This window comes from Pseudoalteromonas sp. XMcav2-N (assembly GCF_024124545.1).
In the GTDB taxonomy this organism is placed as follows: Bacteria; Pseudomonadota; Gammaproteobacteria; order Enterobacterales; family Alteromonadaceae; genus Pseudoalteromonas.
The window spans coordinates 1-57,671 of sequence record NZ_JAMXSF010000019.1 but is presented as its reverse complement, the minus strand read 5'-3'; the positions used below and the strand labels follow the sequence as shown (position 1 = coordinate 57,671).

Below are 57,671 nucleotides of genomic sequence, written 5' to 3'. Positions count from 1 at the left end.
CGCAAAAACTTCGTCACTTTGTTCGTGATAATAACCGTGGCTAATGTCCTTAAGAGTCAGTTGCTCGAACGTGGTCATGGCATGGTCGCTGTGCGGCATCAGGGCCATTTCTTCTGTCAGTGTGGCAATAGTATTGGCCGATGCTTTTGCTGCCGCAGCTTTAGGAATAGCCCCTAGCATCACTTCCAGTGGTGTGAGCATATACAAGAAAAGCAGTGCAAAACCCGACATTACTTTGCCGGTGTCTTCGGCTTGTCCTGACAAATAAAACAGTGCACCACCGATGAAAGCAAACACACTGAATCCCCCCCAGGATGCAGCATAATGATAAATACTCGCGCCCTGTACCCGACGTTTTTGCAACAGAGTAATGGTGTCTCCAATCACCTGATTTAAAAAGGTGATACGCTTTTCGCGATGCAGTTTAAGCTCTTTGGCACCGGCATAGATCGCATCAAATTGTTCATACAGCGTATCCTGAATGCTGGCGGCTTCAGAGACTTTTCTGAATGCGGTGGCATTCGCCAGACTGTAACCTACAGAGCCTAAGATCAGGGTTAACATAGCAAAAACAAATACCTGCCAATCCAGCCAGGCCATATAGACAAAACTTCCCAGTACAATCATGCCGTTACTCAGGATATTGGGCAGCCCCTGAAAGAACTCCGCAACCCGAAGACTATGCTCGGTCAGACACGACTTTATTTTACCGGCGCCTTGTGCTTCAACATGACTGAAGCGGGCACCTATAACGTGCTCCGCCACCTGCTGACGTACCGTCGCCTGACTGAGTTCACTGAGCTGCTCTGCCAGTATACGAGATACCAGCTGTAACACGACGCCCAGACAGGCCAGGATAGCAAACAGGGTGAACTGCTCAGCCCGGGACTCTTGGGTGCCATTGATGATTTCGTTGATAAGCGCGACCAAAGACACGCTTATTACACCAAACAGAATACTACTGAAGGCGGTCGCGATGAATCGCCACCAGGTATTTTGGATCAATTTTGCAAGCACTGTGACTCTCTCATTTGCTAACGCGAATTTACTTATATGGCTTGACGATCTGGAAGTAAAAAAATTCACCCACCAAACGTCTTAACTAAGTCTTTTAAAAAGTAAGTGAAATCGAGGTTCTTTTGCTACCGACACTGCAGCCATTTTTTCAGGGGCCCTTTAGCGAATATGGCGATGCGATGGCACTGTCTCAGTCTCAGTCCGAACCGACGCTGGCACAATGTTTAGACGAACGCGGACTGCTGGCAACGGCAATCACTGGCTGGGCACACTCACAGGGAGTAGCGGCTGGACGGGCACAGGCGTCTATCTGGCATATGTTGTATACCATCAGAGTGATGCCATCTGTGTTACTGAGTCATAGCGTGTTGATGCGCCCTTTACCGCTGAGTACCCACTCAGTACGACTGTGTCTGACAAGCCAGCGACTCATGCTGGCGCATTGCGGAGAAATCAGTCCACTCTCAGGCGATACTGACAGCAGATACCATGCATTGATATTCGGGCACTTTGCGCCTCTACACCACTATCTGAACGAACAGTTTGGTATTGCGGAGCGCGTGCTGTGGAGCAGCCTGGTGTATCGCCTGAACCACCTCAGTAAAACGATTGCTGAGCACCTGCCCAACCCGTCCCAGTTAAACCAGGATGTGCACTGGCTTTTGCATACTCAGCAATGGCGTGGCAAGCGCAACCCCTTGTTTAAAGCACACCAAAAAGGCTTTGATGTGGGTGCCATGCGTGTGCGGGGCGATTGCTGCCTGATGCACGAACACCCGGTTAAGGGTTACTGTGATGATTGCCCAAAACGACCTGAGCACATGAACATGCGCGCATCAGTTGCTAAATCTTTGTCGCAATAATACGTCTTGAACACATTCAATCAGTGGCAAATTGTTTCTCACTGACACGATTTGATGAACACGAGGAAGAAATCGCATGCATGCTGGTCACCTATCCGATGTCCCCCAACCCCTAGAGTTGGGGGAGTTCCGGCCTGAGCAAGATTGTTTGTTTGTTTCCGGGCAAAACTGCCTGGTTAGCCGCGGCGTGGCTAGGCGTTTTACGCTGGCTATCAATGATACTGATAATTTGGCTAACCAGTTGCAGCAAGCCTTAAACAACGCCGCACAGACCAGCCAGGGTCAGGCCATTGCTTTCGGTGTGGTGCCCTTTTGTAAGCAACAGCAGGCACAGTTTATCATCCCGGAACAGGTCAGCACGCTGGACAAGCACCTGTTTGCTCAGTGCCTGAGTGCACAGCCTACACGTGCTCAAACGCCCAATCGCTTACAGTCAGTGCATTACAAGCAAGACAGAGCCCATTTTGAGCAAACCGTACGCGATGCTAAAACCCTGTTTGCCGACGGTGAACTGGATAAAATCGTACTCAGTAAGCAGGTTGAACTGCAGTTTGAGCGGCCACTGGATCAGGTTGGCGTGCTTTCACAGCTGCTGGCACAAAGTCCCAGCGGCTATCATTTCTCTATCCCCGGCCAGTTACATGATGCCCATGCGCAGCGCGATGCCGGCGTACTCATGGGGGTGAGCCCGGAGCTGTTACTACGCAAATCTGACGGACAGATCTTCAGTAATCCACTGGCCGGGTCAATTCCCCGCGATCCGTGCCCCAGCGTCGAAGCACAGCGCCGGTCAACTCTGTTCGCATCAAAAAAAGACCGCTATGAGCACGCTGTTGTACTGCAAGATATGGCACAGGTCCTCGGCCCACTGTGCTCCAAATTACATATACCGGAGCAACCCGATCTGCTTAGCACAGCCACCATGTGGCATTTATCGACTGTTATTGAAGGAACACTCACAGACCCCGAACAGCCTGCCATTGCGCTGGCCAACCGCCTCCATCCCACGCCTGCACTGTGTGGTAAACCCACAGAACTGGCATATCAGCATATTGATGCGCTGGAGGGTCATGGCCGTGGCCTGTTCTCGGGGATTGTCGGCTGGTGTGACAATCAGGGCAATGGTGAGTGGGTCGTGGTGATCCGCTGCGGTTACCTGCAAGCGAACCTCGCGACCTTATTTGCCGGCGCCGGTATTGTGGCCGCCTCCGACCCCAGCTCCGAGTGGCTGGAAACCGAAGCCAAACTAAACACTATGCTGAATGCGCTGGACGTACGGCATGCCTATCACTTAGCAACGAAACACACACTATGAGTATTGAATATACCCCGTGGCCCGAAGAGCTGGCCGCCCACTATCGCGCCCAGGGCTACTGGCAGGATAAACCACTCACCAGCATTTTGAACGAACAACTGGTGCATAACGGGCAAGGCATTGCCGTCGCCGATGCTAATCGACAACTGAGCTATCAGCAGCTCGATGAATACAGCACCAACCTGGCGGCTCATCTGGCCAGTCAGGGACTGCAACAGGGCGATACCGCGCTTATTCAGCTGCCCAACTGTGTGGAGTTTTATATCAGCTACTTTGCGCTGCTTAAACTCGGCGTGGCGCCGGTGTGTGCCCTATTCAATCATCAACGCACTGAGCTGCAAAGCTATTGTGAAATTTTGCAGCCTAAGCTACTGTTGGTTTCTTCTGCTCAGCCGCTGTTTGCAGATGAATCCTTTTCTCAGGAGTTATTTAACCGCTTTGCCTGTATCAGCCACATTATGGTGGATCACAGTAAAGGCAATAGCGAACTGAAACAGGCGTATTTGCATGCACGCGCCTTCCGTGCGCCTGAGCTCAATCCAGAAGACGTCGCCTTCTTTCAACTTTCTGGTGGCAGCACCGGCACACCCAAACTGATTCCACGCACCCACAACGACTACCTTTACTCTGTGGTTGCCAGTCGGGATATTTGCCAGCTGCACGGGGATACCCGCTATTTGTGTGCACTACCGGCACCGCATAACTTCCCGCTCAGTTCACCGGGCGCACTGGGCGTATTCGCAGCCGGCGGCTCAGTGATCCTGGCCTCAGATCCAAGCCCAAGTAACTGCTTTGCGCTCATTGAACGCTTTGCCATAACCCACACCGCGCTGGTACCGCCGGCACTACAGCTGTGGATACAACACGCCGCACACAGCAATCATGACCTGAGCAGCCTGACGCTGATCCAGGTTGGCGGCGCGAAACTCAGCCGTACTGTAGCCGAACAGGTCAGGCCGGTGCTGGGTGCCCAGTTACAACAAGTATTTGGCATGGCAGAAGGCTTGGTGAACTACACCCGTCACGACGATGATGACGAGCTGGTACTGACCACTCAGGGCCGCCCAATTAGTCCCGACGATGAGATCAAGGTGGTAGATGAGCATGGCCAGCCCGTCGAACCTGGTGAAGCCGGCAGACTCCTGACCCGCGGCCCCTATACGTTTCGCGGCTATTACAAGTCACCTCAGCATAATGCCAGTGCATTTGATGCTGACGGCTTTTATGCCTCCGGCGATCTGGTCAGGCAACTGCCTTCCGGCCACCTGATTGTGGTTGGCCGTGATAAAGATCAGATCAACCGTGGCGGCGAAAAAATTGCGGCAGAGGAAGTAGAAAATCATTTACTTGGTCATCCACATATCGAGCAGGTCGCCATAGTATCTATGCCCGATGCCACTTTGGGCGAGAAAAGCTGTGCCTTCGTGGTGGCAGCCGAAAAACTCACCCCTTTACAGCTGCGAAAGTACCTGCGCCAGCTGGGGATCGCCGATTTCAAAGTACCCGACAAATTCCAGTTTGTAACCGACTTACCCCTGACTGCGGTCGGCAAAGTCGATAAAAAAGCCCTGCGCGCTACTTTCGACGGCCAGGCCTGATTAACAGAAGAAGCAAAAAGACAATGAGTATTCCTAAGTTATCCCATTACCCGTTACCCCGCGCTGCGGAGTTACCTGAAAACCGCGTTGACTGGCAGCTGGATGCCAGTCGTGCCGCCTTACTGATCCACGATGTACAGCATTACTTTGTGGGTTACTACGGTGACAATAACCCCCTGATTGAAACCATGATCAATCATATTCAGCGCCTTAAACAGTTCTGTTACGAGCAGGGTATTCCGGTGTTTTACACTGCGCAACCAATCAAACAGGGCCAGCATGAACGCGGGTTGCTGAGCGATATGTGGGGCCCGGGCCTGCAAGACCCGGCGCAACAACCGATTGTCGATGCGCTGGCGCCCGGCGAGCAAGATGTCGTGCTAACCAAGTGGCGTTACAGTGCCTTTCAGAAGTGCGACTTTGAAGCGCAACTACAAGAGCGCGGTCGTGACCAGCTAATGATTGTCGGTATCTATGGCCACATCGGGGTGATGACCACCGCGGTAGATGCCTTTATGCGTGACATTCAGCCGTTTGTGATTGCCGATGCGATTGCCGATTTCAGCCGCGATGAGCATCTGATGGCGCTGAACTTTGTGGCGGGACGCTGCGGTAAAGTGGCTACTGTGGCCGACATTCTCGGTGAAGAAACTCAGGACATCACCACACTTGAGGGCCTTAAAGCGCATATCCTGCCGCTGATCGACTGTGAAGCCGATGAATTTGACGAGCATGAAAGCCTCATCGACTATGGCCTGGATTCCGTGCAGGTGATGAATCTCATCGCGTTGTGGCAGCAACAAGGTATTGAAACAAACTTCATAGAGCTGGCGCAGATCCCGACCCTCGCGGCCTGGATTGACTTGCTGGAAGAGCGTAAGGAAGACTAATGTCACAGGCATTGCCGTTAACGGACTCACAACAAGCTATGTGGTTGCTGCATACCATCAGCGGCCGTGGCGCGCTGTTCAATGTGGCCGAGTGTATTGAGTTTAAAGGTAAAATTTCAGCGACTATGTTGCAGCAGGCTTTTGCGCACGTCTGGCAAAGCAGTAACTGCCTGAGTTGCCGTTTTGTTCATGACAATGCTTTTACCCCGCAATTAAAGCCGAATGCCGAGGTGCCAACCCTGGATATCATCCAGCTTGACGCTCAGCCAGAGGATATTCCCGCCTTTGCCGAACAGTTTGTGACACCGGCAATGGCCAGGGCCTTTGTTTTAGAACAAGATGCCCTGCTGAAACTGACACTGGTGCGCGCTCCCGAGCAGGACTTACTGTTTCTGGTTGGCCACCACTTATTGCTCGATGGCTATGGGTTTGGTTTATTCACCCAGGCACTTAATCGTTGTTATAACGCGCTGCAAAAAGGCAAGCCACTGCCCAAGTTGCCATTTGGCCAGCAACAAGACTTGCTCACTTTACACAATAGTGAAGCCTATCTGGCACGCCAACAAGTCGCCCGGGCCACACTCAACAACTGGTTAGACGGTGTACCTGCCCCACTAAGCTTCAGTCACCAAAAAGAAGATGTAACAGAACCAAACAGACGTCTGAGTCAGGCCTTTACCCACACCGACTGGCATACCGTGATGTCTGCCGCCTCGGTATGTCAGGCGGGTCATGCCGAAGTCCTGCTCGCGGCGGTCAGCGCGGCACTGGTTGCCAGGACTGCGCAATACCATATAACGCTGGGCCTTATCATGATGAACCGCCAGCACCAGCATGAACTCAGCACGCCTTGTGTACAGAGCAATGTTATGCCGCTGCCACTGGAGCTGGCGACAGACATGACACTCAGCCAGTGTTGCCGGGTCATCAATCAGGGCATTAAAGCGCTCAAAGCACTGCAAACTTACCGGGTTGAGGATCTCAAGCGAACTCGTCAGCAGCAAGGTAAAGGTACACATATATTTGGCCCGACCGTTAACCTGCTGCCTTTCACCAGCAGTCCAAAATATGGCGGAATTGCCAGCCACTCTCATATACTCAGTGCCGGTACGACCGACGACATCATGTTGCAGTGGCACCTGTTGCAGGATCAACCTGCCAGGCTGGATGTCGATGCCAATGTGGCGCGTTATTCAGATCAGCAACAGCAGCAGGTGCAGGCTGCCATATTCCGGGCCGCTCACTACTGGTCTCAACATCCCACCCAAACACTGGGCAGCGTGGTCACAGCATTAAACGGAGTCTATGACCATGTCTTATGATGCGCGACTACAGCAAGAGTATCAGGATCAGATTGTCTGGATCAGTGGTGTGGGTCAGGGCATCGGACTGGCAACAGCCCAGCGCTTTGCCGCCCTGGGGGCGAAAGTGATTGGCTTTGATCGCCAGTTTAGTGACACCGACATACTCGAGCGTGCCGTGCACTGTGATCTGGCAGATTTGACGCAGCTGGAAGCCACGTTAAACGAGCTGCTGGCTCAGGGCCTGGCGCCATATAACCTGATCAACATCGCCGGGGTCTTGGAGCTGGGTGAGGTAGAGCAGTTATCATTGGCACAATGGCAGCACTGCCTGAATGTCAATGCGGGGGCCGTGTTTACATTTATTCGCGCCTGCACGCCCCACCTTAAACAACAACAGGCAGGGGCCATTGTGACGGTTGGCTCCAATGCCGCACACACCCCTCGTCAACAGATGGCAGCCTATTGCGCTTCAAAAGCCGCCGTTACTCAGCTTACGTTGAGCGCGGGGCTGGAACTGGCGAACTTTGGTGTACGTTGTAATGTGGTTGCTCCGGGTTCGACACTGACACCAATGCAAACCGGTATGTGGCAGGACGAGCAAGGTGCACAGCGCGTCATAGAAGGCTTTGCCCCCCAGTATAAGTTAGGGATCCCGCTTAAAAAGCTGGCCACGGCACAAGAGATTGCCGATAGCGTGGTATTTCTGGCGTCAAAGCTTTCATCTCACACCACCTTGCAAACTATCACCATTGATGGTGGTGCGACTTTCTAAGTTGTTCCGCACAATCAAAAGAGCCCGGTTATGGGCTCTTCCTTCGCTGTTTAGGTCAATGCCGCCAGTTGCTGCGCCTGACGCTGTGCGATTTGTGTTTCCTCAACACAAAATGCCTGGATCACAAGCTGATAAATATGCGCCAGATCGGCAATGTCCTGTATCTGTGCAGATTCATTGATTTGGTGGATGTTGTCGTTTTTCAGACCAAATTCAATGACCTGAGTATGATTAGAAGCAATAAAACGGCCATCCGATGTACCGCCATCTGTGGTCAGCATGGGGACCTGACCCACCACGCTCTCTATCGCACCACAGATCAGGGCAACAAACTCATCCGCCTGATTGAAATAAGGCGCACAAGGGCGCTGCCACTCAATGTCATAATTAAGGTCTAAATCCAGCAAAATATCATCGATCAGTCGTTTCAGCTCCGCTTCGTTAAAGCGACTACTGTAGCGAATGTTAAAGCACACATCGCAGGCACCCGGGACCACATTATCGACAAACTCACCACTGTTGAGCTGCGTCACCTGAAACGTGGTACCCGGCATTTGCGCGCTGCCTTCGTCCCATTCCAGCGCCAGTAAACGCTGCAACAGGCGTGAGGTATGATGTGTAGCGTTATCACAGTTATGCGGATAGGCCACATGACCCTGACGGCCATAAACCCGAATATGGGCAGATAAGGAGCCGCGACGACCTATCTTAAGCACATCACCCAGCGTCTTACGACTCGATGGCTCTCCCACCAAGCAATAATGCGGCAGGTGATCTACACCTTGTTGTTTCAAATGGCTCATGAGCACGGCGGTGCCGTGTTCCGCCTCCCCTTCTTCGTCGCAGGTAATCAAAAACATCAGACTACCACGGCTGCATTGTTCGAGCAGAGACTCAACCGCTGCAATAAAGCAGGCTATTGCCCCTTTCATATCGGCTACCCCACGACCATATAAGCGGCCGTCCTGGATCTCTGCAGCAAAAGGCGGACATTGCCACAACTCGACCGGGCCGGGCGGCACAACGTCCAGGTGGCCAGCAAACGCCAGGGTTTCGCCGGGCCCAAATACTCTTTTTGCAACCAGGTTTCTGACGCCCTGACGAGTGACTTCATGACAGTCAAATCCGAGTGACTGAAGCTTACGGATCAGAAAACACATGCTGCCAGCATCCTCGGGGGTAATGGATTTATAACGTACCAGCTTCTGGGTCAATGCAATGGCATTTTCACTTAATGACTGGCATTTTTCCAAGGCAAAGTCGGCAACTAACATATTGGTTTCACTCACTCATTTTAGCGCAAAGAACATATGGGGCGACGGCATTTAGCAACGTAGCCACGGTGAACTAGCTAGACGAGTTATTGACAAAAAAATTCACATTTTATGGGAATTTATTGCGCTCGCGCATGGTAATTATTTTTCCCTTACTTTTTGCGCTGATTGCACCTGACGGCCCCTAAAGAAACCCGCACATCTTTCGTCTTTATGACAATTAATATTATTTCACGCCCCCGTGCGTGCGATTTAAGGTAATCAAAGGCAGAAAAATGAAACTATATGACGTGATTGGGATCGGGTTCGGCCCGGCCAACCTGGCACTGGCTATCGCCCTGAAAGAGCAAAACAAACTGAGCGATCGAGTGTGTTTTATCGAGAAACAGCCGGACTTTTTGTGGCATGGTGGGATGCTGCTGGACAACACAGATATGCAGATCTCTTTCCTCAAAGACCTGGTTTCATTACGCAACCCAACCAGTCATTTCAGCTTCATTAATTATTTACATAATCAAAACCGCCTGGACAGTTTCATCAACCTGAAGACCTTCTATCCTTCTCGTCATGAGTTCAATGACTACCTGCGCTGGTCGGCCAGTCATTTTCGTGATCACTGTCACTTTGGCGAGCAGGTCAATGACGTTGAGCCTATTATTGTCGAAGGTAAAGTTGATCACCTCAAAGTCACCAGCCGGGATGCCGAGGGCAATCAAAGCGTACGTCTGACCAAAAACCTGGTTGTGAGCGTTGGCGGTTCGGCGAAAATCCCCGCCCCATTTGACGCACTGCAAGACAGTGATCATGTTTGGCACTCATCGCAGTATTTACACAACAAACATAAAGTCAAAGCGGGTGATCGCGTTGCGATTATCGGTGCCGGACAAAGTGGCGCTGAGATTTTTGCTGATCTGGAAAACATGACTGAGCAACCACAGGTTGACTTAATCATGCGTGCCGGCGCGATGAAGCCTGCTGATTCAAGCCCATTTGTAAACGAGATCTTTGACCCTGCATTCACCGATGTGGTGTTCGACAAGTCGCCAGAGCAAAAAGACCGCTACTTTAACGAATTCAGAAGCACCAACTACTCTGTAGTCGATGAGCCATTGATTGCCAGTATTTATGCCAGCCTGTATGACCAGAAGCTCAAAGGAGGCGATCGCCTGGCCATTCGTCACCGCACCTCCGTCAATAGCGCAGCGATTGATACCGAAGGTAAGATCAATCTGGAGCTGGAAGATGTGCAAAGCCGCGGGATGCAAAAGTACGACCATTTAATTCTGGCGACTGGCTACCAGTACCCCAGCCGCTCGCCGCTCCTTGAGCAATTGGCAGAATGGCTGAAGCCAGATATCAGTCGCTATTATCAAATTGAAACGGCCGACAACTTTATGCCAAAAGTGTTTACCCAGGGCGTCAATGAGCAAACCCATGGGATCAGTGACTCCTTACTGTCGGTGTTGGCGGTACGTTCAGCGGAGATCGTCGAAGCGCTCGACCTGTAATCAAATGTGCCGGGGAGGACATTCAGTCGCTCCCCAGCCCCACCGCTCAGAAAGAATAGCGGGATACTTCACGCCCGGCGTCATCCAGCAGCTGACAACTTTCATTGCTGGTACGCCAAAGCGCTCGCGGGCTGCTGAAGCTGTAGCCGCCGGTCTGCGGATCTATATAGTTGGAATAGACCCGAGCAGGTGCCTGAGGCGCCAGCTGGGCCCCCTCCGGGAAAATAAATTGCGCATCCCCCTTTACGGCGCGAATTTGCCAGCCACTGATGTCCACACGGCAATCTGACATATTAAATAGCTCAACATATTCATCACTAAAATCTCTGCCCCCCAGGCTGTCGCTGTGAATATAACTGATGTCCACCAGGTTGTGGGCTGAACGACCATATGCAAACTGGCAACGTAGTTCACCTTGTCTATCAAACAACAACACCCTGTCACCCCGACGGTTAAAAGCATTGGCCGCGTTAAAGCTAAATTCGTATTCCCTGTCTAAATAGACTCTGAGCATCTCCCCCGGGCGCAAGAGGGTATGTGGGCCAAATGTAAACGCCTGAATTGATGATGCTATCTCTAAACGCCACCCATTGAGGTCACAAATGTGCTCCCCCTTGTTGCATAACTCAATATGCTGCGCGACTTTGTCTCGGTCTACGTTAACGATTTCAATCGCCTGCGTATGATCCATTGTTAATTACCTCTATTTTGTACACCTAAGATCTCTATTTAAACGCAGGCAGGGGGCTTTTTCTATCACACTTGATTACACCAACCTGTGCGCACCCAGTCGATCTGCTGACACAAAAAAGCCGTGCATTCGCACGGCTTTTTTACCTTCGACTCTGACACGCTTAATCAGTGCACAGCAAACTGTCGTAAACGGAGGTGAGTACCTCTTCGGCAGCAATGATCTGGCGATGATCATAATCCAGATGCGTCACATCAAACTCAGCGTCCAGCTCTGCGAGATAGGCATCCATCGCAGCCTGATCTGCCTGATTAGACCACCAGGCATGCGCTTTTGCCGAGGCTTCCTGAGCATACTGCTGAGGCGCCCTGGCCAGGCGCTGCAGTTCATAACCCGCCGCCAGTAAGGCTGTTAATTCCGCTTCAGGCAACTGACTGAGCGTGTGCTCAAAGAGATCCGCAAATTGCGCCTGATGCGTGATCAGCCACTGAGCCAGTGTGGCTGGGTCCCGGACAGTATCATCCAGCCCCAGCTGCAATTGCGTCACCAGAGCGTGATGCAATGCACTGTCAGGTGCCAGACTGTAGCCGCCGATCCATGACAGCGCCCAGCTACGCCAGTCCAGACTGCTTTGCGCCGCTTCACCGTGAGGGTTCCAGCTGTCAACCAGATACAGGTGACTCACCGTTCTGCCTCGCGCAGTCAGTGCATTGGCAACCAGTGCCGCCAACGCGCCACCCAAAGACCAGCCCAGCAGTTTGATGGTGCCATTCGGCTGAGCCTCATCCAGTGCCTTCGCATAATGCTGCGCCAAATCGGTCAGCGTACTGAACTGGGCGAGCTGTTTTGCAGCCGCCACACCGATACAATTAACCTTACCCGCCAGCTTCTCAGCCAGCGGACGATACGCGACCGTTAAGCCGCTACCTTCATGCAGACAGAAGAGATTATCTGCACCTGCCACGGCATCATTGAGCGGATGCAGGATAAGCTCGCTCTGGTGCGTCATCTCAGCCACCAGGCTCGCCAGATCCGGGGCTTGCCACAACTGTCTGACGGCCAGCGGCAGGGCATTATGTTGCTGCCACATACTGATCACTTTCAGACCATTGATAGAGTCTCCACCCAGCGCAAAGAAGTTATCCAGACGGCCAACCTGCTCTACACCCAGCACGGTTTGCCAGATAGCGGCCATCGCCTGTTCAACTTCCCCCTGGGGTGCCACAAAACTGGCATCACTTTGTAACTGTGCCTTTGGCAGGGCTTTACGGTCAATTTTACCATTGCTGTTTACTGGCAGATCCGTCAACGCCATGATCACTGCAGGAACCATATAATCAGGCAGGTTCGCCGCCAGGTTGGCTTTCAGCTCGACCTCGTCTGGTACACTCCCATCGTGACCACTCACATAAGCCACCAGGCGTTTACCAGCTGGCGTATCATCAGCAACAACCACCGCCTGGCGCACTGTATTGTGCTTGCGCAGCAGGGTTTCAATTTCCCCTAATTCAATACGGAAGCCACGGATCTTCACCTGATGATCGGTCCGGCCCAGGTATTCCATCAGCCCCTGCTCGTTCCAGCGCACCAGGTCACCGGTGCGATACAAGCGGCTGCCATCATCGGCAAATGGGTTCGCCACAAAGCGCTCCGCCGTCAGGTCCGGACGGTTCAGATAACCCCGTGCCAGACCGATTTCTTCGGCCATATACAGCTCACCTATCTGTCCCGGTAACACCCGCTTTAACTGACTGTCCAGCACCCAGGCCTGACGTTGTCCCAGCACCTCACCAATGGGCGCGTACACCGCATCAAACGAGCTGCCCGGCATCGCCTTCCAGGTCAAAGGCGTCACAACCGTCTCGGTCGGACCATATCCATTGATGAAGAAGTCCGGCTTCAGTACTCGCTGCGCCAGTTCAAACGAGGCCTGTGGCATGGCATCCCCACCAAAACAGTACACTCGCACTGGCGGTGGGTTACCCACCTGCTCAACATAGGCAGACAACTCGCGCAGGAATACGGGCGGGAACACCACGGTCGTAACCCCTTGCTGATGCAGATTCTGATAGGTTTGCTGTAAATCCCACTGCTGCTGTGGACGGATCACCACAGTGCCGCCATGGGTTACCGCAGACAACCAGCGTTCGTGGGCGCCGTCGAAACAGAAGGACATAAAGATCAATTCGCGATCTGCCGAGGTCAACTCGTAGCGGCGACCTATGCCGCGACAGTGTGCGGCGATTGACCCCCGACTCACTAACACGCCTTTTGGATTGCCCGTTGAGCCTGAGGTGTAGATCACATAGGCTCCCTGAGCCGGATACACCTGTGGCTGCTGCCATTGCTGTGTCAACGGAATATCTGCTATCGGATGCAAGCGGGCCTCCCCGGCAATCTCATTAAGACTATGATCGCTGACCAGGATGTGCTGCATCTGACTATCGTTGATCATGTATGCCAGACGCTCTTTTGGATAACTCAGGTCCATAGGCACATAGACCGCGCCGGCCTTAAGTACCGCAAGGAAAGCCAAGGGTAAGTCGATGCCACGGGTCAGTGCCACCCCAACCCGCTGCTCCGGACCCACCCCCTGCTCACGCAGATAATAGGCCAGCTGGTTAGACTTTTCGTACAGTTCTTTATAGCTGTAACTGTTGCCCTCACAGGTCAGGGCTTCAGCATCGGGTGTTTGCTCGGCCAGCTGGTTTAACGTCGACACCACATCCTGATACTGGGTTGCAGCCAATTGTGGCGGCTGACCCGTCAGTAAGTAAATCGGCTCAACAGCACCACTGTGCAACGGCGTGATTGCCTCACCAAAGCCCTGCTGTTGCAGTGCTTGCTGAATATCCTGTGGCATGATATCCAGCTCTGACAGGTTCAATGCTGGCTGAGTTACAAAGGCACTGAGGATCTGCTGTAAGCCCGCCATCAAAGTTGCGATCCGCTGCTCACTGAACAGCTCCTGTGCATAGTCCAGCTTCAGGGTCAGTTCACCGCTAAAGCTCTCGCTGGTATTGAGTACCAGATCGAACTGTGCCTTGGTCTTAGGCAATTCACTGGGTGCTATGCTCAGTTCCGGCAGGTTGACCAGCTCATTGTCATCCTGACGCTGGTGACTCATGACCACCTGAAACAGTGGCTGCTGTCCGACGGTACGCTCCAGCGACAAGCTGTCCACCAGCTTTTCAAATGGTAAATCCTGGTTGGCCTGAGCCTCCTGCAAACGGGTTGCAACTTGTGCCACCACCTGTTGTAAGCTCAGCTCACCACTGAGTGTCGATTGCAGGACCTGAGTATTGGCAAAGAAGCCCACAATATCCTGGCTATGGCTGTGTTGACGATTAGAAATCGGCATGCCAACGCGGATCAGAGACTGGCCACTGTAGTGATGTAACAGCACGTGCCATGCCGCCATCAGCACACCAAATAAGGTGCTGTTTTGCTCTTGGGCAAAGCGCTCCAGTGCCTGTTTCAATGCATCATCCACCACCACTTGCTGTGCAGCGCCATTGTTTTCATACAGATCACTGCTGCGATCCGTTGGCAGGGTCAGATGAGGATGTTCATCCCCTAACAGCGCCTGCCAGTAAGCAAGCTGACGTTGCTCCTCCCCACCGGCCAGCCAGTTGCGCTGCCACAATGCGTAATCACGGTACTCTGGCTGGGCTGCGTCAATGTGCAAAGTGTCACCTGTGACTGCGCTCTGATATGCCGTAACAAAATCACGCACAATCAGCTTCATTGACCAGCCATCCGACACAATGTGGTGCATCACAACGATCAGCTCGTGTCGGGTGTCATGATGTGCAATCACACCAACCCGCAACAAGGGGTCACGGGTCAGATCAAACGGTGTATTAACCAGTTTCGCCTTGAACGCCTGCTGCTCATGTGCACTGGTCGCCGAGCTGCGGGCAATCTCGCAGGCACAGTTGTCATCCACGTACTGACTGATCTTACCGTCAGCATGCTCAACAAAGCGGGTTCTGAGCACACTGTGCTTACGCAGCACAAAATCAAATGCCTGCTGAAGCGCATCCCAATTCAAAACACCATTGAGGTTGAGGCCACCTGCGATGTGATAAGCATCGCTTTGCGGCGCCAGTTTCCACAAGAACCACTGACGTGCCTGCGCATAGGATAATCCCTGGTAAGCCTGCTCAGGGGCGCTGCGCACAAGTTCAGGTATGCTGCTCTGCGCTGATCCGACCCGTTGCGCCAGACTGTGCAGCTCAGGAGCCGCAAAAATATCGGCCAGAGATAAGTTCATACCGCGCGATTGCGCCTGAGAGATCAGCTTCATGCTGCTGATTGAATCTCCGCCCAGCACGAAGAAGTTGTCCAGTCGGCCAACCTGCTCAATGCCTAACAGCGTTTGCCAGATAGACGCCATCGTCTGCTCCACCTCACCTTGTGGCGCTTCGTATCTAACCTGGCTTTGCTGCTCTACCTTCGGCAGGGCCTTACGGTCAATTTTACCATTGCTGTTCACTGGCAGATCGGCCAGCACCATGATCACCGCCGGCACCATGTAGTCGGGCAATACTGAAGCCAGCTCAGCCTGCAATTCACCACTGTCTACTGTCACCGCCTCATGGCCACTGACATAGGCAACCAGTCGTTTGCCCGATGGGCCTTCGTCTGCGACCACCACAGCCTCGCGTACACCTTCAATCGCGTACAACGCCGCTTCAATCTCACCCAGTTCAATACGGAAGCCACGGATTTTCACCTGATGATCGGTACGGCCCAGATACTCCAGCTGACCCGCACTGTTCCAGCATACTAAGTCGCCACTGCGATACATGCGGCTGCCATCCGCCACAAAGGGGTCTGCCACAAAGCGCTCAGCACTGAGGTCGGCACGATTCACGTAGCCACGAGCCAACCCTGCACCGGCAATGTACAGTTCACCGGCAACCTCCGGCGGACACAAATTCAATGCTCTGTCGAGCACGTAGAGACGGATCCCCGCAATGGGCGCCCCAATTGGCACAGGTAACGCCGCATCGCCATGACAGGTAAAGTGACTGACATCAACCGCCGCTTCCGTTGGACCATAAAGGTTGTACAATCTGGCTTCTGGCAGTTTACTCAATGCCTGTGCCTGGACTTCACTGGGCAGCGCTTCACCACTGCACAGAATGCGACGAATACTGGTCGCCGTGTGGACCTGTTCATGGCTAATAAACGCCTGTAACATAGACGGCACAAAGTGCAGGGTCGTAACGCCAAAGGTGTTAATGGTTTCGAGCAGCTGAGTACTGTCTTTGTGTGCACCCGGTTGCGCTATCACTAACTCAGCGCCATACATCAGCGGCCAGAAGAACTCCCACACCGACACATCAAACCCAAACGGCGTCTTTTGCAGCACTTTGTCATCGCCCCCAATCGGATACGCCGACTGCTGCCAGGCAATACGGTTGTATATCGCGCTGTGCTGATTGCCAACCCCTTTCGGTTTACCAGTTGAGCCCGAAGTATAAATCACGTAGGCCAGCTGGTTCGGGGCTATGTGGTGTTGTGGCAGCTGCTGTGGATAATCTTCTAACGGCACACTACGATAAGGCACACACTGTGCAAGCTGAGACAGGCTCGCCAGTCGCTCTAGTGAATCATCCCCGATAAACAGCGACAAATCGCTGTGCTCGGCGATATAGGCAATGCGCTCTAACGGCAGTGACGGCTCCAGCGGCACATAGGCTGCACCCGCCTTAACCACCGCCAGAATGCTGACAACCATCTCCAGGCTGCGTTCAAAGACCAGTGCAACTTTGTCTTCTGCACCGATACCACGGGCATTTAGATAGTGGGCCAGCTGATTCGAGGCACGTTCAAGCTCACCATAGGTCATACTATGCTGGCCAAATCGCAACGCCACAGCATCGCTGGTGCGGGCACTTTGTTCGCTGATCAGAGTCGTGATCGGACGCTGATATGCATGCGCTGGCGTACCTGTACCCATCTCTATTAGGGTGCTGAGCTGTTGTTCATCCTGCAATGATAATAAAGACGCAAGCTGACACTGGTCGCCCTGTGTCATCGCCAGCAGCAAGTCTTTAAACTGAGAGGCCAGCGCACGGACATCGGATTCAGCCAAAACACTGCCCTGATAATTGAAGCGCAGACGCAACGTCTCTTCCTGAATAAATAATACTGTCAGCGGGAAGTTCGTTTCATCACGATCTTCGAGGATCTCAAAATGCGTCTGGCGCTCACCTTCTTGCATCAGTGCCTGATCGATAGGATAGTTTTCAAATACCAGTAAGGTATCGAACAGACCATCACGACTAAGCTCCAGCGATTGTGCCGCCAGTTTTTGGATTTCATACAGAGGCGTAAATTCGTGCTCACGCACTGCCAGTGCCGTACTTTGTTGCGCCTGCAACCAGTGCGTCAGTGACTGGGCCGGATCTACGCTCGCCACCATAGGGACGGTATTGATAAACATACCCTGGATAGCCTCGTGACCTGGCAGGTCGTTCGGGCGACCCGCAGTTGTCGCACCAAAGCACACGGTATCTCTGTCAAGATAACGGCTTAGCAACACCGCCCAGGCGCCCTGCACCAGAGTATTCTGGGTGATCCTGTGCTGCTGACAGAAAGCAGTCAGCTGCGCATACTCGCACTCACCGAGCAGTACATCCAGACCACCGAACTGTCCGCTCTGTGGCTGAGCAAAGGCGCGACTCAGGTAGCTTGGCTCCTCCAGCTCAGCCAGCTGCCCCTGCCAGAATGCCAGATTCTGTGCTTCGTCCTGCGCTGCCAGATACGCAATATAGTCACCATACTGGCCACGTACCGGAGCAAGTGACTGACCTTCATATGCTGTCAACACTTCGCCCATCATCGCAGAGCGACTCCAGCCGTCGGTCAGAATGTGATGCATGGTCCAGATCAGTGCATGTTGCTGCTCTGCCAGTGTGATCAGAATAACGCGGTTTAATCCAGGCTCAGTGGTCAGGTCGAAACCGCGACGAGATTCATGATATGCCAGCTCACGTAATCGTGTTTGCTGCTGCTCTGGCGTCAGCGTTTGCCAGTCCAGCTCCTGCCAGTCCAGTACAGCATCGCGATTCACATACTGCAAGGACAGGCCGTCCTGAGTAATAAACCCGGTACGCAGCGCATCGTGACGCTGCACCACCTGTGTCCAGGCGTCTTTAAATCGCGCACTGTCCAGGCGGGTGATCATAAAGCAGCTCTGACTGATGTAGGCTTCGCTTTGCTCAAATAGACTGTGGAACAACATGCCTTCTTGCATCGGTGACAAAGGATAAATGGAACTGATCTGATCCAGCGGCAGAGACAGGGCGTCGATTTGCGCCTGAGACAAATCGGCCAGCGGCAGATCAGAGGGAGTAAAGGTGGCCGGAGCCTGCTCACAGTGAGCAATCAACTCAGCCAGTGCATCCGCAAAATGTGCAGCCAATGCAGCCACGCTCTGGCGCGCCAGTCGCTCTTTGCCATAACGAATACTCAACTGTAACTGACCCGCGATAACCTGGCCGGTGATCGTCAGCTCACTGTCCATGGCAAACTGCGGATCCAATGCCGTGCCTGTGTGTTCGTCCGCCGGGCGCCAGTTTTGTTTATCAGCTGTGCTGTTATCCAGCTGGCCCAGATAGTTAAACTCAATGGCTGCACCACCCAGTGCGGCCAGCTCAGCCTGCTGGGCTTCACTGCCATAATAACGGAATGCCCCATACCCAATCCCTTTATTGGGTATGTCGCGCAGCTGTTCTTTGTTGAACTTGATGGTCTGAGCAAGTTGCTCATGGCGCGTCAGTACCACCGGGAAGAGGCTAGTGAACCAGCCAACTGTGCGGCTCAGGTCAACCGTGTCTGTCCAGGCCTCCCGGCCATGTCCTTCCAGGTTAATCTTATGGCTCGCCTGTCCGGTCCAGCGGTACAGTGCATCACTCAGCGCACTGAGCAATAAGTCGTTAACCTGAGTGCGATAGGCCTGACCCGCACGCGTCAGCAAGGCCTCGGTTTGAATCGCATCCAGCGTCACCTCAGCCACCTCTGAGTCTCGATAGTAGCGGCTGCCTGTATCGTTTAGCTCAGGCAAGACACTGTTGACTCCGGCCATGCTCTGCCAGTAGGTAAATTCGTTTTCATGCTGCGCCGGGTATTGCTGAACTTGTTGTGCCCAGAACTGATAGCTGTGGCTCTTAGTGCCCAGGTCGGCATCAGGCTGTTGCCACAACCGCGTTAAATCTTCCAACAAAATCCGCCATGATACGCCATCGACCGCGAGATGATGCACCACCAGTAATAATCGTGCACTGCCATCTTCCACCGTCATGTGTACGGCGCGTAACAATGGACCTTCGCTCAGGCTCAGGCTTTGCTGAGCCTGCTCCGCCAGCGCTGTGATTTGCGTGGAATGAGTATCCCGATACCAGATACTTTGCTCGGCCATGTGTGCGTCAAACGCCGCATAAGCCTGCTGCCACTGTCCCGTCTCATTTTGCAGATAACGCAGTCGCAATGCATCATGGCGTTCGAGCAGGGCAGAAATAAGTTGCGTCAACAGCTGCGCCGCCATTGGTTCAGTCAGGTGCAGCATGACCGCCTGGTTCCAGTGAGTGCGATTGACCATGTCACGCTCGAAGAAGGCGTGCTGTATTGGCAGCAAACTCACCGCGCCAGTCACCTCTTGTTGCGGTATGGCATCTTCGCTTAACGGGGTCATCAGAGGGGCCAGATTAGCAACTGTTTGGTGTTCAAAGATCTGCTTGGCGCTCAGAACAAACCCTGCCTGACGCAATTTAGCGATGATCTGCAGGCTCAGGATCGAGTCGCCGCCGAGTGTAAAGAAGTTATCGTCCCTGCCCACCTGCTCAAGTCGCAGTAACTGCTGCCATATCTCAGCAAGCAGCATTTCCTGCGCCCCTTGTGGTGCCTGATAGACTTTATCAGCCTCAGCCTGTGGCGCAGGCAGTGCTTTGCGGTCGACCTTGCCATTATGGGTCAATGGCATCTGTGGCAGTACCATGATGAGGCTGGGTACCATGTAATCCGGCAGCTGAGCCGCCAGTGACGCGCTCACTTGCTGACTGTCCAGTTCAATGCCCGCAGCCGCGCTGACATACGCGACCAGGCGGGTTGAGCCAGTTCCCTGGTCAGCCACGACCACGGCGTGCTCTACCCCAGGGAAGGCCAGTAGTTTTGCTTCAATTTCGCCGGCTTCAACCCGATAACCGCGGATTTTAAGCTGCTGATCACAACGCCCGACATATTCCAGCTGACCCTGCTGATCCCAGCGTACCAGATCTCCCGTGCGGTAAAGACGACTGCCATCGTTGTCGAACGGATTCGCGATAAAACGCTCTGCTGTGAGTCCAGGTTGTTCAAGATAGCCCCGCGCCATTTCAGCACCGCTGATATAAAGTTCACCCGTCATGCCATACGGCAGTAATTGCAGGCTTTCATCAAGAATATAAAGTGCGCGTCCACCGATTGGCTGACCAATGGGCACATAGTTACTGCCAAGTGCAGCACCTTGTTGCTGCGTCCAGGCCAGCGGTGTGATCACCGTCTCCGATGGACCATAGGCATTGATAAAGCGAGTGTCTGGCGCATGCTCTAAGAGGCTGGCACAGTGCTGTGCAGACCAGGCTTCCCCGCCGACAATACATAAGCGAAGCGGTGCAGGCAGAGACTTAAATTGCTGCAAATACGCCGGTGTAAAGCCCATAACTGAAAGTTGCTTGTCCCTTGCAAACTGCTCAAGCTCGGGCTGAGACAGCAGCTTGAACTCATCCAGCACCACACATGCCCCAGCCAGCAACGGCCCCCATAACTGCTCAATTGAGGCATCGAAGCCAAAGGAAACAGATATCGCACAGCGGTCCTGTGCCTGATATTGATAAAGCGACTGTACGGCGTTGCAGTGACCCTGTAAGGCCTGATGACTAACGGCCACTCCCTTAGGAACCCCGGTGGAGCCAGACGTATAAATCACATAAGCCAGTTGTTGAGGGTGAATAAGCGGCTCAGCTCGCTTGAGACCCTCATTGGCACACAACTCAGGGCGATACCGGATCAGCGTTTGCGCTTCGCTCTGATAGTCAGTATTCACAGTGACCACCCACTGACACTGTGCTGTAATAGTCGCGACACGCGCAGCAGGTAGCTCGGCATCAACGGGCACATAACAGGCGCCACTTTGCAAAATAGCCAGGAAACTCACCACGGTATCAATGTCACGTCTGAATACCACCGCTACTTTGTCTTCGCTGCGAACGCCCTGCTCGATGAGGTAATGTGCGAACTGCTGGGCACGTGCCTCCAGCTGTGCATAGCTCAGTGTCTGGTCAGCCAGGCTCAGTGCCACGGCATCCGGCGTTAGTGTCGCCTGGCGCCGCAGTTGGGCAACCAGATTGTCAGCTTGATCGGCACCGGCCAGATAAGGAGTATGCTCAGGCAGCAACCTTTGTTGCTCAGAATGTGGCAGCACGTTGAGGGTGCCTACAGGCTGAGTCAGATCGCGCTGCATCGCAGTCAGGATTGTTGTCAGGCCATAGAACAATGCCTCAGCACGCTGAGCGCTGAATTTCGCGCTGACATAGTCCAGTGACAAGGTCAGTGAGCCGTCTTCGCGCTCCAAAGAGTTCAATACCAGATCAAACTGCGCAACCTGGGTATCAGCCTGGCCCTCCTGAGCTTGCAGACCGCCGAACTCAGTCAGGGCGTTTTCTTCCACGCGTTGATGGTTATACAACACCTGGAACAACGGGGACGCTGCCAGGTTGCGTTCCAGATCCAAGCTATCCAGCAACTTTTCGAACGGCAGATCCTGGTTGGCCTGAGCACCACGCAGCGCCTGATTTATGCGAAGCAAGACACGCTCCAGTGAATCACTGCCTTGGATCTGACTGTTGATCACCTGAGTATTAACAAAGAAACCGACCATGGCCTGAGTGCCGCTATGATGACGGTTGGCCACCGGCATGCCTACCCGGATCTCGCGCTGGCCACTGTACTTGTGTAATAAGATCTGCCATGCGCTCATAAGCAGGCTAAACAGTGTGACACCCTGTGTCGATGCCAACGCCTGCAATGTTTTGGTCTGCTCCTGGCTCAATTCATGAGTGAGGGTGTCGCTGTGAAGCTGAGAATCATCCCCATCCAGATCGCTGGGCAGAGCAAGCGTTGGATGCTCATCCCCCAACTGGGCCTGCCAGTAGGCCAGCTGTTGCTGCTCTGCACCATCGGCCAGGTAATCACGCTGCCACTTAGCAAAATCACTATACCGTAAGGCGTTTGCTGCCACATCCAGTGTTTCACCGTTGCGGGCCGCTTCATAACCGCGCACAAAGTCCGCAACAATCAGCTTCAATGACCATCCATCAGAGACAATATGATGCATGACCACCACCAGCTCATGCTGCTGTGGTGCGTCACAGATCACACCGACCCGGACCAGCGGTCCCCGGGTTAAATCAAATGGCGTGCTGATCAGTGTCTGTTTAAAGTCACTGCGTTGTGCCTGTGTCGCACCAAGCTCCAGGTAAGCGATCTGACAAGGGCTGGCTTGCAGCGTCTGTGTCGAGACGGTGCCTTGCTGATCTTCAACAAATACCGTGCGCAGCGCAGCGTGCTTGTTCACCAGGTGATCAAAAGCCGACTGCAATGCGCTGCGGTCCAGCTCGCCGGTTAAGTGCAATGCGCTGGGTAAGTGATAAGCGATGCTCTGCGGGTCAAGCTTCCACAGGAACCATTGACGTTCCTGCGCATAAGACAGGCCACGATATTCATTTTCCTGACGCGGGATCTCTGCTATCACACTGCCCGCATTGAGACTGACAGCCAACGCCTGAAGTGTTTCGGCACCAAAGAGCGTTTGAATGTCGAGGGCTATCTCTTTGTGCTTGGCTTGCGCAATCACACGCAGGCTGCTGATAGAGTCGCCCCCCAGTGCGAAGAAATTGTCCAAACGACCAACCCGCTCAACACCCAGAACATCCTGCCAGATGGCAGCCATCGTTTGCTCAATGTCGCCCTCTGGCGCCACATAGCTGAATTCGCTTTGCAACTCAGCTTTGGGTAAAGCTTTGCGGTCTATTTTACCATTGCTGTTCACTGGCAGATCCGGCAATGCCATGATCACTGCAGGTACCATATAATCCGGTAGGTTCGCCGCCAGTATGCTCTTTAACTCTGCGTCGTCAGGCAGTGCACCATCATGTCCGCTGACATACGCCACCAGGCGTTTTCCTGCTGGCGTATCGTCGGCAACAACCACCGCCTGACGCACTGTGTCTTGTTTACGCAATAAGGTTTCAATTTCACCCAGTTCGATGCGGAAACCACGGATCTTAACCTGGTGGTCAGTCCGGCCCAGATATTCCATCAGGCCTTGTTCATTCCAGCGCACCAAATCACCGGTGCGATATAAGCGGCTGCCATCATTGGCAAACGGGTTGGCCACAAAGCGCTCGGCAGTGAGATCGGGACGGTTCAGGTAGCCCCGTGCAAGACCAATCTCCTGTGCCATATATAGCTCACCAATCTGTCCTGGTAACACCAGGTTGAGTTGGCTATCCAGCACCCAGGCCTGTCGCTGCCCCAGCACTTCACCAATGGGCGCGTACACCGCCTCAAATGAACTGCCAGGCATGGCCTTCCAGGTCAATGGCGTGACCACAGTTTCAGTCGGACCATACCCGTTGATGAAGAAACTGGGTTTGAGCACGCGCTGCGCCAGCTCAAAGGATGCCTGTGGCATCGCATCCCCGCCAAAGCAGTAAACCCGCACCGGCGGCGGATTACCTACCTGCTCCACATATGCCGACAGTTCACGCAAAAATACCGGTGGAAATACCACTGTGGTTACGCCTTGCTGATGCAGGTTTTGATAGGTTTCCTGCAGATCCCATTGACGCTCAGGACGGATCACAACCGTGCCGCCATGGGTTACTGCTGACAGCCAGCGCTCATGGGCACCATCGAAACAAAAAGACATGAAGATCATTTCGCGATCCGCGGCGCTCAGCTCATACCGACGCCCAATGCCCCGGCAGTGCGCTGCAATTGAGCCGCGGCTGACCAGTACGCCTTTGGGGTTACCTGTCGAACCCGAAGTATAAATGACATACGCGCCCTGCATTGGATATACCTGAGGCTGCTGCCACTGCTCAGTCATTACAATATCCGCCAGACAATGCAAAGTTGCCTCACCGGCAATCTCATCCAGGCTGTTATCACTGACCAGAATATGCGCCATCTGACTGTCGTTGATCATATATGCCAGACGCTCCTGCGGGTAGCTCAAGTCCATTGGCACATAAACCGCACCAGCCTTAAGTACCGCCAGGAAAGCCAGTGGCAGATCGATACCCCGTTGCAGCGCCACCCCAACGCGCTGCTCGGGCACAACCCCTTGCTCACGCAGGTAGAAGGCCAGCTGATTTGATTTCTCAAACAACTCTTTAAATGTATAGCTGTGACCCTCGCATGTCAGGGCCTGTGCATCCGGTGTCTGCTCAGCCAACTGGTTCAGCGTCGACACCACATCCTGATATTGTGTGGCCGCTAACTTCGGCAGTTGACCTCCCGGAATATAAATGGGCTCCACTGCACCCGAGTGCAGTGGCGTGATGGATTCACCAAAGCCCAGCTTTTGCAGTGTCCGCTGCTGTGATTCATTGATCAGCGTAAGTGCCGACAAACGGCTTTGCGGTGACGCTATGATATTCAGCAGCAGACGTCTGAATTGCTCTGCCAGTGCCTGTACATCGGCGCCGGCAAGCTCACTACCCTGATAACTGAAATGTAACCGCAGCGTCTCTTCCTGAATAAAGCTCACCGTGAGCGGGAAGTTGGTTTCTTCTTTGGCCTCACCGACAGTAAATTTGGTCTGTTGTTCAGCACGGGTTTCAAGTGCTTCCGCAAGCGGGTAGTTTTCAAACACCAGCAGGGTATCAAACAAGCCATGTTTGTCCATTGCCAGATGTGTCGCCTGTTTTTGAATATCGTATAAAGGCGTAAATTCGTGTTCCCGACCGGCCAGGTTGGCCGATTGCAGCGCCTGCAGCCAGTGACTCAAAGACAACTCAGGGCGCACTTCAACCATGACCGGCATAGTGTTGATGAACATCCCCTGGATCCGCTCAGCCCCTGCCAAATCGCTCGGACGCCCTGATGTCGTGGCACCAAAGCACACCGCTTCACGACCAAGATGGCGACTCAGCAAGAGTGCCCATACTCCCTGCATCAGAGTGTTTGGCGTCAGGTGCTGGGCTTTGACAAACTCGCCCAGCGCAGCATCTTCGTGCTCCGTTAGCAGTAAATCGAACGCGCTGTAGCTGCCCTGCGAGGGCGTGGTAAAGGCCGAACTCAGATAGCACGGCTCCAACAATAAATCGGTTTGCGCCTGCCAGTAAGCCAGATTAGCGGACTGATCTTGTTGTGCCAGATAGGCGATATAGTCACGATATTGGGCCTCTGCCGGAGGCAAAGTGTGACCCTCGTACAAGCGTAACACTTCTCCCATCAGCGCCGAACAGCTCCAGCCATCAGTCAGAATATGATGTATGGTCCAGATAAAGGCATGTCGTTCAGGTGCCAGCTGTACTAACACAAAACGCTGTAAACCCGGCGTGCCATCGAGCTCAAAGCCCTGGCTACGCTGTTGCTGAGCCAGCTCATGCAGCTTCAGCTGTTGCTCATCGGCGCTCAGGTGCTGCCAGTCCAGTGTCTGCCATTGAGCAGCCAGGGTTTTCACAACAAACTGCAGCGGTTGAGGATCCAGACTTAAGAAGCCACTGCGCAGTACATCATGACGATCTATCACCGTCTGCCATGCGGATTTAAAGCGCGTAGCATCAAGCCCGGTGATGTCCAGACTGGTCTGATTGATATAGGCTTCGCCCTGCTCGTAAAGACTGTGAAACAGCATGCCCTGCTGCATCGGCGACAGCGGATACAGGTCCTGTAACTCAGCACCGTTAATCGCTAAGGTATCCAGTTGCGACTGACTCAGTGCGGCCAGTGGCACATCACTGGGGGTGAGGCAGCCGGCAGCCTCTGTACAATGGCCGATCACAGCGACTAAGGCCGCCTCCAGATGCCTGGCAAAGGCCGTCATTGTCACTTCGCTGAGTCGCTGTGCACCATAGCTAATCACCAGTTGCAGGCGGCCATCGCTCACCTGACCATTGATACTGATCTCACTGTGTGGCTCAAAGTCCGGGCTGAAAGCGGCACCGCTGTGCTCGTCGGCCAGACGCCAGGGGGCCTCTGACTGAGCCAGCGTATTATCCAGCTGACCAAGATAATTAAACTCAATTTGTCCCAGAGGTTGGGCTGCCAGGCAGGACTGGGCTTGCGCATCACCATAGTATTTCAGTGCCCCATAGCCAATACCTTTGTTTGGCACGGTTCTGAGCTGCTCCTTGTTATGTTTCAGGGTGTCGCTCAGGGTGGTATGTCGGGTCAGCTGAACCGGATACAAGCTGGTGAACCAGCCTACCGTGCGACTTAAATCTGTGTCCAGATCCCAGGGTTCACGGCCATGTCCTTCCAGGTTGATCAAACACTCTGCCTGTCCGCTCCATTGATACAAGGCTTCGCTCAGCGCGCTCAGTAATAGTTCATTGACCTGAGTCCGGTAGCTTTTGCCAGCGTCGTGCAGCAAGGTTTGAGTTTGCTGTGTATCCAGTATGGCCTGCACACTGGCACTGTGGGCAAGCTTACGGCTGCCCTCATGATTGAGGTCAGGCAAAGTCAACTCGGGAGCCTGCTGCTGTTGCCAGTAGTTCAGTTCGTCACTGTGAGTGTGTGCATAACCACTGAGCTGTTGTGCCCAGTACTGATAGCTGTGGCTTTTGCTGGCAAGTGACGGGCTAACTTGCTGTTGTAACTGGCCATAAACCCGCGCTAAGTCGTCGAGCAAAATACGCCATGACACGCCATCCACCACCAGGTGATGGATCACCAGCAGCAAGCGTGCACTGCCATCGTCCAGTGTCATATGCACCAGTCGGGTCACCTCAGCTTCGGCAATATTCAGGCTGCGCTGTGCCTCTTCGGCAAGCGCCGTTATTTGAGTCGCCTCAATACGACGCGACCAACAACTGGCCGCTGCCTGCGTGGCATCAAATTCCGTATAGTGCTGCTGCCACTGCTGCGACGCATCTTTGACAAAGCGCAGGCGCAATGCATCATGGTGTGCGATTAATGCAGACCAGGCTTGCTGGATCAGCGTCTCGTCCAGCGGTGTGTCCAGTGTCAGCAGTAGCGCCTGGTTGTAATGGTTTTTGTTGTCCAGCTTGGTGGTCAGGAACTGTTTTTGAATCGGTAACAGATCCACCTCACCTTCCACCTGCTGTGCTATCGCCTCAGCCTGGCTCAGTTCGCTTAACTGAGGCGCCAAACGGGCAATGCTATGCAGTTCAAAAATCTGTTTTGGTGTCACCACATAGCCGTGTTCACGCAATCCGGTTACAATCTGCAGACTCAGGATCGAATCGCCACCGAGTTCGAAGAAGTTATCCAGTCGACCAATTTTCGGCTGGCCCAACACGTGTTGCCAGACACTTGCCAGCGCCTCTTCACGCGCGCCTTGTGGCGCTTCAAATAGCGCCGATGAGGTATTGCTTACCTTTGGCAGGGCTTTACGGTCAATTTTACCGTTACTGCTTAACGGCAGCGTATCCAACACCATGATCACCGCTGGCACCATATATTCAGGCAGAGCCTCAGCCAGTGTTGCTTTTAGTTGTTCGCTATCCAGAGTCTGCTCAGCGACGGCTGAAACATACGCAACCAGGCGTGTCGCAGCGCCACTGTCGTCAGCCACAACAACCGCTTCGCGTACCCCAGACGCTGCGTACAGCGCTGCTTCAATTTCACCTAATTCTATCCGGAAACCACGGATCTTAACCTGATGGTCGATACGACCGAGATAATCCAGCTGACCCTTAGCATTCCAGCTTACCAAATCACCACTGCGATACATGCGGCTGCCATCCGCCGCAATGGGGTCGGCAACAAACCGCTCGGCACTCAAATCAGGGCGACTCACATAACCGCGTGCCAGACCTGCACCCGCAATATAGAGTTCTCCGGCAATGCCTTGCGGACAGAGGTTCAAAGCGCGATCCAACACATATAACCGGATCCCCGCAATAGGTGCACCAATTGGCACTGGCAGATCAGCACGACCATGGCAGGTGAAGTGACTGACATCCACAGCCGCTTCTGTCGGGCCATACAGATTGTAAATTGCAATGCCTGGTAACTTACGCATTGCCTGCGCCTGTACTTCGCTGGGCAACGCTTCACCACTACATAAGATCTGTCGAATGCTGGTGGCCGTAGCAACGGCTTCATGACCTAAAAACGCCTGTAACATTGACGGTACAAAGTGCAGTGTGGTCACGCCAAAGTGATTGATCGTGTCGATCAGTTGCGCACTGTCTTTGTGTGCACCAGGTGGGGCCACTATCAGCTCAGCACCATACATCAGCGGCCAGAAGAATTCCCACACCGAAACATCAAACCCAAAAGGGGTTTTTTGCAATACTTTGTCACCGGCGTCAATGGGGTAAGCTGACTGTTGCCAGGCAATGCGGTTGTATATAGCACTGTGCTGGTTACCGACGCCCTTGGGCTTACCGGTGGACCCTGACGTGTAAATCACATAAGCCAGTTGGGTTGCGGGGATCTCATGCGTCGGCAAGCTATGCGGATAGTGTTCAAGCGCCAGTGTCGAAAGTTCAACACGGGGGGCCAGATCTGCCAGGCTGTCCAATCGCGCCAGTGAGTGGTCACCCAAGAACAGGCTCAGGCCACTGCTATTGGCGATGTAAGCAATGCGATCCGCCGGTAAAGAAGGCTCCAGTGGCACATAGGCTGCCCCCGCCTTCACCACCGCCAGAATACTGACCACCATCTCGATGCTGCGTTCGAACACCAGCGCCACCTTGTCTTCGGCGCCTATGCCTTGCGCGTTCAGATAATGAGCCAGTTGGTTTGTACGCTGCTCCAGTTCCCGATATGTGAGGCTGTGCGAAGCAAAACGCACTGCAATCGCATCTGGTGTGCTGGCACTTTGCTGGCTGATCAGGGTTGTAACGGGCTGTGAGTAGTCAAACACCTCAGCACCGGTCCCTGTGGTGATCAGGTCGGATACCTGTTGTGCACTTAGCAGAGGAACATTATTGACCTCAGCACTTGGGTCACTCAGGCAGCTATCCAACATCATCTGTAATTGCGCCAGGCAAGCCCGAGCAAATTCAGCATCATACAGCTCACGGGCATAGATAAGGTTTAGACTCGTTCCTTCACTGAGGTCTTCAATCACATCCAGCTGCAGATCAAACGGCATACCGAAACGGTACATTTCGGTGTCCAGCAGAGAAACAGATTCCAGCTGGCTTAGATTGCGCTTATCACGACGCAGGTAGTTAAACATTACCTGAAAGATAGGGTGAACACCGCTTTGACGCGCTGGCTTAAGTGCATTCACCAGCTGCTCAAATGGCAGATCCTGATTGTTCTGTGCCAGTCGGCTCATTGCCGTGTTTTTTTCTAATAACTGTACAAAACTGTCGGTATCTTCAAGCAGCAGCGGCATCACCTGAGTGTTAACGAAAAAGCCGACAAGGTTCTGAGTTTCGCTGCGATGACGATTGGCAATCGGCACCCCGACACGAATATTCTGGCTGTCGCTAAGGCGCGCCAGCAGAGCCTGCCAGGCAGTTAGTAAGACTAAATAGGGTGTGACCTGATACTGACTTGCAAGCGCGCCGATGCGCTGCCATAGCGCTGCTGGCAAAGTCTGTGTCTGCGTTGCAACCTGATAATTGAGGTCGTGTCTGTGCTGATTTTTGGCCGGCAAACGTAAGGTCTCTTCGCACTCTGTCAGCTGCTGCTGCCATACCGCCAGCTGGGTATCATAGCGTGGTTGATGGTCCTGCTCATTGTCCCATTTCGCAAACTCCAGATAGCCCGACGCTGGCGAGGCAATATCTTTACCAGCATAAAGTGCAATAAACTCATCTAACAACTGCTGCATTGACGTGCCGTCGGCGATGATATGATGCAAGGTCACGATCAGGCTGGTTCGCCCCTCCCAGCGGGCAATGGCAATACGCAACAGTGGCTCACTGCACAGCGCAAATGGTTGCTCAACGAAACGACGAATGCTTGCCTGATCGCTATGCTCCCCAAGTTCAAGCTCATGAACAGGTAAAGACTGATACCCGCCATCGCACTGCCAGACCTGCTCTTGCTCCTCAACAAACTGGATCCGCAATCCAGAGTGTTTTACCAGCAAGGTCTCAAATGCCTGCCTGACCTGAGCGGTGTGTAATTCACCCTGAAAATGCAGTGCCCCGGCCAAATTGTAGGAGACATCCTGAGGATCCAGCTTCCAGGCATACCAGAGGATCTTCTGTGCGGGTGTCAGCGGCACTCGCTCACCTGCTGTCAACTCAACCTGGAGCTGGCCGGCATTGCTCTGGGCCTGGTCAATACGTGCTTTTAAGCGTTGTTGGTCTTCGGTTGATAGGGAGGAGATAGCGCGATTTCTTCTGGTACGTCTTTGCTGTGACATTCTGGCTCCACTGCAGTCAGTTTGATTCTGATTTCAAAATATGACTGCTAGACGAATGAACACGGCAAAAATCCAGCTTAGCGGGTAAAAAATGTGACTTTGAGCTAGGTACCTGAGTGGGCTGTACAGGGAGAGAAAAATGCCCGCTTACGCGGGCATGATAGACTTACAAATTAAAAGGTGTAGCTGAACGAGATACCCATGTTTCTTGGGTCCGTGTAGTCACCGTAGATAAATACGTCTGAGCCGGTTACCCGACCTGCACTGATCAAGCTGTCATGATCGAAGGCATTGTTTACATAAGCATCGATACGCCAGTTTTCCTCAACATAGGCGGCAGAGAAATGAAACTCGGCGTAGTCGCCTGCCAGGTGCTCAGCTTTTTCACCCAGCTTGCTGTAATATTCACCCACATAGTTGCTACGCGCCGTTAGTTGGAGCTTATCTGTGGCCCAGAATTCCAGCCCTAATCCAGCCGTGATATCGGCCGCCATTGGAAGCGCTTTGTCACGTACTGTTGGGTTTTCAGCATTCGCTTCGTCAACCGTGCTGTCCATCCAGCCAAAGCTTGCTGACAAGGTCAGATCTGGGTTGATGGCATAGCGCGCTTCAGTTTCAAAGCCGGCGCTTTTTACTTTCGCCAGGTTAATGATGCTAAAGTCATTCGGGTTACCCGTTGGGCCGGTACCGTAATACTGGTAATCCTCGAAGTCATTGTAAAACACGTTTACCGCGAAGTTTAAGTCACCGTCCATAAGCGTAGAGCGCAAGCCGACTTCGAAAGTATCGACATACTCAGGCTCAAAAGTGTAATTGCTCATGCTAAACCAGTGGAAGTCACCACCGCCCGAGCTGTACCCTTTGCGGAAGCTGGCGTTGACTGTGATGTTATCGTTTAAATCGTGCAGATAGGCCAGTTTTGGCAGGTAAATGCGATTATCAACATCGATGACAAATTCAATATTGGGCATGCCAAATCGTTTCGCCATTTCAGCACCGTCGAAGAGTCGATACTGCTCTTCGTCCTCGATACGGCCACCAACGACCACACGACCCTGCTCGCTCACCTTGATGGTTGCCTCACCATAGATTGCCTGGTTTTCACTGTCATCAGTCCCTTTGTAGTAACCTTCACGGAAGAAAGTCTGGTCACGGTCATTCATGTACAAACCCAGATAACCACTGACAGTCTCATTACCCGCAAAGCTCACCTTCGCATCATAGGTTTTGCCACTGTCGTTCATGATCACATACCAAGGCTCAGGATACTGTCTGAACTCATAACGGTAGTCGGTATCTGACAACATGATTTCAAGGTTAATCGCATCACTTATCTCATAGCGGGTGCGTAACGACCAACGATCATATTCTGTGTCTTTATCACGCGCATACGAGCCTGCGACTGGGCCCGCGGGTGTAGGTACCACCTGATAGGACACAACACGGTCTGATAACTGCGGACCAATTTTGGTATTTTCCGGATCATTGCCATTTAATACCGGTCCCTGGAAGCCCCAATGGCGCTCACCGGTTTCTTCACTGCGTGAGTAATGAAGCAGCATATCCAGGCCACTGAGTGCAGCGGGTTGCCATTTTAGCTTGATGTCCATGCGAGTATCTTCAAGCTCTTTTGGATTAAATGGATACACCACCAAAGGAGAGGTGCCTTTATAATCCATGTACGACTCCCCTTCGTTACGCTGAACGGTGGCGCGCAGTGCAAGCTGATCTTCCAGTAGTGGCACAGAGACCATACCCGACAGTTCCGTGTTTTCGTTCAGGTCTGAATAGCCAATACGGGTTGCGGCTTCAAAGTCAGTCAGTGAGGGCTCTTTGGTCTTGATGTAAACAATACCACCGATGCTGTTGCGGCCACTGTTTGACGATTGTGGACCTCGCAGCACTTCGATTTGCTCAACGTCCCACAGGCCAAAATCACCGCTTAGCTTAGCAACAAACGGGTCTGAAACACCGTCACGCATAACAGACACACGCGGTTTAGCACCCGATGAAAATGAACTAAAGCCCTGTGATACACCTTCACCTTGCAAGCCACGGATCGTCGGCAGACTATCTGTAAATACAACGTTTGCAATGCCTGATAAGGCATCCAGCAGGGAATTAACCTGACCACTTTTCAGTTGCTCTTGATCAATAACGGCAATAGACGACGTGGTGTCTTTTAGTGAACGTTGTGTGTTTTCACCATACACCACTATCTGTTCAATCGACTTCAGGTCTTCTTTACTATCGTCTGCCATGACGGCATTGGAAACGGCGAGTGCGAGCGGCAGTAAGCTGTATTTGAGTGGGTTCATTGTTTCATCCTAGTTGTATTTATGACACCCAGACGAACTCCCCTCGCACAAATTTAGTACGAATTATAATAATTATCAAAAAGATAACTTCAGCTGCATTTACTGGTAAATTTGCTACTCAACTGTTTACTTTTAAGGCATGGGTTGGTGCAATTTCATCTCCAGCAAACAAGGTCTGAATCCTGCTTTTTCATAGGCACGAATAGCGGCTGCATTGTCGCTGTAGACGTCTAAATAAAAATCATACACTGACTGCTGATTACACCAATCCATCAACTTTGTCATGATCTGCTGATTGAGCCCTTTGCCACGATGCTCCGGATGCACGTACATAAAGCCCAGATAGCCATGTTGTGCATGGTCAAGTTGCGCCTTGGACTGGCGGATTTGGGCATAGCCTGTTGCGATGATGCTGCCATCAATTGTGCCAACAATAAGGTAACTATGCTCATCATTCAGTAGGGCTGGTAAATCATAGTAGTGTGCATTGTCTGCTTTAATGGCAGCGTTGAAAGGACGCTCAGCCTCAATGACGGTCTGCTCCAGTTGTTCAAGACGTGGAATATCTTCGTGAGTAGCAACTCGTATCTGCATCAAAGTACCTGTTGGTGTTAATTAAAAATGGAGCTCTACTGTCTCACAATCAGGGAACAGGATGCAAAGGTGCGGCACAGCGCGACTGAGCCTGAATAAGAAAAAAGCCACCTGGTTTTACCCGAGATGGCTTACTAACACTACAAAAATGGTTAAGCTCGATCTGCTTTGCTTAGTCGTCGTGATTGTGCCCCTCTTCACTCTTGGCAATACCTAGCCACACGAGTTTATTCGGAATCACATCCAGTTCGATGGTCTGCACCAACTCACCAGTCTCCAGATCGTACTTTTTAATTTGTTTCGCTATTGGATCAGTTACAAACACAGCCTCTTCGACATATGAGGGCGCCAGTGAAAAACCATGATCTTCAGGCATGTTTACTAAATCTGCATCAGTAATCGTCACTTCATGCGCCACTTCCCAATGGTGCTCACCGTCGTGGTGTTCACCCTGATGTTCGCCGTTTTGTTCTGCTTCGTGCTCGTGCCCTGACAGAATGCTCAGCTTACCCGCACTGTCGAGTGTCACTATGTGCTCACCATCATGACTAAAGCCAAAATAGCTCAGGCGATGATTGTCAGTGACCTGCCACTCCAGCGCTTCCAGCTCCCCATCTTCCGGGTGCAACATAAACAACTGATTACTCGCACTGACTATGAACTGCTCCTGCTCATGATGCCCTTTTAATGCACCAACACGCATGCCCTCTGCAAAGCTTTCTGGGTTAGCCACTTTAGTTGCACTAAACGACTCACCCTGTTGCGTGACAATGGCCACACCATCACCACACCCAAATGCAATGGTGGTGTCATTTTGCGCACTGCCGTGCAGCGCAGGACAGGTCACATTAAACACCTGCTCCTGATCGAAATGGTCATCATGTGCATGGTACAAAGCAATTTGTGAAGGCAAGATAGAGTCGCTCTCGCTGTCACGTAACGTGCTGATCAGATATTCGCCTCTTGCCTGGGCTGCTCCATGCATGTGCGTGCTGTAATTCAGCTTAACGACCTGACTGCTCTCACCGCTGATCTGCGCTTCACCAAACATAGCGACAGACGCCGTTTGCTGAGTGTCTGCATCGCCATCAGAAAAGACGGCAATCCCGCCTTCACTCACGGTAACATGGGTCGGCTTAGTTGATGTCAGCTGCAAAGACACATTACCAGGGGCATCTTCATGATTGTGAAAGTGGTCGCCATGGGCTTCTCTGTAGAGGCCGCTATCGACAAACTCCACCATGCCTTGCTCACGCTGGACCAAAATGGCATAGCGGTGGTTTTCTGACCCATAGGCATATTGTGGTGCATACGTCAGGCCAACTGTTCCAATCAGGCTTTGCTCTGCTGCAGAGTAAATATTGACAACGTTGCTCTCGCTACTGGTGACCAGCAAGCGACCCGCGACATCTTTGATGTCTTCGTCATGGTCGTGCGCCTCTTCACCCGCTTTGTTTTCGTCTTCCGTTACCGATTCATCAGAAGACACAGCCTGTTGCGTTTTGGTTACCTGATGGTCTGTACCACCACAAGCAGACAACAAGATTGCAGATACAGCTGCAGCCAATACTTTTGCTCTGAAAATCATCAATACTACTCTACAGTTAATACGTTATATTGTAACAATACAGACATGTTATAATATCACAAAACCAAACGCAAGAGCCGAACTCTGTAAAGTGTGTTTTTCAGACAAATTGCAGGTGAAGAAAGGCAATGGGCACATCCCATTACCTTGTTACTATCAGGCAGGCTCAGCGTCAGCTGCTACAGACTTGGGTAAGCGTTGCTCTGCCAGTAACTTCAGGCCATTGATCATGGCGGGGAAAAGGCTCTGCTGAAAGTTGTTCCAGCGCATCTCGATAATGGTATCGTCCGGATTAATATGGGTATCCATCACATCGGTGATCACCGGGCCTGAATCGATCCCCTGATCAATATAGTGGAAGGAAGCCCCTGTTTTATCTATCACCGGCACACTTACGGTTTCTCTCGTCGCCCAATTAATGACTTTCTGACCACGTGCCCCGTAAAGCGCATCCAAAGTCGCGGTCGCACCGCGACGCTGATAAGGTGAATCAGCCCGCGTGATCCCCGGGTGAATATTCACTATTTTATTGTGGTATTTGCTGTGTGTACTGGCTAAGTCGTCCAGGATCAGGATGAGTCCATCCAGCAAAACAACATTGGCCTCAAGTGCATCCAGCTGCGCTTCCAGTTGTGCTTCAAACTCTTTTTTTCCTGCCACCCGCTCAGGTGAATTCAGCGGTGTTTTGCGATAGCTCGATGGAATATTCTGCAGTAGCTCATCCACCGGCTGCCCCTGAATGTTAAGTGACTCCGGGTAGATCCAGGGACCTTTTGAGGTTCCTCGCTCCAGGCCATAGTCTTGCAGCTTGCGCTGATCAGGTCCATGACTCAGATCATCATCGAAAATAACGGCTTTCAGAGCGTACTGCTGACCCAAAGAGGTTGTATTAAGTTGCTCCACCAGATGCTCAAGGGGAGACATCATGTAGCGCTGCTCCCCTTTGTACTCAACCATACGTCCGGCCTGATCGGCCGCCGCATTGCGTAGCGAGCAGATATATATCAAGTTCAGTGTTTTCATCATTTATCCAGATTATTATTTATCTTCGCACTGTACATCGGTTGCACAGTGCATCTGTAAGACGCTCGCTATTGGTGTTTTTTTAACGCAAAAACGGCCTCACCAGGAGACCGTCATAAGATATCTGACCAAACTGAATTATTGCTGTAGCTGAGCCACCAGCTGTTCTTCAATCATATATGCCAGGTTATCTATGGTCGGATCTTCGAAAAAGGCGGCAGGTTCCAGTTCAACACTGAACATTTGCTTGGCCTTCGCCAGCATCTGAATGGCCACCAGAGAATCCCCCCCCAACTCCAGCAAGCTGTCAAAAATACCGATTTCGTCAAAGCCCAGATACTCAGCCCACAAAGCAGCCAGTTTATGTTCCAGTTCACTTTCCGGTGCTTCGAACTCGACCGCCAGCTCCGGGCGAGCATGACCTTTTGGCTTGTTTAAGCGCGTGAGAATAGCCTGCTCGGTGGCGCGTGTTGCACTGACAAGTTGTGTCCACTCAGTGCTGGCGCAGTACACCTGCGGCTGTGCAACACCGATGGCTTTATCGAACAACTGACAAGCTGCACCTGGCGTCAGACCCAGCCCATCTGCCAACTCAATATTGGCAGCCATACCGGTACTTTGCCACGCATCCCAGTTCAGTACTTTCACTGCAAAAGGATGTGACTGCTGCGCGACGGCGTCCAGATAACTGTTTGCTGCACAATAATCACTCTGAGCCATGGCGCCGAGTACGGAAGCCAAAGAAGAGCACAGCACCATAGTGTCCAGCTCAGACTCTGCGAACAAGGTCAGCAGGTTTTGCGTTCCCTGTACTTTCGCAGCTGTACTCTGCAGGACTTGCTCTGCGCTTTGCTGAGTAACCAACCCACCGCCTGGTAGCCCGGCAGCATGTATCACCTGAGATATAGAAGAAAGTGGGATTGATGCCGCGTCGAACGCCGCACGCATAGACGCTAAATCGGTGACATCGGCACTGAGTACCAGCAGCTGCGGGCACTGGGCATAAATGTCGAGTAGTTGCTGATAACGCGCACGCTGCTGTGGGGTTTGCTGCTCATCTTCCGCCAGCTGCGCCCACTGTGTACTGTCAGCTAAGGACTGACGAGTCTGTAAGACTAAACTATGGCCCTGTTGCGCCAGGTGTTTTGCCAGTGCCAGACCTACGCCACCTAACCCACCGGTGATCAAGGTGTGTTGCGGCTTTGTCGTCGCTTTCACTGTGCCTGTTTGGTTGCGCACAGCGCACTGAGACTGGGTAAATCGTTGTGTACCACGATAGGCTATTTCACCACGGGCATGGGCTAAATCTTCCCGGAGTGCGGCAATCAGTGCAGGAGTCGGACTGGCTACCATCGTCTCGGTGAGTGCCAACACCTGACAACCTTGCTGTGCCTCTTCCAGCGGTGCCACACGTGTTAACCCAAGTACTGAGGCCTTGGCCGGATTGACGGTATCATCACCTAACACGTTAAAAAGATCGCTTGCCAGTACACTGAGTGGACGTCCGCCCAGAGACAGCACCCACTGCAACACGGGTAGAAGTAAGTTGTATCCCAGTGTGTTTGACGAAAGCGCTGCCGTCAGACGTGTATCAATGACCTGTTCGAACGACCCAATGGCCTCACCAAGTTGCGCCAACTGCTCGGTCGACCCCAAATCAAGTCGGTAAGCTTGTTCGTTGATGCGGCTAAAGGTCTCCCCCTGCCAAACCTGAGTGACCTTTACCCCAGCCTGATTCAAGGCCTCACTCAGCTGACTGACCAGTGGCGTATCCACCGCGATCAGCAGCAGATGTTTATCCTGTAAATCACGGTGAGTATGCGCAAGCTCAACCACTTGTTGCCATTGTGGCACATACAGCTGAGGCTCGGTATTCAGTGCATTGTCTGCTGAGAATGCGACGGCCTCTGATGGCTTGGGCTCAACCCAAAACTCGGTATCAGCAAACACATAGTCAGGCAAAATATTCGCCTGACCGTGCGGACGCACTGTTACCTGTGACCAGTCGATGGCACACCCTAGTTGCCAAAGCTTGCCAAGGGTTTTAGCAAATGGCGGTAACGGCGCTTTGAGATCGCGCGCATGAGACACCGAATGCAGTGCAACCACACTGTCGCCCAAAGTCTGTCTGGCAAGCTTTTGCAAAGTATCCCCGGGTCCGGCTTCGATGAGCACATCACATCGCTCAGCCAGCGCACTGACACCACTCACAAAATTAACGGGCTGGCGGATATGATCTAACCAGTACTGAGCCGAACAAGCCTGCTCTGCTGTGATCCAGGTGCCTGTCACATTCGACACAAACGGCGTGTGTGGCGCCTGAAGTGGTGAGGTGCTCAACACCTGTTCTAACGTACCCGCAAACTCAGGTAATACAGCTTCAGTCAGATGGCTGTGGAAGGCATGAGAGACATGCAGTCGGGTGGTCGCAATATCCGCCGCTTTGAGCTCGCCCTGGAGTGATTTTATTGCCTCACGGGTACCAGCGACAACGGTATTGGTCGGGCTATTCAGTGCCGCAATATCCAGCTCTTCATGCAGGTAAGGCGCAACCGCCTTGCCATCAGCCATGACCGACAGCATGCTGCCAGGTGCCATGCTCTGCAAAACTTCTCCACGCGCAGTCACCAAGCGTGTTGCCACCTCCGGGGTCATCACACCCGCCAGGCAGGCCGCAGCATATTCCCCAATACTGTGTCCCAGCATCGCCGTGATGCGAACACCGTGTGCTTGATAGGCTTTCGCAGTTGCATAAGCCACCACAAACAAAGCAGGCTGAGTGATCCGAGTTTGATTGAGCAATTGATTGGCCGTCAGGATCTCGTTGTCTGCTGGGCTAAATACACTGTTCAGTTCGGCTCTCAGCGCGTCCGGGAAGTGTGCCATCACCTCATCAAATGCCGCCTTAAAGGCAGGCACATCACGCAATAAAGGCTGAGCCATAGTGACATATTGAGAGCCCTGCCCTGAAAACATGAGAGCCAATCGCGGCGCCGTCGCTTTGTCACCTTGCGGTTCACGTAGTAACTGAGCAATTGCCTGCTCAGCACTGTCAGCCACACACGCATAGCGTACAGCCAGAGCACTGCGCTTGTGTTGCAGCTGAGCCGCAAGCTGGGCAAATTGCTCAGGGGTACGCTGCAGCGCATCGGCCAGCGCTTGCGTCTGACGCATCAAGGCGGCCTGACTGCTGGCACTCAGCGGTAACACTTGCCACGGCGTTGATGCACTTACTTCACTTGTCTGCTGGTGCGTATACTCCTGCAAAATCACATGGGCATTGGTGCCCCCCATGCCCAATGAGCTGACCGCAGCGCGCCGTGGTCCATTACTTTGCCAGGGCTTAAGTGTATCGTTGACGTAAAATGGGCTGTTCGCAAAGTCAATTTTGCTGTTCAGCGGCTGACTGTGCAAACTTGGCGGCAACTCCTGGTGGCGCAAGGCCTGAACCGCTTTGATAAGGCCTGTGATACCTGCCGCCGCATCAAGATGGCCCAGGTTGGTTTTAACAGAGCCAATGGCGCAGTACTGTTTTGTATCGCTGGCGTATGCCTGGCTCAGTGCGGCGATTTCAATCGGGTCGCCCAACTCAGTACCCGTGCCATGTGCTTCGATATAACCAACGCTGTGCGGTTCAATATCTGCAAACTCCAGTGCCGCCATGATGGCGTTGGCCTGCCCTGTCACACTGGGGGCAGTGTAGCCCACTTTATCACGACCGTCGTTATTGATTGCTGAGCCTTTGATCACAGCCAGAATGTGATCACCCTCTTGCTGAGCTTCCGCCAAACGCTTGAGAACCACGGCCGCGCTGCCGCTGCCTATCAGAATACCATCGGCCTGCTCACCAAACGCACTCAACTGACCCGACGGTGACAAGCTACCACCCGCAGGCGCATGATAGCCCTGATCCTGCGCCAAATTCAGCCATACTCCCCCAGCCAGGGCAGAGTCACACTCAAAATTCTGCAGGGCACGGCAGGCCATATGAACAGCAACCAAAGACGTAGAGCAGGCAGTCTGTACTGTGACGGCTGGCCCTTTCAGATCCAGTTCATAACTGACCCGGGTAGCAAGTGAGTCTTTGTCGTTACCATTGGTCAGCGCCAGTAAACTGGTGATATCACGTGACTGACCCTGTAATAAATTTTGCATCAGATAGGCAGGCACACCACACCCGGCATATACACCCGTTTGTTCTCCCAGTGGCAACCCGGCATGAGCCATTGCATGCCAGCAAGTTTGCAGAAAGTGGCGTTGTTGTGGATCCAGTTGCTCAGCCTCTTTCGGTGTATATCCAAAGAATTCGGCATCGAACTGCGCGAGTCGCTCAAACGGGACACCACGCTTGACATAATCTGGGTCCGTAAGGTCGGATTCGCTCACCCCGGCTCGACGCAATGCCTCGTCGTCATAACTTTGTACCGCGCACTGTCCGGCGCGAATGTTGTGCCATAAGGCATCGACGTTATCCGCATCGGGGAAACGTCCCGCCATCCCGACGATGGCAATATCCAGTTCACTATACTCATGTTCTGACATGTTTATGATTCTCTTGCTTTTCGTTTGCGAGCGGCGACGGCGCCCATGCCGCGACGCTGTTTGGCACCACTTTGGGTGCTACTTGTTTGTGACGCAACCGTCCCGGACTGTTCCAGGTAGGCTGCCAGGCTGGCAATACTGGGATAGGCGAATAAATCGGTCAGCTGCAGCTGGCTAAACTGAGGTTTTAAGTCATCATACACAGCCATCAGTAATAGCGAGTGGCCACCCAGGTCGAAGAAATTGGCATTCAGATCCAGCTGCTCCGTGGCCAGATGTTTGCGCCACACCGTCTCCAGTGCCAGCTCAATGTCACTACTGGCCGTATTCGAGACCATGCTGGGTGAAGCCTGGACCTTAGGCAGCTGTTGCCGCTCAAGTTTGCCGCTGGCGTTAATGGGCAGCTGTGCCAGCACCACAATATGTGACGGCACCATGTATTCTGGCAACTGCTCAGCCAAAGCACGCTTGAGTTTAGCCGCATACTCTGCATCTTTGTGACGTTCACTTTGCACATAGGCGATCAGGCTCAGCGCCTGCGCCTGCTGCTGGGTGATCACAACGACTGCGGTTACATCGGGTAACTGCGTCAGACGCGTTTCAATCTCGCCTAACTCAACTCTGAAACCACGAATTTTCACTTGATGGTCACTACGCCCATGATAGTGCAGTGCACCGGCTTGCCAGCTGACCAGATCGCCACTTGCATACATACGTCCTCCGTCATTGGTAAACGGATCTGCAATAAAGCGCGTCGCGGTCTGAGCGGCACGTTGCCAATATCCACGCGCCAGCATCTCGCCGCCTATATACAGTTCGCCGACTTGACCGTTCACGACCGGTTGCAGGTTGTGATCCAGTACGTACAGACGACGCCCGTTCAGTGCATGTCCCAGCGGCACGGATTCTCCGGGAGCCAGTGCCCGGCAGTCGTAAATCGCCGTTTCAACAACTATCTCAGTGGGCCCATAGGTATTGAGCAAGCGGACGTCACCCAGACCGGCTTGTCGCCAGTCCGATATCCCCTGTTCAGACATGGCCTCGCCACCAGAGTGAACCTGTCGCAGCCGCGGCAGTGACAATGGAGTTGTTGCAGCAATACGCGCCCAACTGGCGGCAATGCTGCGCCAATAGGCAGCACTCAAGTCCATAACCGATATACCGTGACGCTGAGCTTGCTGATACAAGGTCTCTGCATCCCACAAACTATCACCTCGCAGCACCACGGTTGCACCCACCGTCCAGCTTGGGAACACTTGCTCTACAAAGGCATCAAAATTGATGGTGGCAAACTGCAACACGACGTCATCAGGCGTTAAATTGATAAAATCAATCGCCGAGCCGATATAGCTCGCCAGCGCCTGATGCTCAATCGCTACGCCTTTGGCCTGGCCGGTCGAGCCTGAGGTGTAATTTAAATACGCCAGTGAATATGAATGATGAGACCACTCAGGCGACTGACTATGCTCGTGGTACTCGCTCAGTAAAGTGACCGGTGAAATCACCGGCACAGACAGCGCAAAGGGCGTGCTGTCACCCAGTACAGCAGCACAGCCACTGTCGTCTATCATATGAGTGAGTTTGGCTTGCGGGAAATTCGGGTCGAGTGGTAAGTAAGCGGCATTGGCTTTGAGGCAGGCCAGCACCGAGGCCAGCATCAGCGGCTTACGCGCCTGCATGATACCAACCACTTCACCTGAAAGGCCATTGCCAACAAGACCATTGGCCAGTCGGTTCGCGGTCTGCTCCAGCCATGCATAACTGTAGTGCTGATCTTCAAAGATCACCGCGGTATCATCGGGGTTTTGCTTGGCATATTCACTGATTGCACTCAGCCAGTTTCCGGCCTGCGCAACCACCTGTGGCCCCACTGCAGCATCCGACATAGTCGCCAACTCGGCCTGCAATGACCAGTTTCCTATGGCCAGCTCTGCCTGCTGTGGCAACTGGTTGAGTAACTGCTGATATGCATCACACAATCGGGCAATGGTCGATGTCTGATACAATGCCTGATTGTATTGTAGTTCGATAGTCAGCTGTCCCTGACCATCCAGTCGGGAATCAATACTGAGGTCAAACTGGGCCTGCTGCTGCAAAGACTGTGCGCTGGTCGTTATCGTACCCGCTAAGGCCAGCACATCTGTCACGTCCTGCTCCAGATGGTTATACATCACCTGGAATAAAGGCGTCTGCCCTAAAGCTCTGTGCGGGTTGAGTACTTCCACTAACTTTTCAAACGGATAGTCCTGATGACGCTGCGCCTCAAGTGCCGCAGTCTTACACGCTCTGAGCAGCTGAACAAAACTTTGTTCCGGCGCAACTGCGCCACGGATCACCTGGGTATTGATAAAAAAGCCAACCAAATTGTGTAGCTGAGCCAGATTTCGGTTTGCCACTGCAACCCCGATCTGCGGCTGGCGTTTGCCACTGACACGGTAAAACAGTACCTGCAAACTGCTCAGTAATAACATAAACAGGCTCGCATTGTTGTCATGTGCCAGTTGTTGCAGCTTGTCGGTGTGTTTGTGGTCCAGTGTAAATTGCATCACGCCCAGTGGCGCAGTCAGATCTGCGCCTCGCGCTCGCTCTGGCGCGAACAGCTCTTCATCTCCCTGACCATCCAACCTTTGCTGCCAATAAGCCAGCTGAGTTGCAGCCTGCTCAGATCCCAGCCACTCTCCCTGCCACAGGGCAAAATCTCCGTAGTGAATGGCATCACTTTGAGTCTGCATACTCGGTGCGTTGGCACACAATGCATTGTACTGACGGGTGACCTCCGCCAGGATCAAATCAAAACTCCAGGCGTCGCTGGCAATGTGGTGCATAACCAGCACAAACCTATGATGCTGTTCAGAGTGCGAAATCAAAGCTGCCCGGAAGTTTTCACCCTTGTCCAGTGCGAAAGGTTGCTGCGAAATTTGTTGTTGTATTGTCTGAGCTTGCGCTGTTGGATCGGCGGCATTGCTAATATCGTGCTCTTGCCACTGCAATGGCTGCTCAGTGGTGCGTTGACGCCACTGACCCGTTGCATTTTTGAAGTACGCCTGACGCAGAGCCGGTTGTGATTCAAGCACTTTGGCACACGCCTGTTTAAGCAGTTCAGGCTGAATACTCCCCTGCAACTCCAAAGTGGCACCAATATGATAGGCACAGCTTTGCGGTTCCAGTTGCCATAAGAACAACTGCCTTTGTTGCTGGGTACTCAGCGGATAATCGGCCAACTGTGACGCCACGAGCTGAATGCCAGGTGTTGCCTTTGCTTCTCTGACCAGCTGACAGAAATCTGCAAAACGGTGCGCCGCAAACAGACTGCTGGGTTCAAGCTGACAGTCCAGCTCATTTTGGATCAAGGCCAGCAGTTGAGCGGCTTTAATTGAACTGCCACCAAGCGCGAAGAAATCGGCATCATCATGATTTACCGGATAACGTAATACACTTTGCCAGTGCTGAGCCAATTGCTGCGTTAGCGCATCCCAGTGCGACATATCCGCACCTGACGAGGCGGTGTTGAGTGTTTGCAACTGGATGAGATTAAAATCACCATAACTGGCCAGTTCACCTGCATTTCGCAATTTCAGGCAGGCGCTGCGCTGCAGCTTGCCGCTGGACGTTTTAGGCAGGCCGCCCTGATCTAACAACAAGATCAGTTCAGGACAGGCACCGAACTGCTCGGTAATAAAGTCGCGAACAATCAATGCCGTTTGCTCAGCAGGTGTGTCATTGCGATAGCTATTACTGGTTTCAATCGCCAGGCCAATCCCTTCGCCACTTTCTTTGCTGGGCACCGGGAAGGCAGAAACGCGCCCTTTGCGCACAAAACTTAGCTCGGCTTCGATGGCTCGTTCGATATCCTGAGGATAGACGTTATGGCCATTCATGATGATCAAATCTTTTTGTCGGCCAGAAATATAAAGCTGGCCGTCAAAAACATAGCCGACATCACCGGTTCTCAACCACCGTCTACCTTCGCACTCAACAAACGTGTCCTGCGTCGCTTGCTCATTTTGCCAGTACCCCAAGGCAATGCTCGGCCCCGCAGCCCAAATTTCACCAATTTCTCCGTCAGCCAGTGTACGCTGCGATTGCGGGCAAGTGATCCGCACTATATGTTCGCTGGCAGGCCTGCCGCAGCCCACCTGATGGCTATAAGCGTCGGTATCACGGAGGTCTCTGGCCTCAACCTGATTCGCTTGCCCTTCTGCTAACCCCTGATTATCGAACGCACGGATGACCGCACCGCCGCCGGCTTCTGTACCAGTTACCATCAAGGTGCCCTCAGCCAACCCATAGCACGGGTAAATGGCAGACGCTTTCACGCCCTGAGGTGCAAAACGCTCTGCAAAATCCAGTAAGGTATCGTGGCGGATCGGCTCGGCGCCGGAGAAAGCGACACGCCAGCTGCTTAAGTCGAGCCCCTCCAGTTGTTTTTCACGCACACGCTCAAGACAAAGACGATATGAGAAGTCTGGCCCCCCGGAGATAGTACCTCCATACTCGCTGATCAGCTGCAACCAACGCGCCGGGCGTTCCATAAAATAGCGTGGCGAGCACAATACAAGGAGGTAACCGGTAAAGATAGGCTGTAATAACCCACCGATAAGTCCCATGTCATGAAAGAGCGGAAGCCAGCTCACCGAGACGTCTTTTTCGCTGGTTTGCATTCGTTCAGCAATGGCAACTTCATTGGCTAACAAGTTGCCATGACTGACCATCACCCCTTTAGGCTTAGCTGTTGAGCCAGACGTGTATTGTAAAAACGCAATTTCATCGCTAAGTGCCGGATGGCGCGGCGCTGCTGGCGCATCCCCCGTCAGCTCATCAACCACCTGCACCACCACTTCGCTCAGAGACTCACACATAGCTGAAACCGTATCAGCAAAGCGGCTGGTCGTCAGAACCAGTGTTGCACTGGCATCTTCTGCAATACCCACTGTCCGGGCAATATGTTGTGCTTTCGTCGACTCGGGTGGAAAACTCGGAATGGCAGTCACACCCAGATACTGGCAGGCAAGAAAACTGGTGACATACTCGATACCTGTGTCCATTAAGATCAGTGCTCTGTCACCTGCATTTACATGCGCCTGAAGGTGGCCCGCAAGCCATACACTCTGCTCATAAAGAGCCAGATAGCTCCAGCGGGTATGGGCTTTTTTATCCACACAAACTAATGCTGTTTGCTGAGGTTTTTGCTCAGCATGGCGGGCAAGCTGATCCATTATCGTCGTGGCGGTCATGGGATACTCCGTAAAACATACAGACAGGGAGGCAGGGGCATACAATCCCCTGTATTAGCCAGGTGCGCATCACAATGAGTACCTCAATACCCGTCACAATACGCTACAGAAGAGTTACTGCTCCATTGCCTGGCGAAGGCTGAGTGGACGCATATCGGTCCAGTGTTCATTGATGTAGGCCAGACAGGTCTCTTTATCACCTTCCACACCCACGTCTTTCCAGCCACCCGGAACGCTTTTATAGCTGGGCCAGAGTGAATATTGCTCTTCGTGGTTGACCAATACCTTGAAGGTGCCATTTTCATTGTCAAAGCTCATCATATTCTCCAAAAATCAGACTGTCGGCATAGTGACGCGCGACAGCCTGGGTTTTTTAGTCTTTTTTCACAATCAGTTTGGTACTGCTGATTGCACTGAGCGCAATTTGCCAGGGATAAAATGGCAAGGTGATCAGACCGCCTTGCTGAGCATAGCGCCGGCTACTGTCACTGAAGTGTACTGAGTCGCGGTTAGCACTTTGAGAATGAAGCAATAAGCCTTTGGCCACAGGCCCCCAGTAATCGAAGCCCACTACCATCATCCAGCTGGAGCCATAGTTAACCTCATAACCGTCACGGGTTAATTCAGACCACAATGGCTGACCGTCAACTATGCTGGTCAGAGGCGCACGAGCGGGCTTGGCAAAGCTGGTGAGATCCATGCCATTAGCCGGGGCAAACATGTTAAATCCACCGCTGCTGTGATCAGGACCAGGCCAGGCCATCCGTTCGCTTCCTTTGCGCAGGTATTGGATCTCGCCGTAAGGCGCATCCAGTGCGAATCCATAATGTTGTAAATTGACACCAGCACGCAGCAGCTTCTCAAGAATAATGCGCTCACTTTTCAGGGTGTGTGGCGTGGTGGTTGGCTGAGTTGCATCGAATGGCACAACAAAGTCCTGGCTCGTGTCCAGCTCTCTAAAAAACTCTCGGGCAAGGTGGGCGGCTTTAGAATCCAGGTTAAATTGGCCATCCCACTGTGCAAATGCCGCACAGATAGGGTCCACCTGAGCGCTGACTTGCTCACTTAACACCAGAGTTTGACCGGCATAGTGTTGGCACAGGCCGCCAACCACCACTCGTTGATTAGCGTAATAACTGCCATTGCCCAGTATGACTTTTTCCAGTTCAGACAGGTCGAAACGACCATCCCGGCCACGCTGCGTATTAAGCAGCTCATGTGCATATCGGCTTCGCTCTGATTGCTTTGCATCTACCTTGCCAAATAAGGGAGACACATCCCGGATGGGTTGCTCCGGATTGGTTAACCAGAATGAGTCATTGGAGTTTTGTACATAATCGCGACGCCTGAGAGAAGGAGACTTATCTAAGTCGATGGCACCATTAAATATCATATCACTGCGATCACCAGGCAATACAACCTGGCCCGTCGACGCAAACACCGCGGCTGTATATGGATCGGTGCGCAGCCATTCCAATGCCACAGGTGACAAGTCTGGCACGTTAGAGTCATCGGTATAAAACGTGTCTCCCAATCTGTCAGCAGCGAGTGTATTGTTAAAGGATAACCCGTTGTAACGTGCTGACGCTGCTGCTAGTTCATCTATTGACGCAGCCTTATTGTAAGCGAGCCAGTGATCTATGGCTTCAAAGTTCTCCAGATTTACATCACGGACTGCAAAGGCAACACTCCCTTGCCAGGGGAAGTTTTGTGTGTCTTCCAAAAGAAAACCAAAATGGGTTGCGTAAGCAGTGTGCTCGTGTGTATCGATCCCACCAGCGGTTTTGACCGGGATCTGAATCTGACGGGTTTGTAGATCGCGCCACTGTCCTTCGTACTGATAACGAAGCGGGTTATTCGGGTCCATCGTCAAGCGGTAAAATACGTGGTGCAAGGCACTGGAAAAGGTGTGCGTCCAGGCCAAATTGCGGTTGAAGCCAATGTTCACAACGCCGGGGACACCAACGACAGACGCGCCCATAACATCCAACTCTCCCGAGACCGTTGCATGATGTGTCCAGAAACGAGAGTTACCATGAAACGGAAAATGCGGGTTGGCCAGAACCATGCCTCGCCCGTTAGCTGTAACCGCCTGGCCCAGTGCCCAGCCATTGGAACCTTGAGTAATATCGCCGACAGACTCTGACACTACATCAACCCCACTCAGACTGTCAAACTGAGGTGGTGCAGCTTGAATCAGCATTGGTAACATACGTCCTAAACTGCCCTGTACGCTCATCAGCATTAAACTAGAGACAACGTCATGTGCAGTGATGGGTTTAACCCAGGGCTGATCCCGGCATGCCTGATCCAGTGTTTCACGACCTGCTGCGACTTCGCTCAGAAAGTGGTTATACCCGGCTGCAAAGCCTTCCGCCAGCGCCTTACTGTTATCTGACATCTGATTGTAATGTTGCGCGACACGCCCCGGCAAATCCAGGATCCGATACCCGATATCTGAATATAAATAGTAATTATCCTGGCCCCAGCGGTGTGCCCCCAGGTATTTCGCCCGTTCTCCTCGCTGGCGTAAATAACCATCGGCCAGTATGCAGCCATGATCCTGAGCCTGCGCAAAGGCATTACCATATCCAAGCCCATACAAAGTATCTGCTTTTACGTGTGCAATACCCAAATGCGTGCGAGTGATCCTAACAGATTCCTGAGCGTTAAAATGCGTTGGTGCAGGGGCAGCTTGCTCAGCAGTAACAGCACCCCCCATACAGATTGATAAACCAGCCATACTCAACTTAAAAAAGTTCATATTAATCCTTTTGGTTATTAATTACACAGCAGCATATGACGATAGAGTTCGTCATATGCTCTCCTTGTAGACGTCATAAAAGATTAAAAAAAACAGGGCAGGCAACCAAATAGTGTTAGGCTCGGAGATCATTGCCATGGCAATTATTTAATATTCAAACACAAACGTAATCGCCATATCACCATCAATCCACAGAGCGTTAGGCCCGCCAACATCCTGCAGAACGCACTTTCGCAATATTTGCTACAACATCCAGAAACACACTTGACTTGTGAATACAAAATATAAATAATGCGCAACTGATAACTATTATCATTCGTTATAACGGATCTAAATCAAATACATCAGGAGAAATTACCGTGCCGCAGTCGCAAGAAAAGTGGTCAAATGTCATTGCAGAAAACGAAGCCAAGCTACTCGCTTATCTGAATAATATTCTGCGTTGCCCCTATCTCGCTGAGGATGCGTTACAAGACACCTTTATTCGCCTGTCTGGCATGTCAGCCTGTCAAAACTGCCAGGTTAAAAACTCCAAGAGCTTTTGCTATCAGGTTGCACGAAACATTGCTATCGATATGCTGCGTAAGCAGAGTCGGGAAAGTCTGGTTGATATGGAGTCCGTACACGGCGAACACTTTGATGATGAAGATTCCAACATTGAGACACGCTTCATTGACGAGCAAATGTCAGAGAAGGTAAACCACACCATCGCTAAGCTCTCAACACGTCACCAAAATGTGGTGAGCTTTTACCGAGATGGTCGGTTAAAGCAAAAAGAAATTGCTCAGATGTATTGTATTTCCCCAACCCTGGTTAACTTTCTGATTAAGGAAGCTATTCAGTCTTGCAAAACCGAGTTGGGGACGGCGCAGCTTACCCACTAGTCAGCAAGCTTGAGTTGCTGGCGAGCGGTGAGTTTCGCCGAGATAAAATCGGCATGTGCTACATAGAGCAGACCCGCAATCTTCCTGACCATATGTTCTTCATGCGGGTCCAGGCGACCATCGGCATAAGCAACCAGCCAAAGTAGTTCTATCACTTCGATACGCTCAAGCTCACCAGTATGGTCATTCACGACTCGTACAAAGCGATGTAAATCTATGGCTTCATTCACCATTTCAATCGCCTGATCGCGGATCAGTTCACTGGCCTGTGTGGAAATCCCACTGTGCTGGGTCAGTAACCGCGCTATCATATGGCACTCATCAGCATGAACTTCACCGTCTGCACGCATAATTTCAACCATCAGCGCTGCCAATGCAGTGGTAAAATCGGGAGCCTGATCAGAGTCGGGTTGCTCAGCCAGGGTATTAATGAACTTTCTCAATTGCGCAAACAAGTGCACCTCCTAAATATGTTACACTTCAAGCAAGACGATAATGGATTAGCAGGTTTTGTATGCCACACTTCTGTTTTAAGACAACTCGGTCACTCAAACAACAACGGCGCTTACCTCTTCTGGCCGCATTCTCTTTACTGGTCAGTGCCTGCAGTAGCCACACACCTCCGCCCAATGGCGTAGTCGAAAAGCTTTACGACTTCGATCACAAAGTGCACTACGAACAAACTAAGTATAATGACGACCACTACTATTTACAGATAAAATCGGATAGTTATCAGCACTTTTTGCAACAAAGTGTGTTTTTACTAAGACACAGCCAACGTTTGTGTCAGGGTCAATTACCACAACTGGTAGTGATCGAGGGCATTCAGGGCTTTGATCGACTACCCACCTATCCCAGGCCGTATGAGCCTGACTTGCAAGTTGAAGTGCGGTGTGTGAAACCCCGCAGTGATGCCACTTGCTTAGCTCAGTGCCTCGCACTAAGCCTGCAAGACCGCTGTGTTAATCCTGGTACCCCCAAGGTGCTTTGGGTGCCTTAACCGGTTTGGTCAGGTCAAAGTCTACCCGGAATTCACGCCCTTCTCTTACCATGCGATAGGTAAAACGCTCATCGTAAATATACATCTGCCAGGTATTGCCCATAGATTGGGGAATACCGCGCTTCGCAAACAACTCTTTTGAGTACTGATCTGCCGGGAAAGACTGTACGTTGTTGTAGCCCGCATCGACGGTGTGGCCACCATACATAGTTGAATCGTCATCACTGCCATCCTTATGACGATGGTCGTGCTTCAGGCTCAGACCGCTGCCTGTCTTGGTAATGATCCAAGTGCGCGAAGCATTTTGTCCAACATGAAACGGGATTTGCAGCTCCCGGTCGTTACAACGGCGCACATGCATAATCAAACGCGCCTCACTGAACGCACTGGGTCCCTGATTGTCGACCGTCACTTTGCCTTCATACGCTTTACCACAATGTTGCTTAATGTGGTCAAAAAACGCATCATGCGTGGGGATAGAGACTAACGGTGCCGGACGTGCCATGACTGTACCACTGGCCAGCAAAGCAGCTGCATAAACAAGTTTCATATCTAGGTTCCTGGAAAATAATAAAGGCCGCAGCGTAATCCACTTAGCGGCCTTTGCCAATTAAATGCGGTGATCAAACAGCTACTGCCAGGGACGTGCAGCCTGAAGCTGTTGTTCAAACGACTCTATCTGGGCGTTCAATTGCTCAGTCTCACCAATAAAGTCCAGACCACTGAGAAGCCGCGCTTTAATGTCCGGGCGAACATCAAATGTAATCGGGGCAAAGTACTCACTGCGCAATTGCTGCTGTGCTAAGTCAACTTCAATCTGAATATCTGCCTGGCGCTCACACAAGCCAAACAAGCTATCCAGCGTGCTCGCAGGCAAACTAATGCAAAGCATCTGATTATTGCCACAGTTGTTGAAAAAGATATCGGCAAAACTCTGTGCCAAAATCACAGTAAAACCATATTGTTTTAATGCCCATGGCGCGTGCTCCCGAGAGGAGCCACACCCAAAGTTATCTCGAGTCAACAAGATACTGGCACCCTGATATTGCGGCGCATTCAGAATAAAGCTCGGATCCGGCTCGCCCTGGTCTGTATAGCGCCAATCGAAAAAGAGCGCCTTATCAAACCCTTCTCTGCTGGTTGAGGTTAAAAATTGCTTTGGAATGATCTGATCCGTATCAACATTGTTTTTGTCCAGCGGCGCCAATAATCCGCGATGAAATACGCTCATACCCGCTCTCCTTGAATATCGGTAAAGTGACCTGCAATTGCAGCCGCTGCGGCCATCGCCGGACTAACTAAGTGAGTTCTGCCACCGCGCCCCTGACGTCCTTCAAAGTTTCGGTTGGAGGTCGAAGCACAGCGTTTACCCATCCCCAGACGGTCGTCATTCATTGCCAGACACATGGAACACCCCGGCTCTCGCCACTCAAACCCAGCCGCCATGAAGATATCCGCCAGACCCTCTTGCTCAGCCTGCTGTTTTACCAAACCAGAACCTGGCACAATCAAAGCTTCAACACCGCTGGCCACCTGTTTACCCGCAACGACCTGAGCGGCGGCCCGCAAGTCCTCAATGCGGCTATTAGTACACGAGCCTATAAACACCGTATCTACTTTGGCATCCGTCAGTTTCTGGCCCGCGCGCAGACCCATGTAACGCAGTGCACTGCGCATAGCCTCGGCTTTAATTAAATCCGGTTCAGTTTCCGGATCGGGAATTGTCTCATCAATCCCTATCACTTGCTCAGGACTGGTGCCCCAGGTTACCTGTGGCTGGATCTCGTCAGCACTGATGATCACTTCACTGTCGAAGGCTGCATCAGGATCTGAATGCAAGGTTTGCCAATAGGCGACAGCCTGTTCAAAGTCTTTCCCCTGTGGCGCGAAAGGGCGGCCTTTCAGGTAATCGTAGGTGATCTGATCCGGGGCGATCAATCCGGCTTTAGCACCCATTTCAATGCTCATGTTACACAGAGTCATCCGTGCTTCCATCGACAAAGCTTCTATGGCTGTACCACAAAACTCCGCCACAAAGCCTGTGCCACCGGCCGTGCCCAGTTTGCCGATCACGGCCATGATCAGATCTTTGGCCGTTACGGTTGGCCGTAGCTTGCCAGTGATCTCAATTTTCAGTGATCTGGCTTTCTTCTGCTGCAGCGTTTGAGTTGCCAGCACGTGCTCCACTTCAGAGGTGCCGATGCCATGGGCCAGTGCACCAAAAGCACCATGTGTTGAGGTGTGGCTGTCGCCACACACGATAGTCGTGCCTGGTAGAGTGATCCCTTGCTCAGGTCCCATCACATGTACTATGCCTTGATTCACTGAGTTCAGATCATAAAGTTCAATGCCGAACTCCTGACAGTTCTTTGCTAACGCCTGAAGTTGATTTTTGCTGACTTCACTCGCCGCATCGATAGAGCGGCTTTTGGTCGACACATTGTGATCCATGGTCGCAAAGGTCTTGTGCGGGCAGCGCACCCTGCGGTTCTTTTCACGCAGGCCGGAAAACGCCTGAGGCGAGGTGACTTCATGCACCAGATGTCTGTCTATATACAGTAAATCGGTTTGTTCGTTAATACTGGCGACCACATGCGCCTGCCAGATTTTGTCATATAATGTGTGTGCCACTTGCTACATCCTGTTGTTAATCTGAGATTAGGTTAAATTCGCTCAACAATTGCATGAGCGACGTCCAAAGTGGTATAGCCAGCTTCCGGGTAAATATCCGGTGTGCCCACGCCAGCGGCGACGGCTTCCGCCACTGCCTTTTCAATACGTCTTGCCGCTTCATCCTGTGCCAATGAATAACGTAGCATCAGCGCTGCACTGAGGATCTGTGCGATTGGATTGGCAATGCCTTTACCTGCGATATCAGGGGCAGAACCACCGGCTGGCTCATACAGACCAAAACCCGATTGATTCAGGCTCGCTGACGGTAGCAAACCCATGGAACCGGTGATCATGGCGCACTCATCCGACAGAATGTCGCCAAACAAGTTGTCACACAGCAGCACATCAAACTGCCCCGGCTGTTTAACCAGTTGCATCGCAGCATTATCAATATAGATGTGATCCAGTTCTACATCCGGGTAGTCTTTACTTACCTCACATACGACTTCACGCCACAGCACGCTCGATGCCAGCACATTGGCTTTATCAACCGAGGTAACCCGATTACTGCGCAGCCTTGCCGCTTCAAACGCAAAACGTGCAATCCGTTCAATTTCTTGGCGACTGTAACGCTGAGTATCAAAAGCCGCTTCATCTGGCCCCGACCCTTCGCGACCCTTCTCACCAAAATAGATACCGCCAGTTAGCTCGCGAACACACAAAATATCAAAGCCCTGCTGGCTGATGTCAGCCCGCAGCGGAGAGGCTGCACTTAGTGCTGGTAATAATTGAGCCGGGCGCAGATTGCAAAACAGACCGAAGTGTTTTCTCAGCGGTAATAGAGAAGCGCGCTCAGGCTGCTCCTGAGGCGGTAAATGTTCCCACTTAGGCCCGCCGACTGAACCAAACAAAATCGCATCCGATGCTTCGCAGGCTGCCAATGTTGCTGGAGGCAACGCGACGCCATATTCATCAATTGCCGCACCACCGATAGCATGGTGTTGGCGCTGTAAGCTGATACCAAAGACTTCACTGACTTTATCGAGCACCAGCTCAGCGGCTGCCATGACCTCTGGTCCAATACCATCTCCGGCTAATACGGCTATCTGATAATTTGATTGACTCATCCTGCTTTCCTTTGTTGTTTCAAACTCGAGACCTTGGCGGCTCGGTGAATTAAGTTATAAACGTGGATCATGGCGTGCACTGAGGCTTCTACAACATCCGCAGCCAGTCCGGTACCATGGTATTGACGTCCATCATATTTGGCTATCATATCGACCTGACCCAGAGAGCTTGCCCCCTGACCGGTTGCATCCAGGTTGTATTCAACGATATCAATGGCCTTACCGGTGATCCGCTCAAGTGCCAGAAATGCTGCTTCTACCGGACCATTTCCCGTGGCTGCTTCCTGCTTTAGTTGCTCACCCATTGCAATCCCAACGGTTGCGCTGGCAATAGACTGAGAATTCGACGACGCATTCACAAATTGCAGCTGGTAAAAACTGTCTTTATCAGTAATTTGATTAAAGTGGATCATTGCTTCAAGGTCGTAGTCATATACTGTGCCTTTCTGATCAGCCAATGCCAAAAAGCTCTCATAGAGTGAATCCATATCATAATCAGATTTTTGATAGCCTAGTTCGCTCAGACGATGCTCAATAACATGGCGACCGGAGCGTGACGTCATATTCAACTGGTTATTTGGCACGCCAACGGTTTCCGGAGACATAATTTCATAGGTATTTTGAGCTTTTAATACACCATCCTGGTGGATGCCAGAGCTGTGAGCAAAGGCGTTTTCTCCCACGATAGCTTTATTTGGCTGAACCGGCATATTGCAGATCTTGGCAACCTGACGTGATGCCCGGTATATTTCTTCGCTGCGAATATCACAGCCTACTTGTAAGTGGTCTTCTCTCATTTTCAGGATCATGGCTGCTTCTTCTAATGAGCAGTTACCGGCACGCTCACCAATGCCATTGATGGTACACTCAATCTGTCTGGCACCAGCTTGAACAGCCGCTATCGAGTTTGCCACGGCCAAGCCTAGGTCATTATGGCAATGTACACTGAGTCGTGCTTTATCGATATTTGGCACATTGTTTCGGATATGGTGGATCATTGCTGCATATTCATCAGGTGTTACATAGCCCACTGTATCAGGCAGGTTTATGGTGCTGGCTCCGGCGTCGATGGCTCGCTCAACAACGCGACACAAATCATCAAACGGGGTTCGACTGGCGTCCTCACAGGAGAACTCCACATCATCGGTATAGTTGCGCGCCAGCTTGATAGATTTCACCGCCATCTCGGTTGCATCTTCCAGGGACATTCTCAGCTTATGCTCAAGATGCAATGGGCTAGTCGCAATAAAGGTGTGAATACGCCGCTTCTCCGCGGGTCTCAGGGCTTCTCCACAGGCTTCAATGTCTTTGCTGACAGCCCGAGCCAAACCGCAAATGCTCGGACCGCTTATTTCTCTGGCAATGCGCTGTACCGCACGAAAGTCCGCCGGACTTGAAACCGGGAACCCAACTTCCATCACATCAACATTTAAACGACTAATGGTATGCGCGAGTAGAATTTTATCTTCTTCAGTCAGGCTGGCCTTAAGCGCCTGCTCTCCATCTCTTAATGTTGTGTCGAATATCCAAACCTTGTCTTGCATACCTGATGTCCTCGTTTAAGCATAAAAAAACCCCGCACAATGTGCGGGGTTTATCGTGTTGCTGCCCTTACGCGCAACTACGCCCCGCTCTTACAGCTAAGCAGCAAGAGGTTAAGCGATAGTGACAACGTAATAATTTGCATGTGGGCATTGGTCCTGTTGATGAATTGCCTATGTTTTAACATGGTCGAAAACATCAGATCAAGCATATTTATTTCAAAAAAGCCGATTTATAGCGCGACATAAAGGAGCTTTAATTCACATTAAATAACAATAAAGGTATTTTAATCCCTAAAGTCTGAGGTCATTAGAAATTGAACGCATGAGAGTTTGAAACTTGGGTGATTTAAATTTATTGAAAATAGGGGCAAATATTTTGTTAACCTCCGTTAAGGCACTGAGTTTGCAGTGCCTGCGGCTTGTTCGAACAGCAACTTATGCTAGACCCAACTCCACTCTTGCTTTGTCGTTGTTCTGAGGTTGAACCAGGCCCGACTCGTTAGTGTGTTTGGTAAGGAGCCAATGCCATGCACTTGGTGTGGCCTGTTTATAGATCCCACATCGAGTGCGGGATGACGGTAGTGTAGACCTGTTTGAATGGAGAAATGTCGGCGATATCAACTAAAAAATCTTTAAGCTAAAACGCACATAGCAAAAAAGCCTAACTCGTTCGATTCGAGCTTTTCTGTTTGAAGTCTGACAATGATTGTCGAATTTCAGTGCAAATCATACTCACGGTGTAGCCTGTTAGAAGATCCCGCATCAAGTGCGGGATGACGGTAGTGTAGACCTGTTTGAATGGAGAAATGTCGGCGATATCAACTAAAAAATCTTTAAGCTAAAACGCACATAGCAAAAAAGCCTAACTCGTTCGATTCGAGCTTTTCTGTTTGAAGTCTGACAATGATTGTCGAATTTCAGTGCAAATCATACTCACGGTGTAGCCTGTTAGAAGATCCCGCATCAAGTGCGGGATGACGATAGTGTGGATTTGTATGAATGGAGAAATACATGACACTTCGCCATAAATCGCTCTATACATCATGAAAACAAGCAGTATGTTTGAGCCGGCGTATTTACTACACGTAAAGTGTGGCTTTCCTGCAGCGACTCCAGGTTTACCCAGCTCTACCACACCGCCAACAACAACCCCGTTGTCATCCCGCACGCGATGCGGGATCTGTTTAAACCTTTCTCTCGGCTTTGTTCCAGCGTATTTGTCATACGTACGGTGTGGTCTTCCAGCTGCGGCTCCAGGTTTACCCAGCTCTACCACACTTCCAACAACAACTCCGTCGTCATCCCGCACACGATGCGGGATCCATTTAAACCTGTTTTTCAGTGCTGAGTAGGTTTGTTTCGGTGTATTTGTCATACGTACGGTGTGACTTTCCTGCAGCGGCTCCAGGTTTACCCAGCTCTACCATACTTCCAACAACAACTCCGTCGTCATCCCGCACACGATGCGGGATCCATTTAAACCTGTTTTTCAGTGCTGAGTAATACCATTTTGAATAATTAACTGGTCAGATTTATCCAGTCCCTAAAGCACAATGATTTCACCCTGTCAGCACATGAGATAAACGCATTCCATGCTTCGCTGACCTGATCCAGAATGTCATCATAGTT

At 52.1% G+C, this 57,671-nt stretch carries 27 protein-coding genes (1 of these 27 running past the window's edge); 9 read left to right on the top strand and 18 right to left on the bottom strand.

Going from position 1 to position 57,671, the window contains the following annotated elements; translation table 11 throughout:
• Window positions 1-1,017: the 5' portion of a cyclic peptide export ABC transporter gene (locus NH568_RS20210; protein ID WP_253050318.1), read on the bottom strand. It extends 621 nt beyond the left edge of the window; the window shows 1,017 of its 1,638 coding nt (coding positions 1-1,017); its start codon is at window positions 1,015-1,017; the stop codon falls past the left edge of the window.
• 122 nt (window positions 1,018-1,139) lie between these two features.
• Between NH568_RS20210 and fhuF the strand changes: the two genes are divergently transcribed.
• The 6 genes from fhuF (at window position 1,140) to dhbA (ending at window position 7,759) form a co-directional block, all read left to right on the top strand.
• Window positions 1,140-1,880, top strand: coding sequence for a siderophore-iron reductase FhuF (fhuF, locus tag NH568_RS20205; RefSeq protein WP_253050316.1), 741 nt, complete (start codon window positions 1,140-1,142; stop codon window positions 1,878-1,880).
• 76 nt (window positions 1,881-1,956) lie between these two features.
• Window positions 1,957-3,195, top strand: coding sequence for an isochorismate synthase (locus NH568_RS20200; protein ID WP_253050314.1), 1,239 nt, complete (start codon window positions 1,957-1,959; stop codon window positions 3,193-3,195).
• Window positions 3,192-4,793, top strand: a complete 1,602-nt coding sequence (locus NH568_RS20195; protein WP_253050312.1) for a (2,3-dihydroxybenzoyl)adenylate synthase — start codon at window positions 3,192-3,194, stop codon at window positions 4,791-4,793. The genes NH568_RS20200 and NH568_RS20195 overlap by 4 nt, the downstream gene beginning before the upstream one ends.
• 23 nt (window positions 4,794-4,816) lie before the next feature.
• Window positions 4,817-5,683, top strand: coding sequence for an isochorismatase family protein (locus NH568_RS20190; protein WP_138545167.1), 867 nt, complete (start codon window positions 4,817-4,819; stop codon window positions 5,681-5,683).
• Window positions 5,683-7,005 (top strand): condensation domain-containing protein, encoded by a 1,323-nt coding sequence (locus NH568_RS20185; protein ID WP_253050310.1) that lies wholly within the window; start codon window positions 5,683-5,685, stop codon window positions 7,003-7,005. The genes NH568_RS20190 and NH568_RS20185 overlap by 1 nt, the downstream gene beginning before the upstream one ends.
• Window positions 6,995-7,759, top strand: a complete 765-nt coding sequence (dhbA, locus tag NH568_RS20180; RefSeq protein ID WP_253050308.1) for a 2,3-dihydro-2,3-dihydroxybenzoate dehydrogenase — start codon at window positions 6,995-6,997, stop codon at window positions 7,757-7,759. Before NH568_RS20185 ends, dhbA begins: the two co-directional genes overlap by 11 nt.
• Window positions 7,760-7,809: 50 nt before the next feature.
• Here dhbA and dapE read toward each other — a convergent pair whose 3' ends face one another.
• Entirely contained in the window at window positions 7,810-9,033 is a 1,224-nt protein-coding gene (gene dapE, locus NH568_RS20175; protein WP_253050306.1) for a succinyl-diaminopimelate desuccinylase, read from the bottom strand.
• A gap of 275 nt (window positions 9,034-9,308) precedes the next feature.
• Between dapE and NH568_RS20170 the strand changes: the two genes are divergently transcribed.
• Entirely contained in the window at window positions 9,309-10,541 is a 1,233-nt protein-coding gene (locus tag NH568_RS20170; protein ID WP_253050304.1) for a lysine N(6)-hydroxylase/L-ornithine N(5)-oxygenase family protein, read from the top strand.
• A gap of 46 nt (window positions 10,542-10,587) precedes the next feature.
• Here NH568_RS20170 and NH568_RS20165 read toward each other — a convergent pair whose 3' ends face one another.
• From NH568_RS20165 to NH568_RS20120, 10 genes are all read right to left on the bottom strand, one after another.
• Window positions 10,588-11,232 carry a lamin tail domain-containing protein gene (locus NH568_RS20165; RefSeq protein WP_253050302.1) on the bottom strand — a complete coding sequence of 215 codons (645 nt, stop codon included), beginning with the start codon at window positions 11,230-11,232 and terminating at the stop codon, window positions 10,588-10,590.
• Between the two features lie 163 nt (window positions 11,233-11,395).
• Window positions 11,396-30,811 (bottom strand): non-ribosomal peptide synthase/polyketide synthase, encoded by a 19,416-nt coding sequence (locus NH568_RS20160; protein WP_253050300.1) that lies wholly within the window; start codon window positions 30,809-30,811, stop codon window positions 11,396-11,398.
• A 173-nt stretch (window positions 30,812-30,984) separates the two neighbouring features.
• Window positions 30,985-33,129: a TonB-dependent receptor gene (locus NH568_RS20155; RefSeq protein WP_253050298.1), complete on the bottom strand. Its 2,145-nt coding sequence runs from the start codon at window positions 33,127-33,129 to the stop codon at window positions 30,985-30,987.
• A gap of 132 nt (window positions 33,130-33,261) precedes the next feature.
• Complete coding sequence (locus tag NH568_RS20150) at window positions 33,262-33,723, bottom strand: GNAT family N-acetyltransferase (RefSeq protein WP_253050296.1); 462 nt, start codon at window positions 33,721-33,723, stop codon at window positions 33,262-33,264.
• 172 nt (window positions 33,724-33,895) lie between these two features.
• Window positions 33,896-35,311 (bottom strand): hypothetical protein, encoded by a 1,416-nt coding sequence (locus NH568_RS20145; protein WP_253050447.1) that lies wholly within the window; start codon window positions 35,309-35,311, stop codon window positions 33,896-33,898.
• Between the two features lie 156 nt (window positions 35,312-35,467).
• The gene (locus NH568_RS20140) at window positions 35,468-36,334 is read right to left on the bottom strand and encodes a formyltransferase family protein (RefSeq protein WP_253050295.1); all 867 of its coding nucleotides are present in this window, start codon (window positions 36,332-36,334) and stop codon (window positions 35,468-35,470) included.
• Window positions 36,335-36,472: 138 nt separating this feature from the next.
• A complete protein-coding gene (locus tag NH568_RS20135) occupies window positions 36,473-40,876 on the bottom strand; it encodes a type I polyketide synthase (protein WP_253050293.1) in 4,404 nt (1,467 codons plus the stop codon).
• Window positions 40,877-40,878: 2 nt separating this feature from the next.
• On the bottom strand, window positions 40,879-46,110 hold the full coding sequence (locus NH568_RS20130; RefSeq protein ID WP_253050291.1) for a non-ribosomal peptide synthetase: 5,232 nt from the start codon (window positions 46,108-46,110) through the stop codon (window positions 40,879-40,881).
• A gap of 114 nt (window positions 46,111-46,224) precedes the next feature.
• A complete protein-coding gene (locus NH568_RS20125; protein ID WP_269465264.1) occupies window positions 46,225-46,431 on the bottom strand; it encodes an MbtH family protein in 207 nt (68 codons plus the stop codon).
• Window positions 46,432-46,483: 52 nt separating this feature from the next.
• Entirely contained in the window at window positions 46,484-48,874 is a 2,391-nt protein-coding gene (locus NH568_RS20120; protein WP_253050289.1) for a penicillin acylase family protein, read from the bottom strand.
• Window positions 48,875-49,233: 359 nt separating this feature from the next.
• On the opposite strand from NH568_RS20120, the gene NH568_RS20115 reads away from it, so the two are divergent.
• Window positions 49,234-49,758: a sigma-70 family RNA polymerase sigma factor gene (locus NH568_RS20115; protein WP_054014964.1), complete on the top strand. Its 525-nt coding sequence runs from the start codon at window positions 49,234-49,236 to the stop codon at window positions 49,756-49,758.
• Here NH568_RS20115 and NH568_RS20110 read toward each other — a convergent pair.
• Window positions 49,755-50,219, bottom strand: a complete 465-nt coding sequence (locus NH568_RS20110; protein WP_253050287.1) for a TerB family tellurite resistance protein — start codon at window positions 50,217-50,219, stop codon at window positions 49,755-49,757. The genes NH568_RS20115 and NH568_RS20110 overlap by 4 nt on opposite strands.
• Window positions 50,220-50,272: 53 nt before the next feature.
• Between NH568_RS20110 and NH568_RS20105 the strand changes: the two genes are divergently transcribed.
• A complete protein-coding gene (locus NH568_RS20105) occupies window positions 50,273-50,758 on the top strand; it encodes a hypothetical protein (protein ID WP_253050278.1) in 486 nt (161 codons plus the stop codon).
• Here the strand turns inward: NH568_RS20105 and NH568_RS20100 are convergent.
• From NH568_RS20100 to leuA, 5 genes are all read right to left on the bottom strand, one after another.
• Window positions 50,721-51,308 (bottom strand): hypothetical protein, encoded by a 588-nt coding sequence (locus tag NH568_RS20100; protein ID WP_253050276.1) that lies wholly within the window; start codon window positions 51,306-51,308, stop codon window positions 50,721-50,723. The genes NH568_RS20105 and NH568_RS20100 overlap by 38 nt on opposite strands.
• Window positions 51,309-51,389: 81 nt before the next feature.
• On the bottom strand, window positions 51,390-51,989 hold the full coding sequence (gene leuD, locus NH568_RS20095; protein WP_253050274.1) for a 3-isopropylmalate dehydratase small subunit: 600 nt from the start codon (window positions 51,987-51,989) through the stop codon (window positions 51,390-51,392).
• Window positions 51,986-53,389: a 3-isopropylmalate dehydratase large subunit gene (gene leuC, locus NH568_RS20090; RefSeq protein ID WP_253050272.1), complete on the bottom strand. Its 1,404-nt coding sequence runs from the start codon at window positions 53,387-53,389 to the stop codon at window positions 51,986-51,988. The genes leuD and leuC overlap by 4 nt, the downstream gene beginning before the upstream one ends.
• 32 nt (window positions 53,390-53,421) lie before the next feature.
• The gene (gene leuB / locus NH568_RS20085; protein WP_253050270.1) at window positions 53,422-54,498 is read right to left on the bottom strand and encodes a 3-isopropylmalate dehydrogenase; all 1,077 of its coding nucleotides are present in this window, start codon (window positions 54,496-54,498) and stop codon (window positions 53,422-53,424) included.
• Window positions 54,495-56,042 (bottom strand): 2-isopropylmalate synthase, encoded by a 1,548-nt coding sequence (gene leuA / locus NH568_RS20080; RefSeq protein WP_253050268.1) that lies wholly within the window; start codon window positions 56,040-56,042, stop codon window positions 54,495-54,497. Before leuA ends, leuB begins: the two co-directional genes overlap by 4 nt.
• Window positions 56,043-57,671: the final 1,629 nt, after the last annotated feature.

Excerpts from the sequence above, each read along its gene's own strand:
- NH568_RS20200 (WP_253050314.1), top strand. The coding sequence starts at position 1,957 with ATGCATGCTGGTCACCTATCCGATGTCCCCCAACCCCTAGAGTTGGGG.
- NH568_RS20195 (WP_253050312.1), top strand. The coding sequence starts at position 3,192 with ATGAGTATTGAATATACCCCGTGGCCCGAAGAGCTGGCCGCCCACTAT.
- NH568_RS20190 (WP_138545167.1), top strand. The coding sequence starts at position 4,817 with ATGAGTATTCCTAAGTTATCCCATTACCCGTTACCCCGCGCTGCGGAG.
- NH568_RS20185 (WP_253050310.1), top strand. The coding sequence starts at position 5,683 with ATGTCACAGGCATTGCCGTTAACGGACTCACAACAAGCTATGTGGTTG.
- dhbA (WP_253050308.1), top strand. The coding sequence starts at position 6,995 with ATGTCTTATGATGCGCGACTACAGCAAGAGTATCAGGATCAGATTGTC.
- dapE (WP_253050306.1), bottom strand. The coding sequence starts at position 9,033 with ATGTTAGTTGCCGACTTTGCCTTGGAAAAATGCCAGTCATTAAGTGAA.
- NH568_RS20170 (WP_253050304.1), top strand. The coding sequence starts at position 9,309 with ATGAAACTATATGACGTGATTGGGATCGGGTTCGGCCCGGCCAACCTG.
- NH568_RS20165 (WP_253050302.1), bottom strand. The coding sequence starts at position 11,232 with ATGGATCATACGCAGGCGATTGAAATCGTTAACGTAGACCGAGACAAA.
- NH568_RS20160 (WP_253050300.1), bottom strand. The coding sequence starts at position 30,811 with ATGTCACAGCAAAGACGTACCAGAAGAAATCGCGCTATCTCCTCCCTA.
- NH568_RS20155 (WP_253050298.1), bottom strand. The coding sequence starts at position 33,129 with ATGAACCCACTCAAATACAGCTTACTGCCGCTCGCACTCGCCGTTTCC.
- NH568_RS20150 (WP_253050296.1), bottom strand. The coding sequence starts at position 33,723 with ATGCAGATACGAGTTGCTACTCACGAAGATATTCCACGTCTTGAACAA.
- NH568_RS20145 (WP_253050447.1), bottom strand. The coding sequence starts at position 35,311 with ATGATTTTCAGAGCAAAAGTATTGGCTGCAGCTGTATCTGCAATCTTG.
- NH568_RS20140 (WP_253050295.1), bottom strand. The coding sequence starts at position 36,334 with ATGAAAACACTGAACTTGATATATATCTGCTCGCTACGCAATGCGGCG.
- NH568_RS20135 (WP_253050293.1), bottom strand. The coding sequence starts at position 40,876 with ATGTCAGAACATGAGTATAGTGAACTGGATATTGCCATCGTCGGGATG.
- NH568_RS20130 (WP_253050291.1), bottom strand. The coding sequence starts at position 46,110 with ATGACCGCCACGACGATAATGGATCAGCTTGCCCGCCATGCTGAGCAA.
- NH568_RS20125 (WP_269465264.1), bottom strand. The coding sequence starts at position 46,431 with ATGATGAGCTTTGACAATGAAAATGGCACCTTCAAGGTATTGGTCAAC.
- NH568_RS20120 (WP_253050289.1), bottom strand. The coding sequence starts at position 48,874 with ATGAACTTTTTTAAGTTGAGTATGGCTGGTTTATCAATCTGTATGGGG.
- NH568_RS20105 (WP_253050278.1), top strand. The coding sequence starts at position 50,273 with ATGCCACACTTCTGTTTTAAGACAACTCGGTCACTCAAACAACAACGG.
- NH568_RS20100 (WP_253050276.1), bottom strand. The coding sequence starts at position 51,308 with ATGAAACTTGTTTATGCAGCTGCTTTGCTGGCCAGTGGTACAGTCATG.
- leuD (WP_253050274.1), bottom strand. The coding sequence starts at position 51,989 with ATGAGCGTATTTCATCGCGGATTATTGGCGCCGCTGGACAAAAACAAT.
- leuB (WP_253050270.1), bottom strand. The coding sequence starts at position 54,498 with ATGAGTCAATCAAATTATCAGATAGCCGTATTAGCCGGAGATGGTATT.
- leuA (WP_253050268.1), bottom strand. The coding sequence starts at position 56,042 with ATGCAAGACAAGGTTTGGATATTCGACACAACATTAAGAGATGGAGAG.